Here is a 57,671-nt window from a genome sequence, read left to right as displayed (position 1 = left end):
TGTGTTGCGATCGCTCTTTACTATCCTCAGATTTTTTTTACTTGACCGAATAATTAAGGTTTAAAGCCTTTTCTTTAAAGGATAAAAAAGAAAAATTTTTCCTTTTAGTCAATCCTCTCCTTTTAAAGTATAGGTAATAATTAATAATCAATAATTAATTATTAATCATTGAAAAACCCCTACGCTTTTTCTTAATTTTAGGAAGTGTACCATTTAGTTTTGGAGTAATTTCTGGTATCCGTTGGTTATTTTTCTTGTTTAGTGGATATGAAAAAAACTAGGGTTCCAACTTTTATTTTAGCAACAATTTTAATCTTAGTCTGATTTCAATTATGGTTATTAGGTTTAATAGCAGATTTAATGGCAGCAAATCGCATAATTATGGAAGAAATTCAAGTAAGAATGCGAAAACAAGATTGTCAAAATAAGAAAGAGGGAAGAGGGAAGAAGAATAAATACTCTCTCAATGTAGATTTTATTAGGTTGGTGATATACAGTAAAAAATTGATATATGAGAGCTAATTTTTAATAATTATCCAATTAATTTTTAGTCAAAAAATTATAATTATTCACAATATAAAGTAGTAAAAATATAAAGATGCAAGATGATCGTTCATCAATAGCTAATATTGAAAAAAAGGAATAAGAAAGAAGAATAAATATTTTATCGGTCTATAGCATTTCTCAGTCTAGTGAGGTACACTCTTATCTTTACTTCACTATTGCCTATTGCCTGTTGCCTTCCGGAGCTGTTGCCTGTTGCCTAAAGCCTAGAGTTTTGTACCTCACCAGTATGGGAATTACTATAGCTTTTATTAGGCTTGTAAGATACAGTAAAAAAAATAATACCTGATTTTTCATAGCTATAAAATTAATTTTTAGCCAAATAAATAAAGTAGAGAAAATTCTGCACAACATAAAGTAGTAAAAATATAACTATGCAAGACGATAAACCATCCGTTACCAATCAAACTGATTTATTAAATATAGAGTCTAATTTCGACTCTAATAAAGATACTATAAGTGACACCAAAGAAGAACACATGAGAGATTTATTTGCCAGAGAAGCACTTGCTCAAATTCCTAAAATATTGACCTTATTAGACCGCAATTATCATAGTCCTACCTATGGTTGTTTCGACCGCAATTTTTGGCATTACAAAATTATAGATTTTCCTAGTGGCATGGCTCAAGAATTCGTCTTACCTTTAGCCTTAGCTTATAATTTAGATATTCCTAATAATCAATTTTATTTGCAAGAAATGATATATAAATGGGCAGAAGCAGGCATCTTATATGCTACCCAAACTGCTCATATTGATGGTTCTTGTGATGATTATTTCCCTTTTGAAAGAGCTAGTGGAGCAACAGCTTTTTCTTTATTAGCTAGTATTGAAAGTTATCAAATATTGGGATTAAATAACTATGAAGTACTCAGCTTTTTTGAAAAACGAGCAGATTGGTTAGTAAATCATTATGAAAGTGGCAATTTAGCTAACCATGAAGCATTAATTGTATTATCCTTAGAATTGTTGAGTAAACTATTAGAAACCTCAAAATGGGAAACAACTAAAGCAGCACGTCTGGAAAGATTATTAAGTTGGCAGAGTCAGGAAGGATGGTTTACAGAATACTCTGGTTTTGACCCTGGTTATCATACTTTAACTATATCCTGTTTAGCTAGAATTTATGAATTAAACCCCAGTGAAAAACTCAAAAATTCTATTACCGCAGCAGTAGAATTAGCTGCTCAATTTATTCATCCTGATGGTTCCTTCGGTGGAGAATATGCTAGTCGTAATACCTATAACTTTTTTCCCCACGGATTTGAATTAATAGGTAAATGGTTGCCTGCTGCTTTGTCTATTAACGATCAATTTTTAATAGGCTTAAAAAATGGTTTGGCTCCCTGTTATGCAGACGACCATATTATCGGTCATCATACCTGGAATTATTTCTTAGCATGGCGGGATTTTATTACAGAAAGACCTGCTGATGTGAATCGTGATATTGCTAGTCTTTGGTTAAAAGAAGCTCAAATTTTGATTAAACGCAGACCTGGAACAGAATTATATGTAAGTCTGAAAAAAGGTGGTGTTTTTAAGCTATTTCGCGACCAAAAATTAGTTGTTTCTGATACTCATCTATCACTTCAAGTTAAAAAAGGAAATAAAACTTTAAATGCAGTTAGTCATTTAAGTGGTGATTATGATCTGAAAATATCTCAGGATGAATTGCTTATTTCTGGTAATATGGGTTGGGCAAAACAAACTCAAATGTCACCTTTTAAGTTAATTATTCTGAGGTTCGTTATGTTGACTATCGGGCGTTTTTTTCCAAATTTTATTCGGAAAATATTACAAAAAATTCTGATTACTGGCAAGCAAGATGCACCTTTCCACTTTACTCGTTACTTTAAGTATGAAGATGGAGTTTGGTATATTACAGACGAACTTTTTGCTAAGTCTTGGTGGGATGTAATTAGTGCAGCTATTGGTTGTGACCAAACTTCTATTTATGTTGTAATGAGTCGCACTTTTCAAATCAATCAATTACAACCTTGGTATGATTTAACAACTGAGATTAAAAAACTTTCTCCTGGTCAATCTTTGAAAATTGAGCGCAAGTTTTAACTTGATTTATTCTTACAACTTCGCTTTTTATCTCTTACTTATATAAACTCTCATAAAATCTTGCTATAATCAGAAAATAGGAAATAGGGATAAAAAAAAGGTTTCATAATAATATGGAACAGGGAAAAGAGAAAAAAAGTTGTTTTATCACTAATTAAGCGCCCATAAAATGGCAGATTTAAAGTGCAATAGTATTAGTGAAAGAAAAAATTGTTTTTAACTTTTAACCTTTGTGATATTATATGCGAGTAATTTAACAGTTCGATCAGGAGTACCCAATTAATATTATGTTTGCTTGAATACCTAATAAATATAAATAAAGACAGCTACTTATAAGGATGAGGAGAATTGTATCCGTTTCATGTAAGTCAAAAGTAAAAAATCTAATATTTTATTGATAATGCACTGATTAGGAGATGGTATGATACTAATTATCAATTTTTTCATCATGTAAGAAAGTGAATTTATAACTTCATTTAACTTTTATTTGTTCCCCATTCTCCACTCTTATTGAATCTCCCTCAATAATTACAGCACTTTGTCCGGATAGTGAGGTACAGTTTATTAATTCTCTGTTGCCTGTTGCCAGATGAGCTGTTGCCTAAAGTCCTAAAAATTTTACCTCACTAACTCCGAAACTGCTGTAAGAAAAATGGTATTATCTATTAGCAAAAAATCAAAGGCCAATGACAGAACAGTCATCAACATTTGCTTTACCAGAGGCTCTATTAAATAAGTATGATTTTGACCTTGCTGATGAGACTTCTGAGCAACTTATTACTCGTTGGCACAATAAGTATCAAGTAGAGTGGCTTCTCTTAGCAGTAGTTGAGGCACTATATCTTGGACGTTACAAAGCTGTCTGTGTTGAGCAAATCTTGACATTATGGGAACGTCGTGGTCAACCAGTCTATCATTTCAACTCTGAATTTCAAAATATTATTACTAAAAATATTCTCACAAATTTAACATCTCAGATAGATACTCAGTCTTTACAACCAGAGACACTACCTAGTTTCTCTGAATCCAAACCTCCTGAGTATTCTACATCTACATCAGTCGATCCATCCTCAAACCCCTTCAAGGCAAGCTCAAAAAATACAGCTCAAGACCTGGTAGAGCATATTCCAGTAAAAACAAATCAGTCTAAGATCAAACACACTGATTTTTATACTAAACTAAAAGCATTTGTAAAAAAAAGTCAAGCATCGCGATCGAATCAGAGCAAACCCGATCGAGTTAAATAGACAGAAGCATCGCAGAAAATAGAAAGTACACAAGAGCAATCAAATAGGTTAATTCTTGCTACAGATGATTGATGAGAAGATGGGGAGATGGGGAGATGGGGAGATGGGGAGATTGGTATATTTGCACAATTTTTTGTATTTCATATAACTAATTAAACGGACATGATATAACATGTTAGGGTGAGTTTATCAAGTAAGATACAAATAACTCACCCCTACAGATTCTTCTTTGGAGATGTTTTCTGACGATCAAGCAACCAACATGATCCAGTTTAATTTTTCACTCGGCGAATTTCTGAGCAAAAAGAAGCTAGAGTAAAACCTAATGGTCTTTTAACTACACTGGTGCGTAACCGTAAATTAGGCATCAAATACCAGAAACGTTCTTCCGCGTATAAATCTTCCGACTCAGTAATAAATGTTAAAACATCATCACTCCCCATAATATATCGACCACTGATATTTGTACTCTTACCATCCCCTTTATCTTGCAATAATCTACCTTGGTGGGGGTCGTCAGAATTAGGAATAACTATCAACATTGTTGCACCTATATCTTTCACTTGCTCTCGGTTGATAGTACCATTCCAGTTAATCTGCAACCCTACTAATTGAGCTACACTTGGGTCAGTTTGATGTTGTTCGCACAACCTGATTACTGTGGGATTTGTTTTTTCTAATATTTCAACATTTACTTCTGATTTGCCTGCTTGCAACTCCCCGGAAACTAAATTGTGAATCGTGCGTTGGGAAAACCATTGACCTGCACTCAACTGCAAAAATTCGATAATGTCCATTAATCTGCTAATAGTATTAATTCTGAATCAATACTATTGTTGCACTGATTGGCATATATGGCACTTATATCATGTGCCCCCTTCTAGGGGAGTTGCGCTAACGATTGAATACCAATAATATCTGTGAAGGTCAATGGGTAATAGGTAATTGGCACGCTTCTCAAACAGCTTCAAATTTTGGAATTGCAGCGAATGTTACTATTATATCTAGAGCTACTAACTACTAAATTTTATTATTACTGAAATAAAAACATTATATATTTTAGCCTCTAGTAGCTTTTCTCTATTGAATGATCTATAATAGATGAGGTATTAGGCTATTAGAGTTAGAAAGTAATATTTTAATTATTAACTTGAATATTTTAACACTCATAACATTAAATAATTATGTATAATATTGTCAATCTGTATTTTTTTTTGATGTTACTAATTTTCATCTAAAGGTTGATTTTCATAAATTCAAATAATAGCGATCGCATATCTTCAAAACAACTGTAAAAAATAATTATTTCCTAGCTAAGTTAGCCACAATAGACATAGGGATAAAAAAGACAAGCTAGAATAGGGGATTTAAACCCAAGCTTTTAGCACTCTGAAAACTGTTTGCGGAGCATTCCGGTACGGAAATGCTGAAATGCTGATAACTAATTAATTGATTGGCTGAAGATGTCTAATCAACAAAAACTGTAATAAGCAAGCAAAGAATTTTTATTATCGCAAATATATTTGATTTTCTTAGGAGGTAAAAAAATCAAAAATCAAACTATAGCTTGATCCCAGCAATAATAGATGAATCAAAAAAAAGAATTCAATTGGACTAAAAAACCATAATTGTGACGATAACTCTTTCCAAAAACATCAAATTGTGGTAAATATTAAGTTTAAGCTATGCTATTAAAATTATTATATATCACTAAATATGGTATAAGTCAAGGGTACTAAACTATGCTCATAGAGATATTAACCCTTTTTGCGGGTGCAGGACTTGAACAAGCAACCAGTGTCACATGGCATTGGGTAAGTAAGTGGGCAGCAAAGAAAGCTGATGAAAAGAATCAGGTAATACAGACAGCGTTAGTCACTTCATATTGTAAGGCTTTACAGGTAATTCGTAAAGAATCTCAACAACTATCCCAGTGGAGGCAAGATAAAGCTGAAATTGAAGGCAGACTAACAGAAATGGAGAAAGATGCACTAATGATACTAGATTTAGTGCAAACACACAAGCAAAGAATAACTCATCTACCTCAAGGTAGAGAAGAAGAAGCAATAGTGAAAGTCGTGATGTCTAGACTGCAAAGCAAAGATAAGTGGCTCAAACACGCTCCAAAAGAATTATCTGTGCTAGTGGAAACTAAATTAGTGTCAATTACAGTCCATCAATTTCGCCACGAGCTGAGAACAGAAAGTACAGTATTTCAAGCCTTAGTACACGATATGCTAGCAACAGCAGGTGAAGATATCAGTTGTCTTGTTGATGTGACCAACAAAATAGAGAGAAGAGTCGATCAATTTGTTGGCGACTACCGTCAAGATATAGACAGAATAATTGCAGGTATTGGTGGAGCTAATACTCACTTAGAACAGTTAATATTACTGCTGCGTAAACAGATGCAACAATGTCAGGTAATACCTGCTGACTTTGCTGCATTAATAGCAGATAAAACTGAAGGATTTTTGGGACGGAGTTTTGTTTTTGATGCCATTGAAGATTTCATCCATAACCAATCTAAAGGATATTTTATCATCGAAGCAGACCCAGGAGTAGGCAAAAGTACAATCATAGCCGAATATGTACGTCGCACAAGTTGTCTTGCCTATTTCAATTTATTATCAGAAGGTAGAACTAGGGCTGAAGATTTTCTTAAGAGTATCTGTACCCAGTTAATTGAAGGCTATAACTTGCCTTATGAACTACCATTACATCCGGATAACACTAGCAATGGCAACTTTCTATCAAAACTACTAAACGAAATTAGTGCCCAACTAACACCAGGAGAAAAACTCATAATTGCAGTTGATGCTTTAGATGAAGTCGATTTAAGTAGTCAAAGTGGAGCGGCTAATGTGCTTTACTTACCAGCAAACTTACCCAATAAAGTTTATTTTCTGCTTACTAAGAGGTCTGACCCACTACCGTTAGTCATTTCGGCACCGCAGAAGATTTTTGACTTAATGATTTATCCTAATGAAAGTCTAGAAGATGTCAAACTATTTATTCGTCTGCGCACAAAACGACCAGCAGTAAAAGAATGGATCGAACAAAGAGGCTTAACATTAGAAGAATTTGTCGAATCTATAGCCAGCAATAGTGAAAATAATTTCATGTATTTAAAATATGTACTTGATGATATTGAGCAAGGTAACTATAGAGATATTAACTTAGAAAGTTTACCTCAAGGTTTAGAGAAATATTACGATCAACACTGGCATCGAATGAAAATGAATGTCAAACCATTGCCTGTAACTAAATTAAAAGTCATATATTTCTTAACAAAAACTCGTAAACCAGTATCCTGCAGAATGTTAGCAAAATTTAGTGGAGAAATTTCCTTAATAGTTCAAGAAATTCTGGATGAGTGGGCACAATTTCTGCGAATTTATCAAACAGAAGGAAAACCAGTTTATAGCATATATCATGCTGCATTTCAAGACTTTCTTTACCGAAAAGATATCGTCCAAGAAGTAGAATCATTAATTGAAATCGAAAGTATGGAAAAACAAATCAAAAATAATTTGTTAGGAATGGTTTACAAAAATGCCTAAAAATTATGATTTGGAACTGGAAGTTAGGATACACAAAAAGCGGATGAAATGGCTCGCCAAGGATTGAAATCATTGGCTAATAGCTTAAGTCATCTATAAGATGACTCTTGAGGAGTATGCTATCTTTTTCATCTTTTTATATTGTGGTTAATCAGTGCAACTTGATATTAGTTTGGAGCAAGTTTATCCAACAATTTTGTATTATTTGCGCGATCGCGAAGCGGTAGGACAATATTTAGAAAATTCCTTGGACTATACGAATAAAGCTCAAGCTGAATTTGACCGTCATCCTCCACCTTTTGTGGCGAAGATACTGAAGTAGAAGTTGGAACGTCAATATCATGTCCGGTTGAACAGTTACAAATAAACGACGAAGGAGTCAGGAGTCAGGAGTAATAAGTCAGGAGTCAGGATGGAAGAAAGAAGAAGAAAGAGAAATTTTTTTTATCATACTCTTATCCGGACATGATATAACTCAAGCAGAGGAAGTGCCTAAATAATGGTAATTACAGCAGTTTTCATTTGGGTAGACCACTGTAGGGACGTTCCATGGAACGTCCCTACAAGGTTTTGATTGTGATGATGTGGTTTATAAATCAGCAAAAACGCTGTAAATTAGGAATTATATCAAATCCGGTTAAACAGTTATAGAATAGTTAAGTCAGGAGGAGTCAACCCACCCCTCGCCCCTCCCAGGAGGGGAGGGGAAGTTAGGAGTTAGGAGTCAGGAGGAGAGAGAATTACAAAGATGAGCGTAGTTATGACGATTGAAGAATTTTTTTATGTTCAATAAAACGGATTTGATATTATATCATGTCCGGTAGCATCGGTATTGTAAGCTTGAAGGTAAGGAAGAAGGAAGAAGGAAGACGGAAGAAGGCTTAAAAGCTTGAAAAAACGTAAATTTCCTGTAGATATTCACCCTTGGTTTTACACAAACGCGCCCCAGCGGACATGATATTACCCATGAGGTACGAAAAACTAGGACTTGAGATTGTTTTCCGTTCCGGAATACTCCGCAAACCCTATCGGTCGCAATGAGGAAGATACGTTATAGTACCGAAGAAATACTGAAATTATCTTGACTTTTTCTTCTCTTCCTTCCTGACTCCTGTACGTTACTTTAAGCACTGCTTTTCTACCTTAATCTTCATTCCCCATATTATAAATGTATAAAATGTATAAGTACTAAAGCTAAATTAATTGTATATTTGATGGTCATATTAAATAGGTGGGCAAAATTATTTTTATATCTACTGCTCAAGCATACAAGTATATTTTTTTCCCTACTCCCTGCTTAAAGATGTTAAATTAATTTTGCACAGATATCTATTAGTTTACATCAGTATAACAAGGAAATTGAAATGGGTGAGTTTAGAGAAAATTTAGCTCAAATGCCCCTAGAAGATCAATACTATCTCTTAGAAACTTTACCAGGTTTTCTCGTGAGTGAATCTGATACAGAGCAATTGCATCGCTTACTCACAGATTTTGATTTTATCGAATCAAGACTATATTTATTCGGAGTAGAATATCTATTAAATGATTATGAGGAAGCCATGCATTCTAATGTATGGACTTCAAGTGAAAAAGTTAAAACTCTAAAATTAATTCAAGGGGCAATTGAACTATCATCTCATATCCTTGTGGAAGATAAAACGCAACTACCAGGACAATTGTGGGGGCGACTGCTATCTTTTGAAATACCAGAAATTCAGAAAATGCTACAACAAGCAAAATCCTGGAACCGATCGCCCTGGTTAAAACCAATGGCACCAAGTCTCACACCTCCTGGAGGTAGACTGTTACGCACTTTCATCGGTCACACTGGGTGGGTAAATGCAGTAGTTGTTACCCCAGAAGGATTGGTAATTTCTGGTTCTGCTGACAATACTCTCAAAGTTTGGAACCTGGAAACAGGGAAAGAAATAGCAACCTTAACTGGTCACAGAGGCAGAATTAGAGCTATAGCATTACTAGATGAAAAATGGGTGATTTCTGGCTCCGATGACTTCAGCATCAAAATTTGGAACCTAGAAACAACTCAAGAATTTCTCACTTTCACTGGTCATACAAGAGGAGTAAGAGCAGTCGCAGTATTACCAGATGGTAGATTAATTTCTGGTTCTTCAGATAATACGATTAAAGTCTGGAATATTGAAACACAAAAAGAAGAAATTACCCTCACTGGTCATAAAGGTTGGGTCAATTCGTTAGCAGTATTATCTGATCAAGAAATTATTTCAGGCTCATCTGATCGCACTCTCAAAATTTGGAATCTCCAGACAAAAGAAGAAGTATTGACACTAAAAGGTCATACGGGTGGTGTGAGAAGTGTAACAACACTTCCAGAAGGACAAGTGATTTCCGGTTCTTCTGACAACACAATTAAAGTTTGGAATCTGCACAGTCAAAAAACTATTTTGACATTCAAAGGTCATACCAAAGGGATAAATGCAGTAGCAGTAGCTCCAGACAATAAGGGAATTATTTCTGCTGCTTCCGACAATACTCTCAAAGTTTGGAGTCTCCAGACAGGAGAAGAGTTATTTGCTCTCAAAGGTCATGCTGATTCAGTATATGCAGTTGCAGTTTTACCAGATGGACGCATAATTTCTGGTTCTGATGATTTTACTCTCAAAGTGTGGAGTCTTGATACTTCTGTAGAATTACCACCTCCGATCGGACATACTAATAGGGTAAATGCAGCAGTAGCGCTACCAGCTCGACAAGCAGCATCAGCGTCTTGGGATAATACAATTAAGGTTTGGAATTTAAACACAACAAAATCAGTTTGTACTCTTAAAGGTCATACTGATCGAGTTAATTCCGTAGCAGCATTACCAGACAAACGTATTATTTCAGCTTCTGATGATAACACTCTCAAAGTTTGGAGTTGGGAAACAGCACAGGAATTGTTGAGTTTAGAAGGTAATACTAGATGTATTTTTGCTGTGGCAGTTACACCAGATGGTAAACGAGCGATCGCCTGTTTATCTGACCAAACTGTAAAAGTCTGGAGTTTAGAAACTTTAAAGGAGGTTGCTACTCTGATAGGACATACTGACTGGGTAAGTTCAGTGACAGTAACGCCAGATGGTAAGCGAGTAATTTCTGGGTCTTTTGATAAAACTATTAAAGTTTGGTGCTTGGAAACTGGAGAAGAAGTTTCTACTTTAGTCGGTCATAATGGGTGGGTGAAAGCTTTGGCAGTAACACCAGATGGTAAGCGAGTGATTTCTGGGTCTTTTGACAAAACTATTAAAGTTTGGTGCTTGGAAACTGCAGAGGAACTATTTAGTTTGAGCGGTCATAGTGACTGGGTAAGTTCCGTTGCAGTTACACCAAATGGTAAGCAAGTGATTTCTGCCTCTGACGATCATACTCTCAAAGTTTGGGACTTAGAAAAGCGACGGGCGATCGCCCATTTTACAGGAGAGAGTTCCTTAGAATGTTGCGCTGTGGCAGAAGATGGAGTAAAAATTATTGTTGGTGAAGCCTCTGGAAGGGTACATTTTTTAACATTAGAAAGTTCTTAGGTCGTAGGTCGTAGGTGTAAGCTCAAGATCGAACACTGGAAACGGAGCAGAAATTTGGGATATTCCTTCAAGAGCGCTTCAATATAACATTTTTATTATAGTTAATCATCCGGACATGGTATTATACTAACTTGATAAATTTTTGTTACAAATAGCTAGGCTATTTCTTAGGAGTCAGTGGTAGGGCAAACGGCAGTTTGCCCGTACAGGTAGGGGAGCCGTCGGATTGGCGACGTACAGAATGAATGGCTTCTATACCATTTTTTAGGTTAAAACTTATCTTTTTCATCAAAGGGATATCTTTGATAAAATCTTTTAATCACCCCCAATTATTCGTAACATTCTTTTTTTAAATTGGTATTAGAGGGAGTAGGCAATAGGGAGAAAATCAGGCAAAGAAGGATAGAAGAGAAAGTTTGTCGAGGATGAGATTAACTGGACATTATTACAGAGCGATCGCTTAATAGACATCTCTATAAAAGAGGGAAAACCGGATAAATAATTAAGAATCTATGGATAATAATTGATTTTATTTTTGATTTTTGGAGATGTTTAAATAATCTCAAAATAACTGGCTTTTGATCGAATATTACTGCAACCACCCGATAGAAATCAATGTATCAACATCATTGTTGTTTTAATAGTTATTGTTTTAGTAGTCGCAATGCTTGAATTGCCAGGAATAAAAAACCCACCGATCCTAATGCAGTGAGAATTTGGGCTACTAAACTAGGTGTTAATATTTCACTCATAATTGTATCCTAAGAAAATCATAAACTTACAGTCTATTTTATCTCAAACTGCAAAAATTGATATATTATAGTTATTATATTTTTTTGTAATGGCTAGTTTCTAGTAAAGCTTTTGGAGAAAAATAATGCAATTTGAGACGAATGTACAAGAAGCTTGCTACAACAAAATTTCTCTCTGGATGAGAGAATTATTTGATAAATTTCCCTGTGTGAGACAAGATTTACCAGGTGTTACTTTGTTTATGGGTTCTGCTTTAGTTGAAATATCTGTTTTTGCTTGGGGAGATAATGAGGCAATAATTAATACTCGCTCCTATGTGGTGACAAATGTAGATTTAAAAGCAGATTTGATGAAATTTTTACTGCAAGAAAATAGTAAAATGCGCTTTGGTGCTTTTGGTATAGATGAAAATAATAGTATTATATTTGAACATACAATAGTTGGTTCTACTTGCGATAAACCAGAATTAGAAGCATCTGTAAAAGCAGTTTTAGCAATTTCTGATGAATACGACGATAAAATTGTTGAACAGTGGGGAGGACATAGGGCCATGGACAGAATATATTAGACATCTCCAGAAAAGCTATCCATTATCAGGAACTTCTGAAAACTTTGTGGAGAGCAGGGGAGCAGCGGTGCAACCCCGCGGGGTGCGACAGACGCATCTGGTAGCGCACCAAGAGAGGGAGCAGGGGAGAAGAGAGAAAAAGTCAATTTAGCAGTAGCGATCGCTGCTTAAGTTCTCAAAAAAATGTACTTTTCAATACATTATTTTTGAGGAAAAAGTCTCTCAAGTACTTATACATAACTTGTATATTTTGTCAAGTTTACTCTTAAGAAAGATGTTTATAAAGCATAGCCAGAAAAGAGGGAGTAGGCGGAAAGAATTAGTAATTTATGTGCGATAATTGATTTGATTTTTTATGATTGGAGATGTTTATTAGACCTCTCTCCACTCTAATAGTTAGGAAAAAACTCCTTTTCATCTCCTAACATCTGACTTATGTAATATCATAAATTTATTTAGCAATGCCTAAATTCTGAACAGCTTAACTAGCTATCAGCTATTAGCGCTTCAGCGCTTCAGCCTAAAAAAGCAGTGCATAGAATTAGGAATTGAAAGCTTTTTAATAATTTTAATTGCCTTATTTTAGAATTAATAGTGGTTCGACCGAATATTCATTAATCTAAATTTTTCATACTTTATGCTAAAAACAGACCCTACTTACACATTTCCTGAATCTAATCACCCTATAGTTAAGTCACTATTCCATCATAGTGACCAGGAACTATTAACCTTATTTCAAAACTATCCAGACCAAGGAAAATACTTCGTAGCGATTTTTTGTCGCTATGGTATGATAGTCCAAACTTTAATTCAACATTCCGTGCGATCTCCTGTTCAAGCAGATTATCTATTTGCCCAAACTTGGCAACATATATTTTATGAACTGCGTGGCCTAGATTTACGAGAGGGGGCAGATCCAACCAACGAAAATACTACTCTCCAGAATTGGTTAATAAATGTTACAGCTATTAGTCTTAACCAAGCAGAAATTCCTCCTGTTGAATCAATTCGTTATTCTTTACAGGTAGCTCCACCACCTTTATGGTGCTATGTTAAGCAAGTATTAGACCAGTTAGAGGCACTACTGCGCTTGATTCTGTTAATGTCTCAGACTTTTCACTGGAGTGAAACAAGAATTGCAGCATATCTCCAAGCTGAGGGAGAAACTATTTCATCTCAGGAGATAAAATCTTTGTTGCAGCAGGGATACCATCATCTAGATAATAATTTACCAGAGGATATTAAAGCTATCTATTTTAATGATGATATGAAACAAGTTAGTACGAGTATAAATCAGTTTCTCAAAGTTTCAAAATAACCAGAATCCTGATTTAGTTAAGGTCAAGACTGCGCTATGGTAGAAGTCCTGATATTTCAAAGACAGATATTTACCAAATAGGGAACAGGCAAAAGTCACAAAAAACATTTCTCTGTCTAAGGTCGATCGTTAATTTATCTACCAAGCAACTCTTTCTTTAGCTATTGCACAACATTGTTCGGTATTCATGCTGTTTGCGTTTCCATAGAATTACTTAGGAAAGCTTTGCATTAGCAAAACGTCCCCTATGAAGTAGGTCTTCTGCCGAAATTTTTTAAATTTAACTTAGGATTGAAAGTTATGTAGATGGTAACTTAAAAACTTCAGACCTCAAATTTGTCTTTAAATTAACCTAGTTCAAAAATACTCCTCCTCCCCCAGTAATATTTAGTGACTTAGTATCTAAATCAAAATTTTCTGTGGAATTAAACCTCACCTCTAATACTCTAGGAGAAATACCCCGAGGACTTACTAATAATAACCCTCCATCAGGACGTTGGTAGGTTAACGTTAATGGGACTGGCAATTCATATATTTCTACTACTGACCTTTCTCCTAGAGTCCTATGTCGGCCACCAATTACCTGATATTTAATTACGGCATCCGTTTGATTAATCAATCTTAGAGTAACGAGACCTTCCACAGGGGTAACTCTACCTGCTGGTTCAGGAAATTGTGGTGGTATTTCATTAATCTCTTGCTGCTGGCCAGCAGGGTTTCCTACATTAGGGGGTTGACGGCGAGGAGGCTCACTTCTCTCTGGTTCTGCCTCTACTGGTTTTCCTTGACGACCAGATGGTTTACTAGCAGGAGGTTGACGACGACGAGGTTCTGTATTCTCTTCAACTTCAGCAGGTTCTTTTCTTGAAGGTTGAGTAGGTGGCTTAGTAGTACCAGGTGGAGGCCCTCCAGCTAGAGCAACTGTAATTAGTCCCATCATTAAACTGCTACAAATGGTACTAATGATCGGAGTTTTTTCAACAAGTTTAGAAAGATATTGAATCATCATAAAAAATCGGTAAGTGGGAAACCACCGTCTTTTAAGCGGTGGGTGGAAACTACTTGTGGGCAGGTTTTATAGCGCTACGCGGGAGCCGACGCCTCCCCTATCTGACTTCCGTGAAACGGTATAGTAAAAGTTATACATAAATATAGTCATATATAATGGGAGTCCTCTTTAAACATTTACGATCGGCAAAGTAACTTTGGCCATAGTACCAACTTGAGGATGACTCTCGATAGATATTTGGCCATAATGATTTTCTATAATAGCTAGGGCGATCGCTAACCCTAAACCTGACCCAACTGTACCATGATGTGAACGAGCAGGGTCTACTCGATAAAAGCGATCGAATAAACGTGATAAAGTATCAATTGGAATACCAATACCATTATCTTTGACTGTTACTTGAAGGCAATCATATTTATATTTAAGGTTTTGATAACCTCTGAAAATTACTCCACTACTCTCAGAGCTATTGCCTAGTTTCCCTTTGTGAGTCCTCAAAGTTGCTTTTTTGACTTTGGGAAAGCGCTGCAACTCTACTACTATCTGACCACCAGATGGGGTATACTGAATTGCATTACTAATCAGATTTGTAAATAACCTAGCTAGTTGATCCCAATCTCCTATGAGTGTAATATCTTCCTCAGATGTAAGATTTTTGATGCTTGGAGATGTGTCTTGATTTTTATCTTTTTTTTGCGGGTTTAATACCCCACCGTCTACACGGTGTTCAAAATTGTTTGGGGTGAGATACTCCATGCAACTTTCCCTCCTGACTCCTGAGTTCCCCTCTTGGGAGGGGTTAGGGGTGGGTTTACTCCTGACTCCTTCTTCAACTAACTTTTCAATAAGGTCGGGTAGGGAGATTTTTAATTCTAGATTTATCTCTTGGGCAGTAGCGATCGCTTGTTGTTCTTCTACTACTTCTATCAATAAAGCATCTAAAGGTACTGATGAAAACTGCGACTGTACTATTCCACTATCTTGACGTGCCAAAAATAGTAAATCATCTACCAGTTTTCCTAACCGACGAGTCAAACGTTCGATAACTTGTAGTTGTTGCTGATGTTCGGATGATCCTAACTCCCGGTCTGCTAAAGCAACTTGTACATTAGTTTGAATCATTGCTATGGGGTTGCGAAGTTCGTGGGAAGCATCAGCAGTAAATTTTTTCAGATGTTGATAAGACTCCCGTACTGGTTGTATTGCTAACCCAGAAAGTAACCAACCAATTGCTCCTACTGAAATTATGACTAAACAGGTAATGATACTTAAGTCTAGCATTAATTGGCGAATTGGTTTTGTTACTTCAAACCAAGGATGACTGACTCGCAAATATCCTAAGACTTGGCGATCGATTTCTACTCTATCTGTTATCTGTCGTAGTAGTAAATTATTGTCTATTGGTTGTTGTAATGTTTCAATTTTTTCCAAGTGAGGAGTTATTCGTACTGTTTCTCCAGTGCGGTTGGAATGTATGGGAATATTTAGGGGAGCGGAAAAGGTTGACCAAATTAGTTCTCCTGTGGAGCTAAACCATTCAAGGTCGATATGGTCATCTTCTACTGTTTTGGCATTATCTCGAAAGCTAGCTTCGAGGTTAACACGAAATTTTTTACTATTTTTAGTGGGAAAAGATTCGATGACTAGCGATCGCTCTACTACTTCTACGACATGAAGTAAGGTATCGTCGATGCGTTCGATCAAGGTATTTCGGAAATAGATATAAAATCCTGTGACAAATATAAGTAATAAAATAGCTGTGACTGTAGTGTACCAAATTGCTAAACGACGACGACTTTTTTGAAACATATTTATCACCTACATTTCGCAGTTCAAAACATAGTATAAAGGATAAGTAGTCAGTAAGTAGGTAGGTCTAATTAAACGTTAAAAAAATTGTAGGGGCGGGTTTGACCGAAAGCTTTGAATTAAGCGTGATAAGTTTAAAAATCAGCCCTCTCTAATATTGCATTTATTTATGTTCACCTACTTAGTAGTCAGTATTGAGAGGTGAATATTTATTGCTAATTGCCAGGATAAATCAAGTGTTTATTATTGATTTATTATCATGATTGGTAGAGTCTAAATATTTGGTAATTCACCGATTTTTATACTATTTTTTGTATAGAACCCATTTGATATCTATATAATTATGGTAGTCAAGTCTTTTCGCGCATCAATTTTGAGGAAAAATCATCAGCAAGCAGTGTTTTTTGTATTATTTCTCCCCACATCTTCTCTCTTTCCTCTTACCGAATAATTAATAATTAATAATTAATAATTAAATAATTCGCGCCTTGAAGCCTCCCCTTTTAAAGGGAAAAAAAGTGGTCTATCTTCGCAGCTTCCCGAAGGGTGGGATGGCGATCTTCGGAGCGGGTCTGCAAGAACGGGTCTCCTCGCTGGCCGACCATCGACCAAGAAAAGAAATAATATCTCCTGATATTCAATTCCGTAGCGGTTTTAACCAGAGGTAATTATCAATTATCCATTATCCATTATCAATTAATGAACTCCCTCCTGTCTCCTAACTCCTAGCTAAAAAAACGCGCATATTTATGAACATATAATCGGGGTTTCTATATGGCAAATTGATATGGGGAATGTGATTTATAAGGCAGGAAGCAGAAATAAATCTGGGAGTATAAATACCATCTCCTGAATCAAAAAAAATCATAATTTTAATTTTGCTGTAAAAAGGTCAGTGTATCTAGGGAATATAGCAATTATTATATTTGTGAGGTACAAAGTTATGGGTTTTAGGGAAAACCTTAACTGGGAATATTTTAACTGGGAATAGGAAATAGAAAAGAAGAAAAACAAGTGTAACTCATGAATCTGAGAAGCACTATATTTTAATTCTTGACTTTGCTGCTACTTCTTTTGCGTGTTCTTCTGCTGCGTGAATAGTTTGTATTTTCCAGTTGTTTTTTTGTTATTGTACTTTGCTCTGCTTTGGCATATTGACATTTTAGATTGACTTGTTTTTGCTTTGGTAAATCTTGATTAGTAGGTGTTTCAACTACTTCTCCCCTTTTATTAATATATCCCCTCTTTTTTCCTTGCTTAAAAAATGCTAGTTCTCCATTAAACATTCCTAATTCGTCATAACAAATTGGAATAATTTCCTCTCCACAATTATTGATATAACCATATTTTTTATCTAGCCTTACCCTTGCTATTCCTTGACTAAAACTATCAGCAAAATCATAGATAAAATCAATAATAATTTTCCCCTTATAGTTTATATAACCCCACTTTTTGTCTCGTTTTACAAGTGCTAAACCTTCAGAAAATTGCCAAGATGATACATAAGTAGGAGGTATTATCTCTTTTCCTTCTCTATTTTTATAACCATGCAGATCGTTGACTTTAAACCGTATTAATTCTTCAGTATTATCGGCTACTTCATCATGATAATTTTTTGATTCTTGTGGTTGATTAACATCCAAAAATTTTCCATTAGAGTCAATATATTGAATTTGATTATTAATCTTGACTTTTGCTACTCCTAAAGAAAACTCACTTGCTGCTTCTAATTTTGGCGGAATTACAACCTTTCCAGCTCGATCTTTATACCCCCATTTCCTATCACTCTGAAAAGGGATTAAAAACTTAGTCATTGATGATAATTGATGCAAAATTTGGCGAGAATTTATAATATTTTATTATACTTCAATTCAAACTACAGTTGATGCTTTTAAAGAGACTCAATTTCAAATCGTAAATATTGCAAAAATTCCCAAAAATCAGCAATACATAGAGATAATCAAAATAAATTTCATACTTTTGATATGAATTGTCTTATTGTAGGCCATGATATCATGTCCGGTTGAATAATTAGACTTTGGTGGAAGGAAGGCAGAAGGCAGGAGCGGTGCGACCCCGCGTCGGCGTTAGACGCAAGGGAATGCGCACCAAGAGAGGCAGGAGGCAGAAGGTTTTCTCAAGAGTGTCACCTTAATTTTATACACAAACGATGCTACCGGACATGATATGACTCTACGAAAAAGTGATATTTAAGCCTACATTCCGCACGACAAAATGTAGCAACCTAAGAAGGAGTCAAGAGACAGGAGACAGAATTTTAGAACAAAATCATAGCTGTCGCGATTGAGTAATCATAAAAGCAAGTATTTATACTTAATTATTTACTCGGAATTTGATCGACGAAAAAAGTAAAAAAGTCAGGACTTACGCAAAGACACTGTGTATAGAGTCCAGTAACTATTGTCCAATAGTTATGAGTACTATATATAGTGTATCTGCGTAAGTTCTATTGGTTTTTGTTGTGGCGATCGCTATAGATATAGATAGTGTGAATCATAGATTGATGTTTTTTTAACTATAGCGCCTGGGTTTTTAGATTTTAGATTAGTTTTCTTTGTGGCGATCGCTATAACTTTAATTTCATACTTTTGATATAAATAGGATTTACGCAGATACGCTATATATAGTACTCATAACTATTGTCCAATCGTCTTTATACTCTATAAATAGTGCCTTTACGTAAGTCCTGATAAATTGTCCTGTGATTGGCGAAAAATCTACGAAAAAGTAGTATTTAAAAGCCTTTCCTGAGGAAATACTGCGCAAACAGGTGTCTAATATATGCACAAATTGGCTGATAGCTGTTAACGTAGTTCCGACCTAGGAGGCTAGCTGATAGCTGATGGCTAGTTAAGATAAGATGATATTGGTTAAAAAATGTTAATAAGTGTTAACTTATGTTCATATCTTCTCAAGGGATAATCAAGCTCAAAAAATCCCTCAAACAGAGAGTATTTTTTGGCAATGAACCGACACCGGAACTCATGGCTATATTGCTTGTTTACTTCGTCCAAGGAATTTTAGGGTTGGGACGTCTTGCTGTCAGCTTCTTTCTCAAGGATGAATTGGCCATGAGTCCCGCTGAAGTATCGGCAATGTTGGGCGTTGTGGTCATACCGTGGATGATTAAACCTGTTTTTGGGTTTATTTCAGACGGAGTACCAATATTAGGTTATCGACGACGACCTTATATGATTTTTTCTGGGATACTGGGGGCGTTTTCTTGGGTAGCATTGGCAAAATGGGTACATACTCCACTAGCAGCTACAGGAGCGATCGCTCTGAGTTCTTTATCGGTAGCTATTAGTGATGTAATAGTTGATTCTTTAGTTGTACAAAGAGTGCAAAAAGAATCTGTTAGTAGTACGGGTTCTCTACAATCTTTATGTTGGGCAGCTTCAGCATTAGGAGGACTAATAACTGCTTATTTGAGTGGTTATTTACTGGAGCATTTTAGCAATCAAACTGTATTTTTAATGACAGCTATTTTTCCTTTGATTGTTTCTGCTGTAGCCTGGTTAATTGATGAAGAGAAAGTTACTATTGGGATTAATTTTGACAATGTAAAACAGCAAATTAAACAGGTAAAAATAGCCGTTACCAAAAAATCAATTTTATTACCAACCGCTTTCCTTTTTCTTTGGCAGGCAACCCCTAATTCTGAGTCAGCTTTCTTTTTCTTTTCCACAAACGAATTAGGATTTCAACCAGAATTTTTAGGCAGGATACGGTTAGTAACAAGTATTGCTGCTTTTATAGGTGTTTGGCTATTTCAACGCTTTTTTAAATCTGTTCCTTTTCGGCAAATTTTCGGATGGTCTATAGTTATTTCTGCTGTTTTAGGAATGACTACTTTACTGCTAGTTACTCATGCTAACCGCAGTTTAGGTATCGATGACCATTGGTTTAGTTTAGGAGATAGTTTAGTGCTAACAGTAATGGGAGAAATTGCTTTCATGCCTGTATTAGTTTTAGCTGCTAGACTTTGCCCACCGGGAGTAGAAGCAACTCTGTTTGCTTTATTAATGTCTATCTATAATTTAGCTGGACTTATCTCCCATGAAGGAGGTGCATTGTTAATGCATTGGTTAGAAGTTACAGAGACAAATTTTGATAATTTGTGGTTGTTAATAGTTATCACTAACCTATCTACCTTATTGCCATTATTTTTACTAAATTGGTTACCAGCAGCTAATGCTCAAATGGAGGAAAATGAAAATATTAATTCTCTATCAGTATTAGAGCTGAATTCTATTAGCTCTGAAGTTGGTAGAGATAATTTTTTACCAGAATATTTACCAGAAATGGTACCAACTCCTAGTGGTAAAAACTCTCAAAACTAAAAATAGGTGGTAGGTCGTAGGTGTAATATCATGTGCGGTTGAATACTTATCAATAACTAGGGGCGAAGACCTTTTCGTCTGTACAGGGGAATAGGGAGTAGGGAGAATAAAGAGATTTGCCATGTATACACAGTTGGGTTTTTTTCATCACTAATTTCCGGACATGATATTATCCCTTTCTTTCTTAGGTTTGAGGTTCTACTATTGCGTATGGCAAAACAGTAGTGAATATATTTTTAGTTTCTGATTTGTAATTAAGTCAGATTTTTCTCCCTTGAGCGATCGCCTTTGGTTTGGAGTCTATTTTGTGGGAAGGTGTGAAATTTTACTATTGCGTATGGCAAAACAGTAGTGAATATATTTTTAGTTTCTGATTTGTAATTAAGTCAGATTTTTTCTGTGTTGAGCGATCGTCTTTGGTTTCGAGTCTACTTTGTGGAAAGGTTTGAAATTCTACTATTGCGTATGGCAAAACAGTAGTGAATATATTTTTAGTTTCTGATTTGTAATTAAGTCAGATTTTTCTCCCTTGAGCGATCGCCTTTGGTTTGGAGTCTATTTTGTGGGAAGGTTTGAAATTCTACTATTGCGTATGGCAAAACAGTAGTGAATATATTTTTGGTTTCTGATTTGTAATTAAGTCGAATTTTTGATTCATTGAGCGATCGCCTTTGGTTTGGAGTCTATTTTGTGGGAAGGTGTGAAATTTTACTATTGCGTATGGCAAAACAGTAGTGAATATATTTTTGGTTTCTGATTTGTAATTAAGTCGAATTTTTTCTGTGTTGAGCGATCGCCTTTGGTTTGGAGTCTATTTTGTGGGAAGGTTTGAAATTCTACTATTGCGTATGGCAAAACAGTAGTGAATATATTTTTGGTTTCTGATTTATAATTAAGTCAGATTTTTTCTGTGTTGAGCGATCGCCTTTGGTTTCGAGTCTACTTTGTGGAAAGGTTTGAAATTCTACTATTGCGTATGGCAAAACAGTAGTGAATATATTTTTGGTTTCTGATTTATAATTAAGTCAGATTTTTCTCCCTTGAGCGATAGAGATAGTTTAATTCCCTCAAATTGATATTTCGTGTAAAACTTTAAACAGTTGATAAATTAGGATTTAATTATGGCAAATTTACAAATAGAAAAATCTACATCTTATACTCGTGAAGATTGGCAAAAAGGATATGAATCTCAACCCAATGAATATGATTATTGGATTGATGATATAGAAGGTGAAATACCAGCAGATTTGAATGGTACTTTTTTCCGCAACGGACCCGGTTTATTAGATATTAATGGTCAGGCGATCGCTCATCCTTTTGATGGGGATGGAATGGTTTGTGCTATTGGTTTTAAAAATGGTCGTGCCTACTTCCGAAATAGCCTTGTTAAAACGGAAGGATATGTGGCAGAAAAAGCAGCAGGAAAAATTCTCTATCGAGGCGTTTTTGGCACTCAAAAACCTGGTGGTTGGTTAGCTAATATTTTCGACCTAAAAAATAAAAATATTGCCAATACTGGTATTCTTTATTGGGGAAATAAACTTTTGGCATTGTGGGAAGGAGCAGAACCTCATCAGTTAAATCCAAAGACATTAGAAACTATTAAACTTGATGATTTAGATGGAATTTTACAACCAGGTCAAGCTTTTTCTGCTCACCCCAGAATTGAGAAAGGAAAGGATGGTAAAGGAGATGTTTTAGTTAACTTTTCTGTAAAGCCTGGTTTATCAAGTACTATCACTATTTTTGAGTTTAATAGTCAGGGAAAATTATTCAAACGTTACTCTAATTCGATTCCTGGTTTTGCCTTTTTACACGATATGGTAATTACCCCAAATTATTGTATCTTTTTCCAAAATCCTGTTACTTTAAATCCTATTCCTTTCTTCTTGGGACTGCGAGGTGCTGGTCAATGTTTGAAATTTTCACCTAATAAATCAACGCAAGTTATTTTAATTCCTCGTGATGGTAGTAAAGAGATGAAAATTTTGGAAACTGAGCCTTGTTTTGTCTTTCATCATGGCAATGCTTGGGAAGAAAATGGGGATATTTATGTAGATTCTATTTGTTATGAATCTTTCCCACAAGTTGACTCTGACGCTAATTTTAAAGATGTAGATTTTGACTCAGTTCCAGAAGGTCAGTTATGGAGATTTAAGATTAATCTTGCTCAGGAAAATGTAGAAAGTAAAGTAGTAGAAAGTCGTTGTTGTGAGTTTCCAACTTTACATCCGAATAATGTAGGAAAAGCTTATAGATATCTGTTTATTGGCACTGCAGATATTCCCACAGGAAATGCTCCTTTACAAGGAATATTAAAGATTGATTGGCAAACAGGAGAACGTCAAATTTTTAGTGTTGCACCGCGAGGTTTTACGGGAGAACCTTTATTTGTTCCTTTTCCGAATGGGGCGAATGAAGATGATGGTTGGTTATTGATGTTGATGTATGATGCGGCAGAACATCGGTCGGATGTTGTGATTTTGGATGCTAGAGATTTGAATAAAAAACCTGTGGCAATTTTGCATTTAAAGCATCATATTCCTTATGGTTTACATGGGAGTTTTACACCTCATTATTTTGGGGAGGAATTGATGTTTGGTAGACTTTAAAATCTAGAGGCAAACGGCTGTTTAATTGGGGGGAATTGATATGATATTTCCCCCAATTTATAGAGGGGTATTAGCCACATATTACTATAGGGACAGATGAAGTAGATAACCTAATATTTCCTGATTTAGATGGATTCTTAAAGTAAAAGTAAATCAAAGCAATCTATCTAAATTAATAATATGAATAACGAGGAATCCTCACGGGGTGACAAAAATATAATAATTCAAGTTAATAACAATCATTCTACAGCCGATGCATCTGAAAAAATTCCGAATCCAAAAGAAGAGAAAAATATAGCATTAGCATTTATAATAACTGGCAGTCTCAATATTACACACGAGCTCACATTAAAAGTAATTGAAAAACATCTACAAAAAATTGCTGCTGATGCGGATGATGCGGAATTAACAATTGTTGATGTTGATGAAGGAAGTTTAAAGTTTGTGTTAAAAGGTTCTCCAGAAGGTTTGGAAAAAATAGAAAAATTATTTAACTCTGAAGAATTAACAGAAATATTTGATGTGCCAATAAAAAATGTTGAGTTTATCGAGCCTGAAAAGGAAAAATTAGCATTTTCAATTACTGGGGATATTTCTGACACTGATGTGGCAAAAATTAAAGCTGCGGTTACTGGAGTTGATGAAAAAGAACTATTAATTCAAAAAATTAGAACTTATCGAAGGAGCGAAAAATTAAATCTTAGTGGAGCTGACCTTAGTGGAGCTGACCTTAGTGGAGCTTACCTCAGAGGAGCCGACCTTAGTGGAGCTGACCCCAAATTAAATCTTAGTGGAGCTGACCTTAGTGGAGCTAACCTCAGTGGAGCTTACCTCAGAAGAGCTATCCTTAGAGGAGCTTACCTAAGTGAAACTTACCTCAGAGGAGCTAACCTCAGAGAAACCGACCTTAGTAGAGCTTACCTCAGAAAAGCCATCCTTAATGGAGCCGACCTCAGAAAAGCCATCCTCAGTGGAGCCATCCTCAGTGGAGCTTACCTCAGAAGAGCTATCCTCAGTGGAGCTGACCTCAGTGGAGCTTACCTCGAAGAAACCGACCTCAGTGAAGCTGACCTTAGTGGAGCTGACCTTAGTGGAGCTTACCTCAGTGGAGCCATCCTCAGTGGAGCTGACCTTAGTGGAGCTATCCTCAGTGGAGCTAACCTCAGAGGAGCTAACCTCAGAGGAGCTAAATTAGAAAACAGTAAAGTAATAAATACAAAATTCAGCAGCAATAGCCAAGGAATGAATGAACAACTCAAACAAGACCTCATTCAACAAAGAGCTATTTTTGAAGATTCTTAGGAAGACCCAGTATTAGCTCCAATGCGTCGCTAATATTAGCCACAGTTTAGTTTAAAAGTTGGGAGTATTGTCCAAAACTCTAAGCAAAGTTAATCAAAGTCTCTCACCATCATTAATTAACAATAATTGACGTAGTTTAACGGTCTAAGCAACATTGATTTGTCACGATAAAATTTTTTCCTATCTAATTATAAAATCGTAATTTTCTAGTGCCGGAAAATTATCAATAGTAGCAAATAATATCATGTTCATTAGAACAGTTATAATTAGGCTCGTAATTTTGCTGGAGCAATAATACTAAGTATTGTAAGGGCTAGGGCCTAATTACAAAAAAACAAAAACTTTATGATCAGTAATTAATCGATATGAGTTTTTGTTGGGTTGCACTATCGCTTAACCCAACCTACAAATTACTTATGCTTTTTCCCATTCTGTGCCACCTCACATAAAATTGGTATAACACCTAAAACCTACCACCTAATTATTAATATGAATTATGAAACTGCCCGTCAATTTCTCATAGATCAAGGAACAGCTTTAGAAACTAAAATTAATCCAGATGCTTTCCTCATGCGTCTCGAACAAGGTAAACCTCCTATTCCTGGCCAAGCAACTAATATTTTGTTAGCTCTAAAAATCTCTTTTGAAATGTTGCAAGGAGATCCTCTTCTAGACCGAGAATTAGTTGCCGGATTATATTTATTAGCAATAGAAAGTCTAAAATTATTTGAAGCTGGTAGACGAAAAGGAGTAATGTGGCCGCCACTTTTAAAAGAAGATATTGAACGAATTTCAATTGCGGTGAAAAATATCTTTTCTGGAGTTTGGCCTACAGATAAATAATCATCCTTGAAGAAGAAAGAAGGAAAAAGTGGATGGGGTTTGTACCTCATCAACTAGAAAACTGCTGTAAAATGAAACTCATTTAACTCTAAATAACTGAAGCTTTTTGAATAGATAGTATAGCGATCGCGCAGAATTACAGTTGAATATCGCTCTGATTTAGTATGTACTATATATAGTGTCTTTGCGTAAGTCCTGATTCAGAGACCACAACAATACTCGATTATTCCCAGAGTCAGCAATAACAGCAGTATTGCCACAAACCGAAATCCCATAAGGCCAACACAAACTTTGGCGAGTCGGATACAAACTCAAAGCATTTTCACCCTTACTCTGAAAATCTGACTGACCAATTAATGCAACTGCCGGAGTGCCAATATCCACAGTATCCCGCCAACCCAATAACCGAGAATTAGCGGTATCAGCAACAATCAACCAATTAGCAACCGCAGCTACACCATAAGGCATACTCAAACTAGCAGCAGAAGGAAAATAAACTCCCTGATTTAACTGTACTGTATTAAATTGAGATTGACCGAGAACTACAGAACAAGGTTGATTATTCTCAGTAGGGATGGCATCCCAAATCATTACCCGATTATTTCCAGCATCAGTCACAATCAAGCGATCGCCATACTGTTGCGGAACATTATCGCCCCAAAAAGTAATTGCATGAGGCCAACGCATACTCGCTGCCGTCGCTTCACTCCCTCCATTTTCATCCCGAAAACTCATATTTGCCTGCCCCAAAACGAGATCGGCAGGTTGTCCATTAACCTCTGGCAACTGATGCCACATCAACACCCGACGGTTGCCCGTATCTGCTACCCAGAGTTTTCCTTGATGGTAGACGACACCATAAGGCCAGTGCATTCGGTCCGCAGCAGTTTCTGGTTGACCCCGGTTAGATTCATTTTGAGAAAAATCTGCCTGACCTAAAACGATATCGGCAGGAACATTATTATCTTCGGGTAACTGCTTCCAAATTAATACCCGATGATTCCAAGCATCAGCTACTGCTAACCCTTCTCCACAAGCACAGATACCAGTGGGGACGCTTACTGTTGCTGCGGTGGTTGTACCATTGGCATTTTGCCCTTCTTGAGAAAAGTCAGATTGTCCGATAACCCAGTCAGCAGGTTGCGTGTCAATTTCAGGACATTTTCGCCATCCCAATAATCGATGATGTCCGGTATCAGCAACCCACAGAGGTCCTGTTTCTGAGATTAAGCAAGCTCCACGGGGTCCGAACATTGTAGTTGCACTAGGTGCGAGTGGTACAACTAGGGAATCTGAGGATGGTGTACCGAGAATGATTTTTGCACCATTAGGGTTAAGCATTTGTGGTTGTTTTTCTGGGTTTTGATTCGGATTAATGTTTGGGGAATTTTTCATTTTAAGAAGGTAAGGTAATGGGGAACAGAGAACAAAGAACAAAGAACAGGAAACAGAGAGCAGGGAGTCGGAAAATCTCTGGAAGTAATACCATTTTCAAATGGGCGGTTTCCTCCTTTAAAGTAAGAGGGATTTTTACCCATAATAGCAAGATATTGGTCTTGAGTAATGGGGTACTTACTCATAAAGAAAGGTTGCAGAGTAACTTCATGTTGGGGACTTTCTGTATCAAATCTTAATTCTTCTGGATTTTCTGGCGAACCCATAATAAAAGTCCCCCCAGGAATAGCTACCATTTCTAAAATCACACCATTACCCAAATCTTCTGTAAAATATTGAGCTTGTTTGGGAACGCGATTAATTTCCTCACCTCTGTTATTAACTGTGACAACCTCAAATGAAAAAGTTTTCAGAGGTAATTTTGGTTGGGGAATAATAATAGGTTCTGGTTTAGTGCTTGGTAGAATAATTTTTTGTTATTTTGGTTAAAGTTAAATATTAGGAGTAGAGTCATCCTGTAAGGTTAGGTTTATACGAAGTACAGACAATACGGAAACCAAAAATGTAGACGTGGGAGGCTCGCCTATCGCTGCCACCGCGAATAGCAGAACGGCAGACATAAGGGTTATCGTACCACGATCCTCCTCGCAGCAAAGGATACAGCTCTTTTTCATTATTGATATTTGGGAAATCATGACTATTAACCCAAGCAGTTCCATCAGTGGGAACATCTTCGTAATTATCATGCCAGTCATCTGCACACCACTCCCAGACATTACCGTGCATATCATATAAACCAAAAGCATTAGGAGAAAAACTTCCCACATCAGTTGTCTGTTTCCGATATTTACCTTTAGGTGCATTGGCATAGGTATAGTTACCATTATAGTTAACTAAATCAGTAGTAATAGTTTCTCCAAAATAAAATGGTGTGGTTGTTCCTGCTCGACAAGCGTATTCCCACTGACTCTCACTTGGTAGTTTATAGATTTTAGTGGTTTTCTGGGATAGCTTTTGACAAAATCCTGTGGCGTTGTACCATGTAACCCTTTCTACAGGACGTTTTCCTCCTTTAAAGTAAGAGGGATTTTTTCCCATAATAGCTTGATATTGGTTTTGAGTAATAGGATATTTACTCATATAAAAGGGTTGGAGACTAACTCCATGCTGAGGACTTTCTGTATCACGTCTTCCTGCTTCATCCTCCGGCGAACCCATCATAAATGTTCCACCAGGAATAGCTACCATTTTCAATATCACACCATTACCCAAATCTTCTGTAAAATATTCGGCTTGTTTGCGAACACGATTAATTTTTTCCCCTCTGTTATTAACTGTGATCACCTCGAATGAAAAAGTTTTCAGAGGTAATTTTGGTTGGGGAGTAATAATAGATTCTGGTTTAGTGGTAGGTAAAATAATAGGTTGTTGTCTCTGTTGAGTATTTGGAACAGAGTCACCCTGATTAATTAGAGCGCCAGAACTACAGACAACACGAAAACCGTAATTGTTGTAACAGAGGTCGCGCCTATTGATGTAGTCGCGGAAAGCGGAACGGCATAAATCAGGATCGTTGAACCAGGAACCGCCCCTCAGCAAGGGATACAGTTCTTCTTCTTCATTACCTTGAGAATCTAGATTATTTTCATTATGATGCCAAATATCCAGCCACCACTCCCACACATTGCCGTGCATATCAGCATAGGAAGGAAAAATTCCCAGATTAGCACACAACTCCCAGACATTCCCGTGCATATCGTACAAACCAAAAGCATTAGGAGGAAAACTTCCCACATTGCTAGTTTGTTCTCGATATTTACCTCTAGAGGCATTACCATAAGTATAATTGCCATTATAGTTCACTAAGTCAGTAGTAATAGTTTCTCCAAAATAAAACGGTGTAGTTGTTCCTGCTCGACAAGCATATTCCCATTGACTCTCACTCGGCAGTCTGTAATTTTTCCCTGTTTTCTGAGATATCTGTTGACAAAACTCTGTGGCATTGTGCCATGTTACCATTTCTACAGGGCGGTTTCTTCCTTTAAAGTGAGAGGGATTTTCACCGATAATGGCTTGATATTGCTCTTGAGTAATGGGATATTTACTCATATAAAAAGGTTGCAAAGTAATTTCATGTTGGGGACTTTCTGTATCACGTCTTTGAGCTTCATTCTCCGGTGAACCCATAATAAAACTACCCCCAGGAATAGCTACCATTTCCAAAATCACACCATTACCCAAATCTTCAGTAAAAAATTCTGCTTCTCTCCAAACACGGTTTATTTCTTCACCTCTCCTATTAACCTTAACAACCTCAAATGAAAAAGTTTTCAGAGGTAATTTTGCTTGGGAAGTACCAGAAGGCTTTAATAATAGATTCTCTAAATTATTGTTTGGTAAAATAATTGGTTTTTGTCTCTGTTGAATATTAGGAGTAGAGTCACCATAATTAGTTAGAAACTCAATAGAACTACAGACGACTACTCGAATACCGTGATAGTTGTGACGGTAGCCACGCCTAACGCTGTAGCTGCGGATAGCTGAACGGCAGCTCATAAAAAAATCGCCCCAGGAACCACCCCGCAGCACAGAATACAGTTCTTTTTCATCATTACTGTGAGAATCTAAATCATTTTCATTATTGATTTTTTCTCCTTCATTACTATCAATCCAAGCTCTGCCATCATTAGGTACACCTTCATAGTTATCATGCCAAATATCGTGACACCATTCCCATACATTGCCGTGCAGATCAAATAGACCAAAAGCATTAGGAGGAAAACTTCCTACATCGGTAGTCTGTTCTCGGTATCTACCTTGAGGTGCATTGCCATAAGCATAGTAGCCATTATAGTTCGCTAAATCAGTAGTAATAGTTTCTCCAAAATAAAATGGTGTGGTTGTTCCAGCGCGACAAGCATATTCCCACTGACTCTCACTTGGCAGTCTATAAATTTTCCTAGTTTTCTCAGATAACTTTTCACAAAATTCTGTTGCATCATACCATGTTACAGTTTCTACAGGGCGGTTTCCTCCTTTAAAGTGAGAGGGATTTTCACCGATAATGGCTTGATATTGCTCTTGAGTAATGGGATATTTACTCATATAAAAAGGTTGCAAAGTAACTTCATGTTGAGGACTTTCTTGATCAAGTCTTCCTTGTTCACTTTCTGGAGATCCCATAATAAATGTTCCCCCAGGAATAGCCACCATTTCCAAAATCACACCATTACCCAAATCTTCAGTAAAAAATTTAGCCTCCTTCCAAACACGATTAATTTCTTCACCTCTCCTATTAACCGTCACCACCTCAAAGGAAAAAGTCTGTAAAGGCAACGCAACAGGAACCCTCAACAACACACCACCTACATCAACCTCACTCCTTCCCAACTCTCTCCTCACATTCTCAACTCCAGCAACATCACCCCGCGCATAACCACCATACCCCTGCCCCAGCATCACTAACAAAGGTTCATATTCTCTCAAAGGTTCTGCCAAAGTTTCCATCAAAGACGACAACCTCACCAACTCCGCTTTATCATCCCGTCCATAAGCTTCCTGCAAAGACTCCGCCAACTGACGAGCAGCTAATTCTGGGCGAGTATAAGCTAAAGCAGTCCATCTTTGACCCTGCCAAATACTGGATACAGACTCCCCACGATTAACTTGAGAATCAATATAACTGACCAAAAACCGAGATAATTCTTCCAGTCGAGACTGCCCAAACCTTTCTGTACAAAGTTGCAACAACTGATTCCGAATACCCCGATCCATTTCATAGAGTTCCCTATCCACAGGATGACAAAAACTTGACAACAAAATATCTGCCACCGCATACCAAGGAATATTAAAATTGCGCTCCCTAGCAAAAAACCGTTGCCATAAACGATATAAAAGGTCAGGAGTTAATGCCAAAGGAAAAGCAGCGTGTTGGGCAAATATCAGATGAGGTTCGCCGAAATATTCAGTAAAAGCAGTAATTTGATCGAGATTTTCATTGACAATTTCTACCTCCTCAATATCAGTTTTCACAACAGGCAAATTTATCCCCAATTTCCCAGAAATTAACCACTGACACATCGTCTTAAATTCTTGATAATTTAGACCGAACGTTTTCAGATTAAAACTATCATTACCAATAGCGGAAATTTCCTGTGCTGAAGTTCCGCACCACTTTTTGCGAGGCAAAGGATTCAACCATGCCACTCGTTCCACTTTTTGGGAGATAAATTTGAGAAAATTCTCGGTTTTTTCAACTCTTTCTGAAACAAACCTACCCCTCGCAGCACCCCCATCACTTAAAATTAAAACTAAAATTTCTTCTTTAACTAATTCGGATAAAAGAGTTTTCAAAGATTTCTTTTCGGAAAAATCAGGGTCAGCATAAATTCTTATTCTTGGCACATTATCAAAGTAATAAATATCAGCTTCCTGCCAATAATTAATTATTTGACGACAGAAAGGATTAAAAGGCTTCATTGACTCAGACTGGTCAATTAATAAGATAATTTTTTTTGGTTTTCCCTGACTATATTTATAGATAGGTTGTATAAAAAAACCTTCTTTAGCTATTTTTTTTACAGTAGCTTTTACATTGATATCGCTAGAAAAATCAGTTAATTGAGGTTGAAATAATAAACGTTTTGTTCGCTGTATTTGAGCAATACTAACAGGAAAATAATCTCCATTTTTAGGGGTTTTAGGAATAGCAGTGGCAACTTGAGGATTATTCAAAGTAGACGGTAATAAAATTTCTGAAAAAGTTTTAGATTCAGGAATTTTTTGAAGTGAATTTTCTGGAAAAGTTTTAGATTCAGGAATTTGTTGAGGTGAAACTTCTGGAAAAGTTTTAGATTCAGGAATTTGTTGAGGTGAAACTTCTGGAAAAATTTCAGGTTCAGGAATTTGTTGAGGTGAACTTTCTGGTTGAAAATTAGGTTGAGGCAGAACTTCTGAAAAACTTTCAGGTTCAAAAGTAGATTCTGGCGAACTTTCTAAAGTAGAAGTAGATGACTTTTCTATTATTTCCTCTTTTGCTTCCTTAGCTTCAGGAATAGAATTATTAGTTGCTGTTTCGATGAATTGATGAAATTCTGAAAAGAGACTTTTCTGCTGAGATAATAATTCATTCAAACAATCATCAAATAATTTTTGTTCATCACGAGATTTTGCCCAAATTGTACGATAAAGTCTGGCAATAGCTTGTTTATCGGAAATATCTAACCCCATTTCCAGAGATGCTAATAAACCTTGAGTTGCTAACTCGTATTGTGAAATATCGAGTTTCATTCCAGCTTCTCTGAGTCGCCAAAATAAATTGATTAATGGGGGATTTTTCATAACAACTTGTGAGAAATAGGTAATGAAAAATACAAGTAGCCTAGTATAATTCAATGTTATATCATATCCGGATAATTAGTGATAAAAAAGTTTTTGTTTTCTATATTATTATTCCGAGATATATATTGTTGTATAATTAAATTCAATTCAACCATATATCCAAATTATTCCCTTGAGAACAGACAGTATTTTTTACACCCTATTCCAATCTGTACCTAACGCCTTCTTTGAACTAATTTCACTACCTGAAACTATAGCAAAAAACTATCAATTTGATTCCATTGAAGTTAAAGAAACATCCTTTAGAATAGACGGTGTATTTGTGCCTACTGAAGTCACACCCGAAACCCCTATCTATTTTGTTGAAGTTCAGTTTCAAGCAGACAATAATTTTTATGCCCGTTTCTTTGGAGAAATATTTCTTTATCTCAAAAATACAAAACAATTAAGAAATTGGCAAGCAGTTGTAATTTATCCTAGTCATGATGTGGATAAAGGGGATAGTTATGGATATACAGAAATCCTAGAAAACAGCCGAGTTTCTCGTATTTATTTATCAGAATTAGGTAAATCTACAACAGAACCATTAGGGTTGGCCACGCTAAAATTAGTCGTGAGTGACCAGAATCAAACTATGTCAGACGCTAGAATATTATTAGATAGAGTACAACAAGAAGAACCAGAACCAAAACAGAAGGAAAGCTGGTTGCAATTGATTAAAACCATACTAATTTATAAATTACCACAAGCAAGTCGGGAGGAAATTGAAGCCATGTTTAACTTGAGCGACTTAAAACAAACTAGATTCTATCAAGAGGCTTTTTCAGAAGGCCGACAAGAGGGTAGCTTATTGGCCAAAAGGGCAGCTATTCCTAATTTGATAAATCTGGGCTTAACTATAGAACAAATAGCTTTAGCTTTAGAATTACAAGTTGAACAAGTGAATCAATTTATTAATGGAGAAAATAATTAAAATATTCCTTTAAAGCATTCTAATTTAGAAATTCATACAAGAAAGTAGGGAGGAAATTGAAGCGATGTTTTACCTGAGGGATTTAAAAAAAACTCGATTCTATCAAGAGGCTTTTTTAGAAGGAAAAGAACAAGGGCGTAAAGAAGGCAAACTAGAAGTACAACAAGAGGCTATTTTATTGGAAAAATTTTCTGTAGTTCCTAATCTAATAAATCTGGGTTTAACTGTAGAACAAATAGCTTTGGCTATGGAATTACAAGTTGAACAAGTCAGTCAATTTATTGATGGAGAAAATAATTAAAGTATTCCTGATAAAACATAGGCTAATACTCGAAGTTGGGTTGATTTGTTTCCATCAAATATTTCTCATCAACCTGACTTCGGAAAGTTGAAAATATACTTAAATATTCAGGAGTTATCTGTGCCAGCACAATTAAGTTTGCTCGACAATTAATAGGTGGGAAAATTTACAAGTATGTCCGAAGCGACTGTAACGGAGTGGAAGGAAGCAATATCAAGGGTATGAGGTGCATCAACATTTCTTTATATAGTATATAGTGAGTTTTATTCGTGTTTACCTACTTATTCAGTAAACCCTAATTAAACGGAAATAAAATTATTCCTTATTATAAAAAATCTTCGCGATCGCTACGACTTTTTAATAATGTACTGGCAAAGGGTAATCCTGTTTCTAATTTTTCTATTATTTCTTCTGGAGGATACTCATTCAGTATAGCAAACCAATCTATTAATTCACTTGTACTTATTTTTTTCCCAGTTTCTCCTCGTTCATCTTCCATCATTTCTCGCAATTCTAAAAATCTATCAATTGCTTTTTCTACAATTTCACTAGGAGGATTTTGAAACCTAGCATTAATAATTTTTATTAGTTGTTCTTGACCGGGAAATTCAATGTAATGATACAAACATCTGCGGAGAAAAGCATTCGGTAAAGTTTTTTCTTGGTTGCTAGTAATAATTACAATTGGTGGAGCATCTGGATTAGCTTTTAACCAACGCCGGGGACGTAAATCTTTAATTTCAAATCGTTGTTCTTCTAGTGCTAATAATAAATCATTGGGAAAATCTGTATCTGCTTTATCTATTTCATCAATTAAGACTACAGTTCGATATTTTTTTTCTTGAAAGGCATAACCTAAAGGTCCTAACTCTAGATATTTAATTAGATTAGTAGGGTCAGTTTCCTGATTTTTTATCCCCAACTTTGCTAACTGTGCTGCTTGTAAACGTCCGATATAATCATAAGTATAAAAACCATCTTGTGCTTTACTAATTGACTGAACATTCCACAGTCGAAATTTCCAATTTATCTCAGGATATCTTTGACTAAATTCATAAATAATGGAGTATGCAAGACGACTTTTACCACAACCAGGTTCTCCTTCTAATAATAGAGGACGATTTAATCTAATTGATAAATTAACTGCTTCTTTTAAAAAGTCATCAGGATAGTAGGGATATAAATTTTGTTGTACTAAATTATTCCACTCACCCGTCGGCGGTTGGATATTTCCTTCATATTTTAGGGGTAAGTTTGCCATCTTGTTTCCCGACTGAATTGACATTGAAAAAGTTTGTACATATATTCTAGGACTAGGCGAGATTTGCCATTTTTACTATATTTCAATAAATCTCCAATCGCATCATTTATTGATGGTAACTGCATCTGTAAAATTATCTCTACTTGATTAATAGCTTCTCGAATATCAGTTTCAGATATAGATTCTGCAATTGGCATTTTAATAACTTGTGAAAATATTTCCGTATTGTCTCGCCAATCATTTTGACCGCCACAGTCTTCTAAAAACATAATCAAAAAGTTTTTACCTGCTGGGATTTGTTTAACTAAAGGAAACCAAAACTGTTCTAATAATTCTTCTAAGCGTTTTTTGTCTAAAGTCTCTACATTTTTGAATACCAAAATAATATGCTTTTTTTGGATAAAATCTGCACCTGTTAACTGTAACTCTGCACCTAGTTTCATCCAAATAGTAGGAATAGAAAATTCTGTCAAATCAGAAGCTAGGTCAAAACTTAACTTTTTAACTTCTGCTGCTCCATATTTAATAATTTCCGTTTCAATTCTACGCATTAACCAAGCTCGACAATAGTGACAATTTCCTTGGATGAAAAATCCGCCTACTCGCCGTTTATGTTTGGCTAAATTTTGGAAAATATTGATTTGAGGTCGATGATTTACACTTAGTAATATCCGATATAACAGAGTGGAACGATTATGGAAATCTGAGGAATTTTTTTTAGTACCTAATTCTTGAATAATTTCTGTTTCAAAACCCAAAGCTTTCCAATAAGCTACAAAAGCTGATTTATCAATGGGAGTTCCTTTTTGGAAATTACTCCAAGTGCGATAAGAAATATTTTTTGCCAAAATAATATCTGATTCAATTAACTCTTCTAATTTAAAACTGCTGATTATTTGATTAGCTGATTTTTTAATTTTCTGCTTAAATTGGCGATATTCAGATTTCTGAGTTTTAGGGATATAAACTGCTTCTTCATCAATTAATTCTTCTAGTTTTTCTAGAGTAATTTCATAACCCGTAATAATTGTGTCAAATATTAAATTTTTACTCGCCTCTACAAGTGCTTGACTATTTTCTCCCCTTCTCCAATTAAGTTTTTGAATTCGTTGTTTTATTTGTTGGCATTCCGACTCAGATGCCTTCAACGTATTCTGCCGTCTTGTCATTTCAGTTATCAGCTTTTTCAGTTATCAGCTTTTTCAGTTATCAGTTATCAGTTATCAGTTATCAGCTATTAGTTATTAGTTAGCCTCCTGGGTTGGAACTTTCCGTTTGTCATGCTACGCAAATATTACGCAAATATTAATAGTACCTCTGAGTGAAGCTAGTAGCACCTCTAGATTTTTTTGGGGTTTCATAATTTAAGACCTCTCCCCCAACCCCTCTCTTCCCCCTCTCCCCCCTCTTCCCCCTCTTCCCCCTCTTCCCTCTCTCCATTTTTTTCCTTACTTCATAAAGTTGATTTTGTCAAGCCCCGATCTGATCAGTTTTCTGATCAGATTGTGACAGTGGCTGTGAAAGGCTCTAAAAAGGTAATGTAGTTCAAAACTTATTGCAGAGCAGCCACTACAAGTACAAATATTTTACTCAATCAAGACCAATGACACAAGCAGATTTATTGAAACTCTATCAAGGTCAGTTCAAATTAATTAAAACTCTAAATTATTGCAGTTTGCCAAAGTTGTTTTTTTCCTTCGTTCTACTGAATTATCTTTTAGCATTAATCTGGGCTTTACCAATAACAAGTAGATCATTTTTCACAGAAAAAAATCAAGATTTATCCCAACTTTCACCAGCAGATAAATCTTTAGATACCAACCTAGAAAGAGGCATTTTATCGTTGGGAAATCATCAGGAAAAAAGTAGGGGACATCAAGAAGATTTGGTAATTAAAAATCATCAAAATTATCAAAAGTTTTCAACAAATCAGTTGTCTAGAGAAATATATTTCCAATCAGATAAAGAACATGAAATAACTTTTTTTACTGGTATTATTTATAGACAAAATTTTCCAGATATTATGTGGGAACATAAGATTTATGGTGTTACTCAACAAATACATTCAACCAAAAATATCGAATTATCAATGATTTATACAAATTCTTTAAAAGATAAGACTTTATCAAACTCTAATAATGCTAATTTGACTTCAAATCTTACCTTGAATACAACTTTTGAGCCAGTAGTAACAATATTAGAAAAAAATCGAATCCAAGAATATTCAGATTATTTTGGAGAAGATTTTGACGAAACATTACTCCAGACAAAAAATGTCCGAGATATCTTAACTGATATGGCTAACCAAACAGGAAAAGAATCAGCCGTTGTTTATATTAATGCCTATCCCGAACAATTACAAATAATTTTATATACCAGATCGGGTCAACCAATTATTAAAACTATTGCCGAAGCTAACCGCCAAAAACTTATGGAAGTTGTACTAGAACTACGACTTCAAATTACAGATCCGAATAACCGTTATACTGATAGCTATCTCTCACCAGCACAAAAATTATATGATTGGTTGATCGCACCTATATTAGCAGAATTAAAAGCAGCAAATATTGAGACTTTACTATTTAGTATGGATGAAGGTTTACGAACTTTACCTATTGCTGCATTACATGATGGAGAACAATTTCTCATAGAAAAATACAGTCTCAGTTTAATTCCTAGTGTGAGTTTAATGGATGCTAACTATCGCCCACTTCAAGATACTCAAGTATTAGCAATGGGAGCAAGTGAATTTGTTGAACACAAACCCTTACCAGCAGTACCTGTAGAATTAGAAAACATTGCGCAACGGTTATGGCAGGGTGATATGTTCCTCAATGAAGATTTTACTCTTGATCATCTAGTTATTCAAACAGAGAGTTATTCTTACCCAATTATTCATTTAGCTACTCATGCTGATTTTCTCCCAGGAAAAGCTAGTAATTCTTACATTCAATTGTGGGGAACTGAACAAATAAAGTTAGACAAAATGAGAGAACTTGGTTGGAATGAATCTACTGTTGAACTGTTAGTATTATCAGCTTGTCGTACTGCAATAGGAGATAGAAATGCTGAGTTAGGTTTTGCGGGGTTAGCGGTAGCAGCAGGAGTGAAGTCAGCGTTAGCTAGTGTATGGTATGTGAGTGATGAGGGTACATTGGGGTTGATGACGGAGTTTTATAGTCATTTGAATGATACAAAGATTAAGGCAGAAGCGTTGAGACGAGCACAGTTAGCAATGTTACGAGGGAAAGTGGTTATTGCAGAAGGAGAGTTAAGGGGAAGTGGAGTGCATAGGGTAGTGGTGTTACCGTCGGCGTTAGCAAATCTGGAGAATGATAATTTATCTCATCCTTATTATTGGTCAGGGTTTACTATGGTTGGTAGTCCCTGGTAACTCAAACAAAAACAAGCCCAAAACATATGAAATACGCTGTAAATCCTCAGCAACTTGTTCCTTGCACACTTCCCATACTCCCCATCTCCCCATCTCCCCTTGAATAGATCCCAAATTGGTTCTATATCTCATCCAAAATTGGTAAGGCTACAAAAAAAGTGCTACCTTCTCCTAAAGTGCTTTCTGCCCAAATTTTGCCTTGATGTTGTTGGACAATACTGCGACAAATGGCTAAACCTAAACCTGTGCCTCCCTTCTGGCGAGAGTCAGAAGCATCAACTTGTTGAAAGCGACCAAAAATACTTTCTATCTGATCGGCAGGAATACCTCGCCCTTGGTCTTTAACTGCAATCAAAACTTGATAACTATGATTGATATTAAAGGCAGGTGCTTCAGTGCATTTTGTTTTAACTGTTGAAGTGAAGTTATCGGAGCTAATAGTATGGTTTCTATTTATAACTTGTTTGCTAGCAGTCAACCAGACTGTTGTTCCTTTCGGGGAATATTTGATGGCATTACTAAGTAAGTTAGTTAAGGTTTGAATTAATTTGTCGGGGCATCCCCAAAACTTAGTATCGACTGTTCTTACTGACAAATTAACTCCTGCTTTCTCTGCAATAGGTTGCATTTCATTTGCTGTCTGGAGCATTAGTTCAGCAATGTTACAAGTTTGTTTAACTATTTTTACTTGCTGGGAGTGAAGACGTTCTAAATCTAGAATATCGTTGATTAACCGTACTAAACGATCTGTGTTAGTAACGGCAATATTTAGCATCTTGTTACCTCTTTCTGGTGCTTGATTAAGTAATCCACTTTTCAATAAAGCTAAAGCACCTTGAATAGAAGTAAGAGGAGTGCGTAACTCGTGACTCACCACGGAAATAAATTCGTCTTTCATCTGTTCGACTGCTTGACGTTCTGTGATATCTTTAAATGTTACAACTGCACCAATAATTTTTCCCTGTTCTAAAATAGGTGTGCTTACATATTCTACGGGAAAATGTGACCCATCTCGTCGCCCAAAAAATTCATCAGTAATTTGACAAACTATTCCTTTTTTTAAAGTTGTTGTAACTTGACTATCTGAGTTATTTTTTTGTGCTGAAAAATTATCATTTTTGTTGTTAATTTTATCTTTTTCTTTGTGGTTTAATACTCCGCCATCTACAGGATGTTTACAATTGCTTGGAGTTTGAGTCCCCATCAACTTTTTCCCTCTTCCTTCTTCTTTGTTGTTAATTTTATCTTTTTCTTTGTGGTTTAATACTCCGCCATCTACAGGATGTTTACAATTGCTTGGAGTTTGAGTCCCCATCAACTTTTTCCCTCTTCCTTCTTCCTTCTTCCCTCTTCCTTCTTCTTTGTTGTTAATTTTATCTTTTTCTTTGTGGTTTAATACTCCGCCATCTACAGGATGTTTACAATTGCTTGGAGTTTGAGTCCCCATCAACTTTTTCCCTCTTCCTTCTTCCTTCTTCCCTCTTCCTTCTTCTTTGTTGTTAATTTTATCTTTTTCTTTGTGGTTTAATACTCCGCCATCTACAGGATGTTTACAATTGCTTGGAGTTTGAGTCCCCATCAACTTCTTCCCTCTTCCTTCTTCCTTCTTCCCTCTTCCTTCTTCCTTCTTCCTTCTTCCTTCTTCAACCCCAGAAATTATCAAACTCCAGTCACTATTTACCAGTTCTTTAATTGTATAACCAGTCATTCTTGCTGCTGCTGGATTAGCAAAAGAGATTTTTCCCAATATATCTATTCCACAAATCCCTTCTCCGGCTGAGTTTAATATTAATTGATGTTGGTAACGAAGCTGTTCAAAAGATTTTTCTATCTGCTTACGATCGCTTATATCCCGAGCAATAGTTGAGACTCCTATAATATTACCTTCAGTATCTTTGATTGGAGATATTGTTAAAGCTACATCTATATGTTTACCATCTTTTCTAATATGTACAGTTTCATAATTATCTATACTAGCTCCTGCCCTAATATTTGCTAAAATTTGGGAAATTTCATTTGGTCTTTCTGGCACAGCTAACATAGAAATAAAACGGCCTTTTACCTCAGAAATAGAGTAACCATAAACTGCCTCAGATCCTGAATTCCAACTATAAATAATTCCTTCTAAAGTATTACCAATAACTGCATCATTAGAGGATTCTACTATAGAAGCTAATCTAATCATCACTTTTTCTGTTTGTTTTTGCTCTGTAATATCACGCCCCAAAACAACAATTCCATTACGTTTTCCATCTTCATAAAATAACGGTACTTTAATTACGTCATAAATTTTGACACTGCCATCTGGTTTGGGAATTATTTCTTCACCCCTAGACAAAGTTCTTTTCTTCCATGCTTCTCTATCACTATGATGACAAGATAAAAAAGCCTCTCGATAAAAACTACTAATTTCTCCCAATTCTATATCTGATTTACCACGATAATCTACTTTTTCTATTTCAAATAATTCCAGCATTGATTGATTAGCTTCTAGCCATTGACCCTTCCCATCTTTAAAGCAGACAATATCTGGCATGGCGTTAATCAAAGTTCGGAGTTGTAAAGATGTTTTTTGATATTTTTCTACTAGTTCTTGTAGTGCTTTTTCTGCTCTTTTACGTTCCCTAATTTCTGCTTTTAATTGAGCATTAGCATTTTTTAAAGATTCTATTAAATTGGTTTGATTTTCAGCTACACTTGGCATTTTTTTTCATCCTATTTAAAAGTTTTAACAGTCTCTTCGTTGAATAATTAAACACTTATACTACGTTTAATCCGATTCATAACACGAGTAATTAAATCAGAATATTTAAATGGTTTACAGATATAATCATCTGCACCAGCAGCAAAAACTTGATGACAAATAATAGGGTTGTAATGAGCTGTCAGAAATATAACAGGAAGCCAATTCCAATGTGGATCGTTACGAATAACTTGACACAAATCAATTCCATTAAAATATGGCATTTCTATGTCTAAAATTAATAAATTTGGCACTTTATTTTCCAAGGTTTTCCAGAAATATCGCTCATCACTCAGGGTTACAACTTTAATTCCCCATTGCGTTAGTATCTGTTCGATGGTCTCTAAAATTTGCAGGTCGTCATCTACAATCATCACAGTTGCTAAAGTCTGATTTTTTCGCCAGATATCTAATACTATGTCTATAACTTGAGCTGCGGGTAATGGCTTTTTTAGATATGCTGATGCTCCTAGTTTAGCAATTTTTACGCGATCGTTCAATTCACCTTTAGTATTAAGTACAACTACAGGTAAGGATGGCATCTGACTTGAAATTTTGGCTAATATTTTCTCTGAATTAGCAACAACTTCAAGGTCAAGTAAAACTACATTAGGAGAGAATGATAAATCTGGCAAACTATAGTTTAAATCCTGATTAATATAAGCATCTATATCTGTGGTTATTAAAACATCTGAAGCCAGCTTAAATTGTATTTTTTTTGTGACAGCATCCTCAACTAATTGTTTTGCGAATAAACTTTCTTTGTCTAGTATTAATAATAATTTACATTCTGGAACTATAGGAATATAATATTGACGATCGAGATATTTTATCTGTTGATTATCACTTTTTTCTTGGTCGATATTACTATAGTTTTCTATCTTGTTACATAGACTTTTCACTAATTTAGATAGATTAAATATTTCGTCAGAATTAAGAGCTTTTTCTGCTGCCAATAAAGTTTCTATTTCTCTAGCTAAATCTGAGCTATCTACTAAACCAAATGTACCTAGAGAACCTGCTAATTTATGAGCTTCTTGTTGTGCTTTTTTTTGTAAATCAATCTCTAATATTTCATTTTTTCCAGCTACTACTACTTGTTCTAATACACCAATCCGCTCATTAATGCTTCCTTGAAATCTATCCCATATTTTACTGATGGAATCTTGTAGTTTTTGTTGAGATTCCTGATATTTTTGAGACTTTTCTTTATCTTTTTCTTTTGAATTTAATACCTTGCCGCATAAACAGTGTTTACAATTGGTTGGAGTTTGAGTCCCCATCCACTTTTTACTCTCTTGGTCAGCGTTCCCTCTCTTGGTCAGCGTTCCCTCTCTTGGTCGGCGTTCCCATGGCGAGGAGACCTCGCTGGGTTTCGACCGCTTGCGACTGTCGTCGTCGCGGGGTCTGACAGCTTGCGTCTGTCGCCGACACGGGGTCGTACCGCTTCTTCCTTCTTCCTTCTTCCTTCCTTCTTCTTCCTTCCTTCTTCTTCCTTCTTCAACTTGTTTTAACCGATAACCTAAACCATAAACAGTTTCGATTAAATCACTAGGCGCGCCCACTGCTTTTAATTTATGTCTTAAACCTTTAATATGCGCTCTAACTGTATCTTCTGTAGGTGTGTCTTCAAAACTCCAAACTTTATCTAAAATTGCACTACAACTAAAAACTCTTTGGTTATTGTGCATAAAAAGATTTAGAATTTCATATTCTTTAGGAGTAAGATTTAACTGTTTGTTATTGTAAGTAACTTCACAATTTTGAGAATTTAAACATAAATTACCCCATTTTTTGATGGGAGAAGCAGACTCATTTCCCCGCCGTAATAATGCTCTAATTCTGGCTAAAAGCTCTTCTAAATTAAATGGTTTAACTACATAATCATCAGCTCCAGCATTTAAACCTTTTACTTTATCTTGATTGTTATTACGAGCGGTTAAAAGTAAAATAGGAATATTTTGATTAATATAACGTAACTTCTGACATAAAGTAATACCATCTAATTTGGGCAGCATTACATCTAATAAAATTAAATCATAATCATAGGCTTGAGCTTGCTCCCAACCTACTTGACCATCTGTGGCTATATCAACTACAAAAAGTTGTTCAGTTAAGGCATCAGCTAAAGTTTCGGCAATAAATTGATCGTCTTCTACAACTAGAATTTTCATTGATAAAGGTCGGTAATGGGTAATGAGTAATTGACAATGGCTCAAATAGTGGTTGCAGGTTTGTAGATGAGAAAAATTGACCTAACAATTAATACTTAATTCTAGGAACTACAGCTTTGTAGAACTTGATTTAGCTACTTACTGATACTGACTATTTATGTGTGATTATCTGAGTTACAATATAATATTATGTTAGGTTGAACAGTTATAAATAAATGACGAAGGAGTCAGGTAGGGGAGCCGTGGGAAGTTTTAACCTTTGCTATACATAGGATTTGTGAATAAGAAAAACCTCCTTTTATACCCTGATTTGGTATTACTTGTATAGTAGAAGGAATAAGGAAGAAAGAAAAATCTGGCATTGTCTGAGTTTTCAGCTTTTTCTCTGTCAAATAAAGACATTAAGATACAGTTGCTTAGGAGTAATTAAGTGGATTTTCAGATAATCAACTGTATGTTTTTTAAGTAGATTTAAAGTTATTTTTAACAGATTATTTTTTTAGTAGATAGACAAAATTATTTGTATATTTACTACTCAGATATTTTTTTGTTTACAGTTTTCCGTTCTCTGTTTTGGTACGCTACCAGATGCGTCAGTCGCTGACCGGAGGGCATTACTATTCCTTGTCTCCTATAACCTATGAAAAATAATACCTCATTAACTATTAATAGACTTGTCGCTTTATAACTTAAAAATTCCCCAAAAACCTTGTTCTGTAAGGATTGTAGCTATTGGATGGCAAAAATGCTGGGAATTATTGCTCTGTCTAGGTTAGAGTGATTTTTTCCCTTTATTTAGCGACAACTCTAATGTATACCAGGGAGCAGGGGAAAAAACATTCCCTGTCTGAGTTTAATCATCAATCTATGTCCTAAGCAACTTGTTCCTTACTGTAATATCATGTCCGGATAATTAGTGATCAAAAAAAGTTTCTCTTTACTTCTTCTTTCTTCCCTCCTGACTCCTGAGGACTGACTCCTTCGTCGTTTATTTATAACTGTTCAACCGGACATGATATAACTGTGCGTTTTCTGATTAAGAAATTTCCCACCCACACCAAAAATAATGTGAGTGGGAAAAATATAACTACATCACAGAATTGACTTCAACAATTTCAGGAATTTCTTCCCTAAGTTTGCGCTCGATACCCATTTTGAGAGTCATAGTAGAACTAGGACAAGAACCACAAGCTCCCATTAGTCTAAGATTTACTATCGGACCTTCAATTTCTACTAATTCCACGTTACCACCATCTGCAACGAGATAGGGACGTAATTCATCTAATACATTTTCCACATTTTCCGGGGTTAATGCTTTAGCCATTTTTTCTCCTTGTTTTGTTGAATTTATAATATTTAGAACTATGGTTGTCCTAAATTAATCTTAGCTGAATTAACATCAAAATAGACCAAAAGCTCAGATTGTTTCTACACAACTGCTGGTTCTAGCAATTTGATATTAGAGTAGTTAAATTCGGTTGTTGTTACTTGACCTTTTTCTGTAGAATTGACTACCTGACGAGTCATTATGTAGTAACTGCCAATTTTTTCATAACTGTCCTCAAACTCTAGTTCTCTGATGATTTCATTGGTTTGAGGGTTGCGGAAAATGGCGTTATAGTGAGTAGCAATAAAACCTTCTCCTGTATCCAAGCTTTTGTGAGTATTAATCACGAAAGCCATTCGGCCCATTACCCGACTAACTAGACAAATTTCTCTGCCTCTAACCTTGTAATTTGACCCCATTGCATCACCCTCGACGAGAATTTCTACTGCACCAGTTTCATCCCGATCGCCTAGACTAAAACTATTTTTACCGTGGGATGCTTCAAAGGATGAACGTTTGCGGTGAGTAACTACGTCCCGCAGTTGAGTATAAACGCTTTGTTGTACTTCTTCATCTGAGATACCTGTGACTTCTACACTGAAGTCTGCTTTTATCGAAATTTGGCCATTGTACAGTTCTGACCCTTGTTTTAGTTCAATATCGGCACTGTAACCAGGAAAATTAGAGTCCCAAGTGTAGCGATGTTCGTAGGCAGCTTTAAATAAATCACGAGCATTTTGTTCTGTCATAGAAACCTCTTTTTCTCCAAATTATTTTGCATTATTTTACCATAAAAGAGTCCTTTTGAAATTTATTAGCACTGTGTTCAACTCATCTCAATAATTAGGTAATAAAAAACAGTCTCTCAGGTATATCGATACTTACGATTGTATAAAAAGTATAAAAAAATACCATCTTTAGGAAAAAATTTATTGTAAATACTTTAGCTATAAACAGCAATTAATATAGCTCGATTATGCCACTTATTTTTAGCATAATTAAGTACAAGTATAATAAAAGTTTGCCAGCTAACTAAGTAACTAAATAACTTCTGATGTACCTAATTTTTATTTCATCAAAAAAAAATTATAATTCTTAAATATTATTGCCAAAATGAGGAATAGCGGTAATTTGTAATTGCTACTCAATAAAAAATATGGTATAATTCTTAAATAGAGTTATTGCATTAGCACCCCATTTACAGGTAGAAAAAAACGGCGGTACTATTAACATGAACCAAGACCTTTCTAGCCACGGCTATCAAATTATTAGAGAAATAGAACGTCACCAAAACGAAGGAGAAGTGACATATCAGGGACTAGCTCTCAAACAAGACCAAGAGGTGGTCATTAAAGAATTTCGTTTTGCAGATAGTGATGCAAATTGGGCAGGGTTTGAAGCTTACGAACGAGAAGTAGAAATTCTCAAACAACTACAACATCCTCGTATTCCCAATTATGTAGACTCTTTAGAAACCACCGAAGGATTTTGCTTAATTACAAAATATCAAAAAGGCAATTCTTTAGCAGAAAGAAGAAGTTTTACTCCCGAACAAATCAAGCAAATTGCGATTTCAACTTTAGAAATTTTAGTTTATTTACAAAAGCAAACTCCACCAATTATTCACGGTAATATCAAACCAGAAAATATATTAGTTGATACCCACTCCCATGGTGAAAGATTCCCTATTGCACATTTAATTAATTTTGGTTCTGCACGCATAGGAAGAGAAGATATTTTAAGTGATGCTATAAGTGGTACTCCAGGGTTTATGTCACCAGAACAAGAATTAAATGGTACTGTTACTATAAATTCTGACTTATATAGTTTAGGCGCAACCTTGATCTGTTTGCTAACAGGTACTCCTAGTACAGAGGTCAAAAACTTAATAGACCGCAACTATAGTTTTAATGTCAAAAAATTAATGCCACAACTGAGTACATTATTCACAATGTGGCTAGAAAAAATGCTGTCTCCCAATAGCAAAGACCGTTTTGAAAATGCAGCAGCAGCTTTAGCCGCACTCAAACCAATTCCCATGTTTGGTGATGCTGCTAATTTTAAGAATGTGACGATGGCAATGAAACCTGTAAAAACATCTGCTATATTTGGAATGGCTAGTATTACAGCTGTTGCTATATTAGCTACTAGTTTAACAGTGTTTCGACAGCAACAACAACAAACTAATTTCTCGAAAACACAAAGACCTCAACAGGAAATTGTCACCAAAAAAATCTCAGGTAAGAGTGCAGTTGAGCAATTACAAACAACTGGAGAATGCCAAGGTTGTAAGCTTCGTGGTGCTGACTTGGCAGCTATTAAAATTGAAGATGCTTATTTGCGAGAAGCAGATTTATTCAAAGCTAATTTGAGAGGTATCGAACTCAGGGAAGCTAGATTGCAAAATGCCAACCTCAAAGGTGCACAAATGCAAGGAGCAAACCTAGTTAAAGCTAAACTACAGCAAGCTAATTTGTCTAACGCTCGTTTAGAGGGAGCAAATTTGATGAGTTCTAATTTGCAAAATACCAAATTGGAAAAAGCTTTCCTTCGTGGAGCAACTTTAATGAGGGCAGTATTAGAAAATGCTAATTTACGACGAGCTAATTTATCTGGTGCAAATTTGATGAATTCTAATTTGCAAGCTGCTAATTTGCAAGGTGCTAGTCTTAAAGATGCTAAACTCACTAAAGCGAATTTCAAAGGAGCGAATTTAAGAGGAGCGAATTTAGGTGGGGCAATGATGAGTCGTGCTAATCTCCGAGGTGTAGATCTCAAGGGGGCAGTCTTAAAAGATGCTGATCTCAGGAGAGCAGACTTAGTAGGAGCAAATTTGACTGGTGCTAAGTTAATGGGTGTTGACCTCAAGGGAGCTAAACTCAAGGGAGCTAACCTGAAAAATGCCAATTTACAAGGAGCAAATATCGAAAATGCTAATCTGCAAGGGGCAAATTTGCAAGGGGCAATTATGCCTGATGGTAGTTTGAATGAGTAGTTGAATAATTCAGAACTTACGCATAACCACCACATATAGCAAAATTTGTAGGGTGCGTTAGACGGCTAAAATCTAGATTGCGGGTGGTATTTAACAATCCGTCGTAACGCACCATTTTAGATACGGCTAAAATCTAGTGGCGCGTCAAGCTTAAAATGGTGTATTAGCTTCATAGGCAAGAAGTTATCATCACAGACCATCAGGCGATCGCTACTTCCTAAATCTACATTACTAGGAGTCATGGAAAATATTTCTAACCCATTATCTGCCAAAATATTTTTCACATTTTGAGGTTGAGTTTGATTAATATCTACATATAATTCCACTCCATCAAAACCCATCTCTGAAATAATATTGGCAGTTTTTTCTAATTTATTCTGACCAAATATCCAGGTAGTAACGCCGATTTTTCGCTGTATACTTATACTCATTTTATTGGTAAATATATTACAAAAAAAATCAAATCAAGCATCGCTGCTTTTGGGTATAAATAGATATATGAAATCTATTAAATTCATTGGAGCAGCGGTTAAAGGGAATAGTAAATAGTGACTCATAAATTGATTATTCTGCCCTATGACCTATTCCCTTATGCAATAATTGCGAGGAGCAAAAATTCCAGAAAATTAACAAAGTAAATCCTCTAAAGAAAAGAAATCTATCACATGGGGACAGGTTTCTTTTTTGATCTGTACATAATTCCGCCACAAATTCAGCTCACTATCGCTCAAGTAATTTTTCCAATCTCCTACAATTCCTTTGCGTATATGTGCCTTAGATGGATGATTTCTATCACCAACTTCTTGAGAAACCAAAACATCAGATAAGCTTCCATCTTTCTCAATGTGTCCCTGATTTGATTTTTCTTTCATCTTTGTAAAATTAGTAGCTCTAGATATTTCTGAAGCATCATAGGATTCAACTCCAATAAAATTAGCAAGTTCATGTATAGCGGAAATAGCATTATCTTTTTTCATGTCTTCATACCTTAAAAATAATGCCTCAATTTCTCCTTCTTTAGAAGCTTTGAGAAATTCTTCGTGATAGTCAAACCAATCACCGCTCTCAAATTTTCCTTCTAGCGCTACTTTGGAAAAGAAATGATGCCAAGATCCGTTATATTCAAAAACTTCTTTTCCTCTAACATGATGCCATGCAGAAACAAACGTATCTAGAGGATGTCTTAAACATTGAATTATTCTTGCTGGTTGTTTGATTAAACCTACACTAGCATGGGATTTAAAAAATCGTGGGGATGTCGCCCCCTCAAACTTTGAAAATATTGAACCCCAGTTTTCTGTACTTGCAGCCAAATCTAACCAAGGACAAAAAATGTCTGTACAAAAGCCTAGTGAAATACCTTTTTCACAAACTTTTTTTACTAAATGTCCAAGTATTGATATAGTCCAAGTTGTACCAGATTTTGGATAAGTTGCTACATAAATATCACCATCTCTAGGCAAAAAATGATTAAATACGTTTTCCATCCCATTCTTAGTAACAATAGTGCAGGTGTAAAAATTTTCTATTGCATTTACATCAAATGAACGGGGTATATAGTTCATTTTTGGCTCAGAAGTTTGAAATAAATTTGCCGAAATCTGTGGTTCAGAAGTTTGAGATAAATTTACAGACATAGTATATCGGGATAAGTGAACTTAGTAACTTATATCATGTCCCGTTAAATATTTAGGGTTTGCGCTCAAAAGTCTTTTGGGTAGGAGACAGGAGACAGGAGACAGGAGACAGGAGGAACGGGGAATAAGTGAGGAGGCAGAAGTAAGAATTGTCAATTTGGGATTTTTCGGCCCAACTATGCGCCTAAGATACGCTCCATGCATAAGCATGAACAGCTGAAACAGGTGCACTTTTTAAAGGCCCCAAAAAGGCACTTGTCTTTATATGTCAATGCTTTTAGATTAGATCGGTAAACCCTATTTACACTAAGCGTGAAAAAAGAATGTTACGAATAGTAAGAGGAATAAAAAGACAAATGCAGGATATGTCCTTTGACAAAAAAAATGATTTCTGACCTGAAAAATGGTATTGAAGCTATTAATTCTGACTCCTGAGGACTGAGGACTGACTCCTAAGAAATATCCTAGCTATTTGTAGCAAATATTTATCAATTTGGTATTACACTTTGGAGGAATGAAAGCAGAAGGCAGAGGGGAAAAAAAGGTTAGAAGAGATAAAGTTTTTTTTATAACTGATGACTGATATCCGTAAGAAGCTGCTTTCAACTTTTTAGGGAGGGAGTATTTATCCGCAAGTAACTAATAAGAACAAGAATAACCAAAGAAAAAATTGCGCTGCTATAAAAGACTCCTGGCATTCCCCAAATAGTAAACATAGTTCCTGCTAAAATTGGACCTGAAGCTTGCCCCAAAGATAAAGCTGTTACATTAACTGCCATAAAACCTGCTCGATATTCTTCAGGAGATAATTGTCCTAATAAAGACTGAGTTGAGGAAAATATCATAGCATGAGCAAAACCAGATAAAATGGAAGGTATAAATAGCAGCCAAATATTATTAACTGTTGGAATAATTATAAAAGCAATACAATAAATAACAAATGCAACTTTTATCAGAGTAACTTCAGATAGGGACTTGGCAAATAGCCCTAATTGAGATGAAACAAATGCAAAGGCAAGAGCTCTGCTTGCTAAAATAATTCCGATTACAATATGAGTTGCTCCTAACTGGCGATCGGCAAATAAAGGAATATAGGTTAAACAAGAACCAAATGAGAGAATAAAAATAGAAACAATTACTATTAACAAACCCCCTACTTGATAATTATTAATACTTTGCCAAATGTTTCTCAAATATTTTTTTAAGTTAAATGATTTTTGCTTAGGTCTTGCCGGAATTTTTAAATAAAATAAAACCCAAAAACTTAAGGGAATAGCCATCAAAGATAATAAGAAAGGATAGCGCCATCCCCAGGTAGTTAACCCACCACTAACTAAAGGATAAATAGTTAAAGCAAGACCGATATTCATGGCATTAAAAGCCATCGCTACTGTCAGTAATTTGCCGCGATAAAAGTCACTAATTAATGTTAAAACTAATGATTCTAGTGGTGCTGCACCAATTCCTTGTACAAAACGAAACTCTATTAAGGTCTGAAAATTGGGAGCTAATGAACAAATGGTTCCACCAATTGCAAATAAGAGTAAAGCAGGTATCAAAATTTGCTTTTTGCCATAACGGTCAGCTAATATTCCAAAGATTGGACTACCAATAGTAATAGGAATAACAAATGCTGAGATTACCCAACCAATATGTTCGGGAGAAACATTCAAATCTTCAGCTACTGAAGGTAGAATAGGACTTATAGCACCACTGCCTAAAAGTGCGATTAAAGTGATTCCAATAATAATCTGAAAATTAGAATCTTGGTAAATTTTGATAGAATTTTTTGTGCTTTGAGACACTTTTCCTTGATTAATCAATAAACTGTCTCATCTTACAACAGTTTTCGAGTCTCGGAGGTTTAACGAAGTCAGAAGTTAGAAGTCAGAAGTCAGGAGTCATATAAAATCCGGTTGAACACTTATTATATAGTTGGGGGGAGTAGGGGAGTAGAGGAGATTGAAGGCGAGAAAGTGTGGATAGAATTATAAATATATACTATATAACCGGATTCTATATCAGGAGAAAAAAAGAGGGAAGAAGAAGGAAAAAAAAGGAGAAAGTTTTTTCATCACTAGACATCTCCAATAATCAAAAATCAAATCAATTATCATACAGAAATTATCAATTCTTTCCCCCTACTGCCTACTGCCTCTTTTCTGGAGATGTCTACTAATTATCCGGACATGATATTACTACATATTAGTAGTTAAAACTAGCTGAGAAACATTAGTTCTATTGTGTACTTGTTCGTAGGCAATTATTCCTCCCCTAAGTGGGTAAGTAACGATCGCTTCTGGTGGTAAAATAGCATTTGTTTCAAACAAGGGATTGAGTTCTGCCAAAATTTCCCCACATTGAGTTACGTCAAAAGCTCGACTATCTACCCCAAACAAGCGCAACTCCCGGTGATAAAAATCCCGGAGGTCAAAACAAATTTTCGCTTCTTTTGGTGGAGCGCTAATAGCGACCAAACGACCTCTAGGACTGAGGGTCAACATACTATTTTCCAACATAGAACCCCCCACTGTATCCAATACAACATCCACACCTTTACCTCCAGTAGCAGCTAAAACAGCAGAATTAAGATTTTCCGTTGCCAAATTAATAACGATATCAACACCAGATGTTTCAACTATTGAATAATCTGATTCCCGTCGCACTGTACCTAAAACTTTAGCTCCCTTCCATTTTGCTATTTGAATTGCAGCTTTGCCAACCCCACCTGTTCCTCCCACTACCAAAACAGTTTCTCCTGGTTGTAAATTTGCTGCTTCAATCAAAGATAACCAAGCGGTAATATATCTAACTCCGATAGTTGCTGCTTGTATCATGGATATATTTTGAGGTTTGGGTTGTATTGCTGCTACAGGTAATACCAAATGAGAAGCGTGGGAACCATCGCGGATAAATCCAATATCGCCTCCTGTTCCCCAAACTTCAGTACCAATTAGATTTGGCTCACCTGCGACGACAACTCCAGCAAAATCTCTACCGGGTGTGCGTGGAAGAGTAGTATTTTCCATAACTCCCAAAATATTTTTCACGTCACTGGGATTAATAGATGCTGCATGAACTTCAACCAACACTTCACCTGGTTGCAAAACAGGAGTGGGAAGTTCTTCAAGTTTGAGTTGAGTCGTCGGAGATCCGAAATTATCAAAGCGAATGGCACGTATAGGACGCATAGTTAAAATTCCTGTTTATTTTGTTGTTTGACATCCTCCCGACCCTGACCTGCACCTGCAGCGCGGGATTCCCATCTATTCAAACAGACTAGGCTGAAAGAACTCAGGGCGGGTAGACGACTCATTACCATCAACTACCTTTTTACGGGTAGATTTACGTTGGATCCTCGTCTTGTTTAATGTCTCGGAGTGCCCCCCCGCGACTATATCAAAAAGTGATAGCTGAATTGGATTCTCAAGTTCCACAGTTTCTTCAACCTTGGTTTTGGGTTGAGGTGCTGTTTCTACAACTGTTTCTACAGAAGTATTGAGAATATTGATAGCAGCATTAATATCTCTATCATGTTTGGCACCACAATTTAAGCAAGTCCATTCACGGACATTTAACTCTTTCTTACCTCCTTTAAATCCACAACAACTACATTTTTGCGATGTAGGCTCCCATCTATCAATGACCCTAAATTCTCTGCCGTATTTTTCACATTTAGCCTCAGTTAAAGTCCTAAATTGTCGCCATCCTAAATCACTAATTGCTTTAGCCAACTTACGATTCTTAACCATACCTGAGGTATTCAAGTCTTCAAGCACAATTACATCGTATTTACGAATTAAATCAGTTGATAATTTATGAAGAAAGTCTGTACGAATATCTTTGACTTTTGCATGAAGTTTAGCTATTTTCAGCCTACGTCTTTCACGGCGTTTGCTACCAGGTTGAGTTTTGGCAAATTTACGTTGAAACTTACCTAATTTTTTGAGGTTATTTTTCAGTGGCTTAGGAGCTAATATTTTCTCTTCATTACTCAATGTAGCAAAAGTAGAGATACCCAAATCAATTCCGATTGAATTATCAGTTTTAGGCAGAGATTCCGAATTAGTTTCTACTACAAAACTAGCAAAATAACGATTTGCTGAATCTCTGATAATTGTTAGAGAAGTAGGCTCTTTTGGCAATTTTCTTGACCAAACTATTTTGATTTTGCCTACTTTTGGTAGATAGATTTTATCTTGACCAACTTTATAATTAGCTCCAACAAATCTAGCTGTCTGTTTTGACTTGCACTTTTTGAATTTTGGTGGTTTAACTTTAATACCTTTACGCTTGCCAGTACAGCGATTAAAGAAGTTTTTGTAAGCTTGGTCTAAGTCTTTGAGAGACTGCTGCAATGGAGTAGAAGCTACCTCTTTCAACCAAAGCAATTCTCTTTTAGCTTGTGTTATGAATTGCTTAGTTAAGTTAATATAGCTTGGTTTCTTTTCTCCTGAAGCATATAACTGATTACAATGTGCTAATGATTGATTCCACACATACCGACAACAACCAAAAAGTTGATTTAATTTAGTTATTTGGATCTGATTAGGGTAGATGCGATATTTATATCTAGCTTTCAAGAACTTTGACCTTTTTTTTGACACTAAAGCTTAACAGCGGAGTGTCTTTTCTGTTATTATAATACCACAAAAAAAGGAAAATTTTTCTTTTTATCCTCTTATAAAGAGAAGACTTTCAACCACAAATTTTCGGTAAAGTTGGTTGCAATAATTATAAAAAAGTCTGAGTTTGTAGTTGCGCTTTAGCGCTGCTAGAGATATTTGGAGCGCTTGAGCACAACTACGAGGAGGTTGCACAAAAATTTCATCTTGTCGATCTAGCACTCAAAAGTTGTTGCTTTGGTTTTTTCCAGAAAATTGTAAAGTATAAAATACTCAAAGCTGAAACTAGAACAAATAAGGCAACACCACAAACTCCGTTCCATTGCCAATTACTCCAAGCATAGTTACCAAAGTAAGACCCCATCGATCCTCCCACAAAATAGGAAACCATATAAACCGTATTCAGACGACTATGTATTTTGGCAGGCAAACTATAAATTTGTGCTTGGTTAGAGATTTGAGTTGTCTGCACTCCCAAATCTAACAACATTACTCCCAAAATTAGACCCCATAATTCATCTCTTGCTAAAGAAAATACTAAAAATGATGAACTAGAAATCACGACACCTAACATAGAAATCAATCTAGGATTTTTTCGATCTGCCATTCGACCAGCAATTATCGCTGTTATAGCTCCAACAATACCAACCAAACCAAACATTCCTGCTACTTTACTACTGTAGTTTAGGGGTGGCGCTTTCAGGAAAAAAGCCATTGTACTCCAGAAAATACTATAAGCAGCAAAAGACATTGCCCCAATTAAAGCTACTTGTCGCAATAATAATTGTTCTCGAATTACTTGTCCCAAAGAAAGAATCAATTTGGGGTATGAGAGAGTGACAGAAGGTTTTGCTTTTGGCAGTACAAATATTGATACTACTGCTATTAATATCATCAACCCACTAGCAAAGAAATATATTGCTCGCCAACCAAAATTTGCTCCGACGAATCCGCTAGTCATTCTAGCTAAAATAATCCCAATGAATAAACCACTCATCACAGTTCCGACAGCTTTGCCACGTTTTCCCGGTTCTACTAAAAAAGCAGCAAACGGTACAACAAGTTGGGGCACTATTGTAGTCATACCAATAAGTAAACTTGCAACAATTAACCAACTAATATTAGGAGAGATAGCTGCTGTTAGTAAAACTAGAGCAGTTGCTATCAGCATTGTCACAATTAAGCGTCGTCGTTCTATGATATCGCCCAAGGGTACAAATAGCAGCAACCCCAAAGCATAACCGATTTGTGTCATCATGGGAATTAACCCAACTTGCTGAGTAGGAGCATGGAAGCTTTCGGCAATTATTGCTAGTAGGGGTTGATTGTAATATAGGTTGGCAACTGTAGCTCCACCGACAACTGCCATAATTAATAAAGTTTTGTTAATACCCATAGTTAATTTTTGAGAATAGTTGTATATCTGTAGGTTGGGTTAAGCGACAGCGCAACCCAACAAAAACCTCTAAGCAAAACTTGTAGGGTGCGTTAGACAGCTATAATCTATGCTGTCAAAGGTATTTAACAATCTGTCGTAACGCACCATTTTAGATGTGTCGGTCCAGTAGGGTGCATTGCAACGCACTTACACCTTCCTTTGTTTGTAGTTTAATGTAGGTTGGGTTGAGCGATAGTGAAACCCAACACCAGTAAGGTTTTGTTGGGTTTAATTATTAAACCCAACCTACTGGACTGACACGACTAAAATTGTGCGTTACTACGGATTGCTGAATCCTTTTCATAGTCTGAATTTAAGCCGTCTAACACACCCTACAATTTTGCACAAAATTAGCTGTATCAGTCCACTACGCTTATTACACCATTTTAGCTGTGTCAGTCCACTACTACACTCAACCTAACCTACAGCAGCTCAATAATTTTATTGTTGGGTTTCGTTCCTCAACCCAACCTACACAAACTCAATAATTTCAGCTCAGACAATCTTACTTTTGACTTTTAAGTCTGTGCATACCCTGCATCTACAACTATGGTCTGACGAGTTATTGCTCTGGATGTATCGGAAGCGAGAAATAAATATGTTCCGACTAATTCTTGGGGTGTTAATTCTATGGGAATTGATTGTAACTCATGTACAGTTTTATGTTTTGCTTCTGGTGTCACCCACTGTTGGAGTTGCCTTTCTGTCATTATCCAACCTGGTGCTACAGAATTTACCCGAATATGGTGTTTGCCTACTGCTTCTGCTAAAGTCCGAACCATACCTACTATTGCTGCTTTTGTAGCATTGTAAGCAACCATATCTGGTTTGGCAATCCAAACTAGGTGAGAACTTGTCATAATAATACTACCGCCACCAGCATTAATCATTTCTGGTAATAATTCTCGACAGGTAATAAAATAATGTACAACATTTAATTGAAATAAATCATTCCATTGTTGTGCTGACATTTCTAGCAAATTACATCGGGGGTCGTAACCAGCATTGTTAATTAAAACATTTACTACTGGTTTGTCTTTTTTAACTTTAGCTAAAGTTTCTGTTAAAGCTTCACTATCAGTTAAATCTATTCCATAGACGTTGACTTTACAATGATATTGTTGGCATTCTTCAGCTACTTTTAAACCTCTTTCATAATCTTTATCTAAAATTGTAACTTCTGCTGCTTGTTCGGCAAATGTTTTAGTTAAAGCTTCGCCAATTCCATTACTACCACCAGTGATTAAAATATGTTTTTCTTTTAAGTCTTGATAGATGGGATTCATTTTGTTTTATCCTAATTTTAATTCGTAGTATTTAAAGGAAACAATAAGCGTAGGTTGGGTAGACGTAGGAAACCCAACAAAAATTGTTTGTAGTTGGGCTTTAGCCCCTCAAATACTTTAAGCATTCAGCTATTAGCAGTCATATTTCAGCAAAAAAAAGAGGATTTTAATGAATATAGACTGTTTCAGGCAGCTTTTATAGTAAGTATAAATTCTGACTCAATTAGTAAAGCTTTTATCTAAAATTAAAAGCAATAGTTGACGGCTGAATGCTTACCAAATACTTAACATAGCAGTATGTTTTTTGGTCAGGACAAGTAGTTGGGCTTTGGCTCCTCAAATACTTAATATAGCAGTACGTTTTTTTAGTTAGTACAATAAGTTTAGACTATTTGCGCAGCATTACTGTAGAAAAAGAAATAGAGGGAATATTCTAACATTAATTTAGGGCTAGAGCAAAACTACTAACCATAAATCAACTATTAGCAACTAATACTTTTGTTTGATTCACAATCCAATTTTTACTTACTGACAAATGAAATTTAAGTTCATCCAAATCTATCTCTTCTTTTGAACCTGGTGTTTGTCTTGGTTGAGCACATTCAATAATTATCGGACCGGAGAATTTAATCTTATCAAGTGCGTCGAAATGTTCGGCAAAATTAGTATGGCCAAAACCAATGCCTTTTCTGTTAGAATCAGCAATTTGATAAACACTCAGTTTATCCCCACATCTTTGAATAGCTTCAACTAAATTTGCTTCTTCTAAATTGCCATGATAGGTATCTAGAATAACAGTCATATTTGGCGAGTTAATTTCTGCAAGTAAAGATAAAACATCATTACTATTCAGAATGAAACGACATAAATAACGATTCAGAGGTTCAAATCCTAATTTGATTTGTGCTTTTTCTGCATAAACTGCTAATTCTTGGCAAGATGCAATTAAATTATCTCTGGAACCTGCATAAGTAGTTCCCATCTGACTCTGAATATATTCATGGCAAGTAATGATGGGATTTCCTAATTCTGCTCCATAATCAATTAACTTTTTATAGTAATCTAGAGCTGCCATTCTTGTTTGGCGATCGCTACTTCCTAAATCTACATTACTAGGAGTCATGGAAAATATTTCTAACCCATTATCTGCCAAAATATTTTTCACATTTTGAGGTTGAGTTTGATTAATATCTACATATAATTCCACTCCATCAAAACCCAT

The 57,671-nt window shown here is 35.8% G+C and carries 38 protein-coding genes (1 of these 38 cut by a window edge); 17 read left to right on the top strand and 21 right to left on the bottom strand.

Annotated elements, in window-relative coordinates:
* The 3 genes from F6K27_RS10990 to F6K27_RS10980 form a co-directional block, all read left to right on the top strand.
* A protein-coding gene (locus F6K27_RS10990; protein WP_375339383.1) for a glycosyltransferase family 2 protein crosses the window boundary here: on the top strand, positions 1-64 show its 3' end. It extends 644 nt beyond the left edge of the window; only the last 64 of its 708 coding nucleotides appear in the window; its start codon lies off the left edge, out of view; its stop codon occupies positions 62-64.
* A 979-nt stretch (positions 65-1,043) separates the two neighbouring features.
* Positions 1,044-2,633, top strand: a complete 1,590-nt coding sequence (locus F6K27_RS10985) for a hypothetical protein (protein WP_287273353.1) — start codon at positions 1,044-1,046, stop codon at positions 2,631-2,633.
* A gap of 686 nt (positions 2,634-3,319) precedes the next feature.
* Entirely contained in the window at positions 3,320-3,880 is a 561-nt protein-coding gene (locus F6K27_RS10980; RefSeq protein ID WP_287273309.1) for a hypothetical protein, read from the top strand.
* A gap of 272 nt (positions 3,881-4,152) precedes the next feature.
* Here F6K27_RS10980 and F6K27_RS10975 read toward each other — a convergent pair whose 3' ends face one another.
* Positions 4,153-4,677 carry a phycobiliprotein lyase gene (locus F6K27_RS10975; protein ID WP_124147731.1) on the bottom strand — a complete coding sequence of 175 codons (525 nt, stop codon included), beginning with the start codon at positions 4,675-4,677 and terminating at the stop codon, positions 4,153-4,155.
* Positions 4,678-4,781: 104 nt separating this feature from the next.
* Between F6K27_RS10975 and F6K27_RS10970 the strand changes: the two genes are divergently transcribed.
* From F6K27_RS10970 to F6K27_RS10945, 6 genes are all read left to right on the top strand, one after another.
* The gene (locus tag F6K27_RS10970) at positions 4,782-4,904 is read left to right on the top strand and encodes a hypothetical protein (protein WP_287284463.1); all 123 of its coding nucleotides are present in this window, start codon (positions 4,782-4,784) and stop codon (positions 4,902-4,904) included.
* Between the two features lie 718 nt (positions 4,905-5,622).
* The gene (locus tag F6K27_RS10965; protein WP_287273308.1) at positions 5,623-7,443 is read left to right on the top strand and encodes a hypothetical protein; all 1,821 of its coding nucleotides are present in this window, start codon (positions 5,623-5,625) and stop codon (positions 7,441-7,443) included.
* A gap of 154 nt (positions 7,444-7,597) precedes the next feature.
* Entirely contained in the window at positions 7,598-7,765 is a 168-nt protein-coding gene (locus tag F6K27_RS10960; protein ID WP_161564755.1) for a hypothetical protein, read from the top strand.
* A 1,042-nt stretch (positions 7,766-8,807) separates the two neighbouring features.
* Positions 8,808-10,982: a hypothetical protein gene (locus F6K27_RS10955; protein WP_287273306.1), complete on the top strand. Its 2,175-nt coding sequence runs from the start codon at positions 8,808-8,810 to the stop codon at positions 10,980-10,982.
* Positions 10,983-11,859: 877 nt separating this feature from the next.
* A complete protein-coding gene (locus tag F6K27_RS10950) occupies positions 11,860-12,303 on the top strand; it encodes a YbjN domain-containing protein (RefSeq protein ID WP_124147728.1) in 444 nt (147 codons plus the stop codon).
* A gap of 637 nt (positions 12,304-12,940) precedes the next feature.
* Positions 12,941-13,621: a sigma-70 family RNA polymerase sigma factor gene (locus tag F6K27_RS10945; protein ID WP_287242570.1), complete on the top strand. Its 681-nt coding sequence runs from the start codon at positions 12,941-12,943 to the stop codon at positions 13,619-13,621.
* A gap of 352 nt (positions 13,622-13,973) precedes the next feature.
* Here the strand turns inward: F6K27_RS10945 and F6K27_RS10940 are convergent, their stop codons facing one another.
* From F6K27_RS10940 to F6K27_RS10930, 3 genes are all read right to left on the bottom strand, one after another.
* Positions 13,974-14,630, bottom strand: coding sequence for a hypothetical protein (locus F6K27_RS10940; RefSeq protein WP_287273304.1), 657 nt, complete (start codon positions 14,628-14,630; stop codon positions 13,974-13,976).
* Between the two features lie 168 nt (positions 14,631-14,798).
* Positions 14,799-16,439, bottom strand: a complete 1,641-nt coding sequence (locus F6K27_RS10935; protein WP_287273302.1) for a cell wall metabolism sensor histidine kinase WalK — start codon at positions 16,437-16,439, stop codon at positions 14,799-14,801.
* A 1,046-nt stretch (positions 16,440-17,485) separates the two neighbouring features.
* Complete coding sequence (locus F6K27_RS10930; protein WP_287273300.1) at positions 17,486-18,253, bottom strand: WG repeat-containing protein; 768 nt, start codon at positions 18,251-18,253, stop codon at positions 17,486-17,488.
* Between the two features lie 1,104 nt (positions 18,254-19,357).
* On the opposite strand from F6K27_RS10930, the gene F6K27_RS10925 reads away from it, so the two are divergent.
* The 4 genes from F6K27_RS10925 (at position 19,358) to F6K27_RS10910 (ending at position 25,560) form a co-directional block, all read left to right on the top strand.
* Positions 19,358-20,803 carry a folate/biopterin family MFS transporter gene (locus F6K27_RS10925; protein WP_287273297.1) on the top strand — a complete coding sequence of 482 codons (1,446 nt, stop codon included), beginning with the start codon at positions 19,358-19,360 and terminating at the stop codon, positions 20,801-20,803.
* Between the two features lie 1,121 nt (positions 20,804-21,924).
* The gene (locus tag F6K27_RS10920; protein ID WP_287273295.1) at positions 21,925-23,415 is read left to right on the top strand and encodes a carotenoid oxygenase family protein; all 1,491 of its coding nucleotides are present in this window, start codon (positions 21,925-21,927) and stop codon (positions 23,413-23,415) included.
* A gap of 180 nt (positions 23,416-23,595) precedes the next feature.
* A complete protein-coding gene (locus tag F6K27_RS10915; protein WP_287273293.1) occupies positions 23,596-24,717 on the top strand; it encodes a pentapeptide repeat-containing protein in 1,122 nt (373 codons plus the stop codon).
* Positions 24,718-25,206: 489 nt separating this feature from the next.
* A complete protein-coding gene (locus F6K27_RS10910; protein ID WP_124143311.1) occupies positions 25,207-25,560 on the top strand; it encodes a Dethiobiotin synthetase in 354 nt (117 codons plus the stop codon).
* 159 nt (positions 25,561-25,719) lie between these two features.
* Here F6K27_RS10910 and F6K27_RS10905 read toward each other — a convergent pair whose 3' ends face one another.
* The 3 genes from F6K27_RS10905 to F6K27_RS10895 form a co-directional block, all read right to left on the bottom strand.
* Positions 25,720-26,955: a hypothetical protein gene (locus tag F6K27_RS10905; protein WP_287273291.1), complete on the bottom strand. Its 1,236-nt coding sequence runs from the start codon at positions 26,953-26,955 to the stop codon at positions 25,720-25,722.
* A complete protein-coding gene (locus F6K27_RS10900; RefSeq protein ID WP_353735966.1) occupies positions 26,952-27,275 on the bottom strand; it encodes a formylglycine-generating enzyme family protein in 324 nt (107 codons plus the stop codon). The genes F6K27_RS10905 and F6K27_RS10900 overlap by 4 nt, the downstream gene beginning before the upstream one ends.
* 190 nt (positions 27,276-27,465) lie before the next feature.
* A complete protein-coding gene (locus F6K27_RS10895) occupies positions 27,466-32,295 on the bottom strand; it encodes an SUMF1/EgtB/PvdO family nonheme iron enzyme (protein WP_287273289.1) in 4,830 nt (1,609 codons plus the stop codon).
* A gap of 172 nt (positions 32,296-32,467) precedes the next feature.
* Here F6K27_RS10895 and F6K27_RS10890 point away from each other — a divergent pair, with 172 nt between their 5' ends.
* Positions 32,468-33,268, top strand: a complete 801-nt coding sequence (locus F6K27_RS10890; RefSeq protein WP_287273287.1) for an Rpn family recombination-promoting nuclease/putative transposase — start codon at positions 32,468-32,470, stop codon at positions 33,266-33,268.
* Between the two features lie 64 nt (positions 33,269-33,332).
* The gene (locus F6K27_RS10885) at positions 33,333-33,569 is read left to right on the top strand and encodes a hypothetical protein (RefSeq protein ID WP_124143314.1); all 237 of its coding nucleotides are present in this window, start codon (positions 33,333-33,335) and stop codon (positions 33,567-33,569) included.
* 325 nt (positions 33,570-33,894) lie between these two features.
* Here F6K27_RS10885 and F6K27_RS10880 read toward each other — a convergent pair whose 3' ends face one another.
* Both F6K27_RS10880 and F6K27_RS10875 read right to left on the bottom strand, forming a co-directional pair.
* Positions 33,895-34,830 carry a MoxR family ATPase gene (locus F6K27_RS10880; RefSeq protein ID WP_287273285.1) on the bottom strand — a complete coding sequence of 312 codons (936 nt, stop codon included), beginning with the start codon at positions 34,828-34,830 and terminating at the stop codon, positions 33,895-33,897.
* Positions 34,812-35,999: a hypothetical protein gene (locus F6K27_RS10875; RefSeq protein WP_287273283.1), complete on the bottom strand. Its 1,188-nt coding sequence runs from the start codon at positions 35,997-35,999 to the stop codon at positions 34,812-34,814. The genes F6K27_RS10880 and F6K27_RS10875 overlap by 19 nt, the downstream gene beginning before the upstream one ends.
* A gap of 434 nt (positions 36,000-36,433) precedes the next feature.
* Between F6K27_RS10875 and F6K27_RS10870 the strand changes: the two genes are divergently transcribed.
* Complete coding sequence (locus F6K27_RS10870) at positions 36,434-38,224, top strand: CHAT domain-containing protein (RefSeq protein ID WP_287273281.1); 1,791 nt, start codon at positions 36,434-36,436, stop codon at positions 38,222-38,224.
* Positions 38,225-38,345: 121 nt separating this feature from the next.
* Here F6K27_RS10870 and F6K27_RS10865 read toward each other — a convergent pair whose 3' ends face one another.
* From F6K27_RS10865 to F6K27_RS10850, 4 genes are all read right to left on the bottom strand, one after another.
* Entirely contained in the window at positions 38,346-40,928 is a 2,583-nt protein-coding gene (locus F6K27_RS10865) for a PAS domain S-box protein (protein ID WP_287300865.1), read from the bottom strand.
* Positions 40,929-40,975: 47 nt separating this feature from the next.
* A complete protein-coding gene (locus tag F6K27_RS10860) occupies positions 40,976-43,141 on the bottom strand; it encodes a response regulator (RefSeq protein WP_287273277.1) in 2,166 nt (721 codons plus the stop codon).
* Between the two features lie 1,087 nt (positions 43,142-44,228).
* Positions 44,229-44,465 (bottom strand): NifU family protein, encoded by a 237-nt coding sequence (locus F6K27_RS10855; protein ID WP_287273275.1) that lies wholly within the window; start codon positions 44,463-44,465, stop codon positions 44,229-44,231.
* A 104-nt stretch (positions 44,466-44,569) separates the two neighbouring features.
* The gene (locus F6K27_RS10850; protein ID WP_287273274.1) at positions 44,570-45,217 is read right to left on the bottom strand and encodes a DUF3386 domain-containing protein; all 648 of its coding nucleotides are present in this window, start codon (positions 45,215-45,217) and stop codon (positions 44,570-44,572) included.
* Between the two features lie 482 nt (positions 45,218-45,699).
* On the opposite strand from F6K27_RS10850, the gene F6K27_RS10845 reads away from it, so the two are divergent.
* A complete protein-coding gene (locus tag F6K27_RS10845; RefSeq protein ID WP_287273272.1) occupies positions 45,700-47,463 on the top strand; it encodes a serine/threonine-protein kinase in 1,764 nt (587 codons plus the stop codon).
* A gap of 116 nt (positions 47,464-47,579) precedes the next feature.
* Here the strand turns inward: F6K27_RS10845 and F6K27_RS10840 are convergent, their stop codons facing one another.
* From F6K27_RS10840 to F6K27_RS10805, 8 genes are all read right to left on the bottom strand, one after another.
* Entirely contained in the window at positions 47,580-47,894 is a 315-nt protein-coding gene (locus F6K27_RS10840; protein WP_287273270.1) for a sugar phosphate isomerase/epimerase, read from the bottom strand.
* Positions 47,895-48,089: 195 nt separating this feature from the next.
* Positions 48,090-49,100 carry a sulfotransferase domain-containing protein gene (locus F6K27_RS10835; RefSeq protein WP_287273268.1) on the bottom strand — a complete coding sequence of 337 codons (1,011 nt, stop codon included), beginning with the start codon at positions 49,098-49,100 and terminating at the stop codon, positions 48,090-48,092.
* 602 nt (positions 49,101-49,702) lie between these two features.
* Positions 49,703-50,905: an MFS transporter gene (locus F6K27_RS10830; protein WP_287273267.1), complete on the bottom strand. Its 1,203-nt coding sequence runs from the start codon at positions 50,903-50,905 to the stop codon at positions 49,703-49,705.
* Between the two features lie 393 nt (positions 50,906-51,298).
* A complete protein-coding gene (locus F6K27_RS10825; RefSeq protein WP_287273266.1) occupies positions 51,299-52,291 on the bottom strand; it encodes a zinc-binding alcohol dehydrogenase family protein in 993 nt (330 codons plus the stop codon).
* Between the two features lie 75 nt (positions 52,292-52,366).
* Positions 52,367-53,683, bottom strand: coding sequence for an RNA-guided endonuclease TnpB family protein (locus F6K27_RS10820; RefSeq protein ID WP_287273265.1), 1,317 nt, complete (start codon positions 53,681-53,683; stop codon positions 52,367-52,369).
* A 244-nt stretch (positions 53,684-53,927) separates the two neighbouring features.
* Positions 53,928-55,121 (bottom strand): MFS transporter, encoded by a 1,194-nt coding sequence (locus F6K27_RS10815; RefSeq protein WP_287273264.1) that lies wholly within the window; start codon positions 55,119-55,121, stop codon positions 53,928-53,930.
* Positions 55,122-55,681: 560 nt separating this feature from the next.
* Positions 55,682-56,449: an SDR family NAD(P)-dependent oxidoreductase gene (locus tag F6K27_RS10810; RefSeq protein ID WP_124143325.1), complete on the bottom strand. Its 768-nt coding sequence runs from the start codon at positions 56,447-56,449 to the stop codon at positions 55,682-55,684.
* 475 nt (positions 56,450-56,924) lie between these two features.
* The coding region (locus F6K27_RS10805; protein ID WP_287300864.1) for a sugar phosphate isomerase/epimerase at positions 56,925-57,671 on the bottom strand (747 nt) is incomplete at its 5' end.

It is taken from the genome of Okeania sp. SIO2F5 (assembly GCF_010692685.1).
Classification (GTDB): domain Bacteria; phylum Cyanobacteriota; class Cyanobacteriia; order Cyanobacteriales; family Microcoleaceae; genus Okeania; species Okeania hirsuta.
This window is presented reverse-complemented; position numbering and strand designations above follow the sequence as displayed.

Bases quoted from the DNA above. Each gene is read 5' to 3' on its own strand.
- F6K27_RS10985 (WP_287273353.1), top strand. From the start codon at position 1,044: ATGAGAGATTTATTTGCCAGAGAAGCACTTGCTCAAATTCCTAAAATA.
- F6K27_RS10980 (WP_287273309.1), top strand. From the start codon at position 3,320: ATGACAGAACAGTCATCAACATTTGCTTTACCAGAGGCTCTATTAAAT.
- F6K27_RS10975 (WP_124147731.1), bottom strand. From the start codon at position 4,677: ATGGACATTATCGAATTTTTGCAGTTGAGTGCAGGTCAATGGTTTTCC.
- F6K27_RS10965 (WP_287273308.1), top strand. From the start codon at position 5,623: ATGCTCATAGAGATATTAACCCTTTTTGCGGGTGCAGGACTTGAACAA.
- F6K27_RS10955 (WP_287273306.1), top strand. From the start codon at position 8,808: ATGGGTGAGTTTAGAGAAAATTTAGCTCAAATGCCCCTAGAAGATCAA.
- F6K27_RS10950 (WP_124147728.1), top strand. From the start codon at position 11,860: ATGCAATTTGAGACGAATGTACAAGAAGCTTGCTACAACAAAATTTCT.
- F6K27_RS10945 (WP_287242570.1), top strand. From the start codon at position 12,941: ATGCTAAAAACAGACCCTACTTACACATTTCCTGAATCTAATCACCCT.
- F6K27_RS10940 (WP_287273304.1), bottom strand. From the start codon at position 14,630: ATGATGATTCAATATCTTTCTAAACTTGTTGAAAAAACTCCGATCATT.
- F6K27_RS10935 (WP_287273302.1), bottom strand. From the start codon at position 16,439: ATGTTTCAAAAAAGTCGTCGTCGTTTAGCAATTTGGTACACTACAGTC.
- F6K27_RS10930 (WP_287273300.1), bottom strand. From the start codon at position 18,253: ATGACTAAGTTTTTAATCCCTTTTCAGAGTGATAGGAAATGGGGGTAT.
- F6K27_RS10925 (WP_287273297.1), top strand. From the start codon at position 19,358: ATGTTCATATCTTCTCAAGGGATAATCAAGCTCAAAAAATCCCTCAAA.
- F6K27_RS10920 (WP_287273295.1), top strand. From the start codon at position 21,925: ATGGCAAATTTACAAATAGAAAAATCTACATCTTATACTCGTGAAGAT.
- F6K27_RS10915 (WP_287273293.1), top strand. From the start codon at position 23,596: ATGAATAACGAGGAATCCTCACGGGGTGACAAAAATATAATAATTCAA.
- F6K27_RS10910 (WP_124143311.1), top strand. From the start codon at position 25,207: ATGAATTATGAAACTGCCCGTCAATTTCTCATAGATCAAGGAACAGCT.
- F6K27_RS10905 (WP_287273291.1), bottom strand. From the start codon at position 26,955: ATGAAAAATTCCCCAAACATTAATCCGAATCAAAACCCAGAAAAACAA.
- F6K27_RS10895 (WP_287273289.1), bottom strand. From the start codon at position 32,295: ATGAAAAATCCCCCATTAATCAATTTATTTTGGCGACTCAGAGAAGCT.
- F6K27_RS10885 (WP_124143314.1), top strand. From the start codon at position 33,333: ATGTTTTACCTGAGGGATTTAAAAAAAACTCGATTCTATCAAGAGGCT.
- F6K27_RS10880 (WP_287273285.1), bottom strand. From the start codon at position 34,830: ATGGCAAACTTACCCCTAAAATATGAAGGAAATATCCAACCGCCGACG.
- F6K27_RS10875 (WP_287273283.1), bottom strand. From the start codon at position 35,999: ATGACAAGACGGCAGAATACGTTGAAGGCATCTGAGTCGGAATGCCAA.
- F6K27_RS10870 (WP_287273281.1), top strand. From the start codon at position 36,434: ATGACACAAGCAGATTTATTGAAACTCTATCAAGGTCAGTTCAAATTA.
- F6K27_RS10865 (WP_287300865.1), bottom strand. From the start codon at position 40,928: ATGCCAAGTGTAGCTGAAAATCAAACCAATTTAATAGAATCTTTAAAA.
- F6K27_RS10860 (WP_287273277.1), bottom strand. From the start codon at position 43,141: ATGAAAATTCTAGTTGTAGAAGACGATCAATTTATTGCCGAAACTTTA.
- F6K27_RS10855 (WP_287273275.1), bottom strand. From the start codon at position 44,465: ATGGCTAAAGCATTAACCCCGGAAAATGTGGAAAATGTATTAGATGAA.
- F6K27_RS10850 (WP_287273274.1), bottom strand. From the start codon at position 45,217: ATGACAGAACAAAATGCTCGTGATTTATTTAAAGCTGCCTACGAACAT.
- F6K27_RS10845 (WP_287273272.1), top strand. From the start codon at position 45,700: ATGAACCAAGACCTTTCTAGCCACGGCTATCAAATTATTAGAGAAATA.
- F6K27_RS10840 (WP_287273270.1), bottom strand. From the start codon at position 47,894: ATGAGTATAAGTATACAGCGAAAAATCGGCGTTACTACCTGGATATTT.
- F6K27_RS10835 (WP_287273268.1), bottom strand. From the start codon at position 49,100: ATGTCTGTAAATTTATCTCAAACTTCTGAACCACAGATTTCGGCAAAT.
- F6K27_RS10825 (WP_287273266.1), bottom strand. From the start codon at position 52,291: ATGCGTCCTATACGTGCCATTCGCTTTGATAATTTCGGATCTCCGACG.
- F6K27_RS10815 (WP_287273264.1), bottom strand. From the start codon at position 55,121: ATGGGTATTAACAAAACTTTATTAATTATGGCAGTTGTCGGTGGAGCT.
- F6K27_RS10810 (WP_124143325.1), bottom strand. From the start codon at position 56,449: ATGAATCCCATCTATCAAGACTTAAAAGAAAAACATATTTTAATCACT.